Origin of the sequence: Corallococcus sp. AB018, assembly GCF_003986945.1 — a bacterium.
GTDB classification, from domain to species: domain Bacteria; phylum Myxococcota; class Myxococcia; order Myxococcales; family Myxococcaceae; genus Corallococcus; species Corallococcus exiguus.
On record NZ_RAWR01000061.1, the window covers coordinates 1 to 44,772 of the forward strand.

At 68.5% G+C, this 44,772-nt stretch carries 35 protein-coding genes; 20 read left to right on the forward strand and 15 right to left on the reverse strand.

Annotated elements, in window-relative coordinates:
* The 3 genes from D7Y11_RS15030 to D7Y11_RS15040 all read left to right on the forward strand — a co-directional run.
* A partial coding sequence (locus D7Y11_RS15030) for an OmpA family protein (protein ID WP_148139209.1) occupies positions 1–713 on the forward strand: 713 nt, incomplete at its 5' end.
* Positions 714–771: 58 nt separating this feature from the next.
* Positions 772–2,532: an Ig-like domain-containing protein gene (locus D7Y11_RS15035; RefSeq protein ID WP_158641948.1), complete on the forward strand. Its 1,761-nt coding sequence runs from the start codon at positions 772–774 to the stop codon at positions 2,530–2,532.
* Between the two features lie 180 nt (positions 2,533–2,712).
* A complete protein-coding gene (locus tag D7Y11_RS15040; RefSeq protein WP_126934052.1) occupies positions 2,713–4,152 on the forward strand; it encodes a cytochrome-c peroxidase in 1,440 nt (479 codons plus the stop codon).
* A gap of 10 nt (positions 4,153–4,162) precedes the next feature.
* On the opposite strand, the gene D7Y11_RS15045 is transcribed toward D7Y11_RS15040, so the two are convergent.
* On the reverse strand, positions 4,163–4,669 hold the full coding sequence (locus D7Y11_RS15045) for an SRPBCC family protein (protein WP_158641949.1): 507 nt from the start codon (positions 4,667–4,669) through the stop codon (positions 4,163–4,165).
* A gap of 442 nt (positions 4,670–5,111) precedes the next feature.
* On the opposite strand from D7Y11_RS15045, the gene D7Y11_RS15050 reads away from it, so the two are divergent.
* From D7Y11_RS15050 to D7Y11_RS15090, 8 genes are all read left to right on the forward strand, one after another.
* Positions 5,112–5,744 carry an OsmC family protein gene (locus D7Y11_RS15050; RefSeq protein WP_120575768.1) on the forward strand — a complete coding sequence of 211 codons (633 nt, stop codon included), beginning with the start codon at positions 5,112–5,114 and terminating at the stop codon, positions 5,742–5,744.
* 395 nt (positions 5,745–6,139) lie between these two features.
* A complete protein-coding gene (locus D7Y11_RS15060; protein WP_126934054.1) occupies positions 6,140–8,272 on the forward strand; it encodes an ATP-binding protein in 2,133 nt (710 codons plus the stop codon).
* Positions 8,269–9,612 (forward strand): sigma-54 dependent transcriptional regulator, encoded by a 1,344-nt coding sequence (locus D7Y11_RS15065; RefSeq protein ID WP_126934055.1) that lies wholly within the window; start codon positions 8,269–8,271, stop codon positions 9,610–9,612. The genes D7Y11_RS15060 and D7Y11_RS15065 overlap by 4 nt, the downstream gene beginning before the upstream one ends.
* A gap of 211 nt (positions 9,613–9,823) precedes the next feature.
* Complete coding sequence (locus tag D7Y11_RS15070) at positions 9,824–11,344, forward strand: DUF2380 domain-containing protein (protein ID WP_120575764.1); 1,521 nt, start codon at positions 9,824–9,826, stop codon at positions 11,342–11,344.
* Positions 11,341–11,811: an NUDIX hydrolase gene (locus tag D7Y11_RS15075; RefSeq protein ID WP_120575763.1), complete on the forward strand. Its 471-nt coding sequence runs from the start codon at positions 11,341–11,343 to the stop codon at positions 11,809–11,811. Before D7Y11_RS15070 ends, D7Y11_RS15075 begins: the two co-directional genes overlap by 4 nt.
* Positions 11,812–12,265: 454 nt before the next feature.
* Complete coding sequence (locus tag D7Y11_RS15080; RefSeq protein ID WP_126934056.1) at positions 12,266–13,411, forward strand: glycosyltransferase family 4 protein; 1,146 nt, start codon at positions 12,266–12,268, stop codon at positions 13,409–13,411.
* Positions 13,412–13,444: 33 nt separating this feature from the next.
* Positions 13,445–13,693, forward strand: a complete 249-nt coding sequence (locus D7Y11_RS15085) for a hypothetical protein (RefSeq protein ID WP_120575761.1) — start codon at positions 13,445–13,447, stop codon at positions 13,691–13,693.
* Positions 13,694–13,899: 206 nt separating this feature from the next.
* A complete protein-coding gene (locus D7Y11_RS15090; protein WP_126934057.1) occupies positions 13,900–16,341 on the forward strand; it encodes an Ig-like domain-containing protein in 2,442 nt (813 codons plus the stop codon).
* 48 nt (positions 16,342–16,389) lie between these two features.
* On the opposite strand, the gene D7Y11_RS15095 is transcribed toward D7Y11_RS15090, so the two are convergent.
* Positions 16,390–16,995 carry a hypothetical protein gene (locus tag D7Y11_RS15095; protein WP_120575759.1) on the reverse strand — a complete coding sequence of 202 codons (606 nt, stop codon included), beginning with the start codon at positions 16,993–16,995 and terminating at the stop codon, positions 16,390–16,392.
* A 197-nt stretch (positions 16,996–17,192) separates the two neighbouring features.
* Here D7Y11_RS15095 and D7Y11_RS44280 point away from each other — a divergent pair, with 197 nt between their 5' ends.
* The gene (locus D7Y11_RS44280; RefSeq protein WP_233596762.1) at positions 17,193–18,491 is read left to right on the forward strand and encodes a hypothetical protein; all 1,299 of its coding nucleotides are present in this window, start codon (positions 17,193–17,195) and stop codon (positions 18,489–18,491) included.
* Here the strand turns inward: D7Y11_RS44280 and D7Y11_RS15110 are convergent.
* The 7 genes from D7Y11_RS15110 to D7Y11_RS15140 form a co-directional block, all read right to left on the reverse strand.
* Complete coding sequence (locus tag D7Y11_RS15110; RefSeq protein WP_121752824.1) at positions 18,488–19,780, reverse strand: OprO/OprP family phosphate-selective porin; 1,293 nt, start codon at positions 19,778–19,780, stop codon at positions 18,488–18,490. The two genes, D7Y11_RS44280 and D7Y11_RS15110, sit on opposite strands and share 4 nt — an antisense overlap.
* A gap of 134 nt (positions 19,781–19,914) precedes the next feature.
* Entirely contained in the window at positions 19,915–22,104 is a 2,190-nt protein-coding gene (locus tag D7Y11_RS15115) for a peptidase domain-containing ABC transporter (protein ID WP_126934058.1), read from the reverse strand.
* Between the two features lie 3 nt (positions 22,105–22,107).
* The gene (locus D7Y11_RS15120; protein ID WP_126934059.1) at positions 22,108–22,662 is read right to left on the reverse strand and encodes a hypothetical protein; all 555 of its coding nucleotides are present in this window, start codon (positions 22,660–22,662) and stop codon (positions 22,108–22,110) included.
* On the reverse strand, positions 22,652–23,965 hold the full coding sequence (locus D7Y11_RS15125) for a lanthionine synthetase C family protein (RefSeq protein ID WP_120577332.1): 1,314 nt from the start codon (positions 23,963–23,965) through the stop codon (positions 22,652–22,654). Before D7Y11_RS15125 ends, D7Y11_RS15120 begins: the two co-directional genes overlap by 11 nt.
* Positions 23,962–27,246: a lantibiotic dehydratase gene (locus D7Y11_RS15130; protein WP_233597065.1), complete on the reverse strand. Its 3,285-nt coding sequence runs from the start codon at positions 27,244–27,246 to the stop codon at positions 23,962–23,964. Before D7Y11_RS15130 ends, D7Y11_RS15125 begins: the two co-directional genes overlap by 4 nt.
* A 117-nt stretch (positions 27,247–27,363) precedes the next feature.
* Positions 27,364–27,558: a class I lanthipeptide gene (locus tag D7Y11_RS15135; protein WP_120577331.1), complete on the reverse strand. Its 195-nt coding sequence runs from the start codon at positions 27,556–27,558 to the stop codon at positions 27,364–27,366.
* A 93-nt stretch (positions 27,559–27,651) separates the two neighbouring features.
* A complete protein-coding gene (locus D7Y11_RS15140) occupies positions 27,652–29,136 on the reverse strand; it encodes an NAD(P)-binding domain-containing protein (RefSeq protein WP_120577330.1) in 1,485 nt (494 codons plus the stop codon).
* A 126-nt stretch (positions 29,137–29,262) separates the two neighbouring features.
* Between D7Y11_RS15140 and D7Y11_RS15145 the strand changes: the two genes are divergently transcribed.
* Complete coding sequence (locus D7Y11_RS15145) at positions 29,263–29,901, forward strand: hypothetical protein (RefSeq protein ID WP_120577329.1); 639 nt, start codon at positions 29,263–29,265, stop codon at positions 29,899–29,901.
* A gap of 570 nt (positions 29,902–30,471) precedes the next feature.
* Here D7Y11_RS15145 and D7Y11_RS15150 read toward each other — a convergent pair.
* The gene (locus D7Y11_RS15150) at positions 30,472–31,512 is read right to left on the reverse strand and encodes a peptidoglycan-binding protein (protein WP_158624415.1); all 1,041 of its coding nucleotides are present in this window, start codon (positions 31,510–31,512) and stop codon (positions 30,472–30,474) included.
* A gap of 200 nt (positions 31,513–31,712) precedes the next feature.
* Between D7Y11_RS15150 and D7Y11_RS15155 the strand changes: the two genes are divergently transcribed.
* From D7Y11_RS15155 to D7Y11_RS15170, 4 genes are all read left to right on the forward strand, one after another.
* Positions 31,713–32,513: a VOC family protein gene (locus tag D7Y11_RS15155; protein ID WP_120577327.1), complete on the forward strand. Its 801-nt coding sequence runs from the start codon at positions 31,713–31,715 to the stop codon at positions 32,511–32,513.
* A 17-nt stretch (positions 32,514–32,530) separates the two neighbouring features.
* Positions 32,531–33,019, forward strand: coding sequence for a VOC family protein (locus tag D7Y11_RS15160; protein WP_120577326.1), 489 nt, complete (start codon positions 32,531–32,533; stop codon positions 33,017–33,019).
* Positions 33,020–33,113: 94 nt separating this feature from the next.
* A complete protein-coding gene (locus D7Y11_RS15165) occupies positions 33,114–33,578 on the forward strand; it encodes a hypothetical protein (protein ID WP_120577325.1) in 465 nt (154 codons plus the stop codon).
* A gap of 167 nt (positions 33,579–33,745) precedes the next feature.
* The gene (locus D7Y11_RS15170; protein ID WP_233597067.1) at positions 33,746–37,540 is read left to right on the forward strand and encodes an ATP-binding protein; all 3,795 of its coding nucleotides are present in this window, start codon (positions 33,746–33,748) and stop codon (positions 37,538–37,540) included.
* A gap of 33 nt (positions 37,541–37,573) precedes the next feature.
* On the opposite strand, the gene D7Y11_RS15175 is transcribed toward D7Y11_RS15170, so the two are convergent.
* Positions 37,574–37,999, reverse strand: coding sequence for a hypothetical protein (locus D7Y11_RS15175; RefSeq protein ID WP_120577323.1), 426 nt, complete (start codon positions 37,997–37,999; stop codon positions 37,574–37,576).
* A gap of 203 nt (positions 38,000–38,202) precedes the next feature.
* Between D7Y11_RS15175 and glsA the strand changes: the two genes are divergently transcribed.
* Both glsA and D7Y11_RS15185 read left to right on the forward strand, forming a co-directional pair.
* Complete coding sequence (gene glsA, locus D7Y11_RS15180; RefSeq protein WP_120577322.1) at positions 38,203–39,213, forward strand: glutaminase A; 1,011 nt, start codon at positions 38,203–38,205, stop codon at positions 39,211–39,213.
* A gap of 55 nt (positions 39,214–39,268) precedes the next feature.
* On the forward strand, positions 39,269–40,633 hold the full coding sequence (locus tag D7Y11_RS15185; RefSeq protein WP_126934060.1) for a hypothetical protein: 1,365 nt from the start codon (positions 39,269–39,271) through the stop codon (positions 40,631–40,633).
* Positions 40,634–40,653: 20 nt separating this feature from the next.
* Here D7Y11_RS15185 and D7Y11_RS15190 read toward each other — a convergent pair whose 3' ends face one another.
* From D7Y11_RS15190 to D7Y11_RS15205, 4 genes are all read right to left on the reverse strand, one after another.
* Positions 40,654–40,992 (reverse strand): hypothetical protein, encoded by a 339-nt coding sequence (locus tag D7Y11_RS15190; protein WP_126934061.1) that lies wholly within the window; start codon positions 40,990–40,992, stop codon positions 40,654–40,656.
* 28 nt (positions 40,993–41,020) lie between these two features.
* Positions 41,021–41,962, reverse strand: a complete 942-nt coding sequence (locus tag D7Y11_RS15195; RefSeq protein ID WP_120577319.1) for a hypothetical protein — start codon at positions 41,960–41,962, stop codon at positions 41,021–41,023.
* Between the two features lie 57 nt (positions 41,963–42,019).
* Positions 42,020–42,901 carry a monofunctional biosynthetic peptidoglycan transglycosylase gene (mtgA, locus tag D7Y11_RS15200; protein WP_126934062.1) on the reverse strand — a complete coding sequence of 294 codons (882 nt, stop codon included), beginning with the start codon at positions 42,899–42,901 and terminating at the stop codon, positions 42,020–42,022.
* A gap of 158 nt (positions 42,902–43,059) precedes the next feature.
* Complete coding sequence (locus D7Y11_RS15205; protein ID WP_126934063.1) at positions 43,060–43,242, reverse strand: hypothetical protein; 183 nt, start codon at positions 43,240–43,242, stop codon at positions 43,060–43,062.
* On the opposite strand from D7Y11_RS15205, the gene D7Y11_RS15210 reads away from it, so the two are divergent.
* Positions 43,232–44,629 carry a hypothetical protein gene (locus D7Y11_RS15210; RefSeq protein WP_126934064.1) on the forward strand — a complete coding sequence of 466 codons (1,398 nt, stop codon included), beginning with the start codon at positions 43,232–43,234 and terminating at the stop codon, positions 44,627–44,629. The two genes, D7Y11_RS15205 and D7Y11_RS15210, sit on opposite strands and share 11 nt — an antisense overlap.
* Positions 44,630–44,772 lie beyond the last annotated feature (143 nt).

Here is a 44,772-nt window from a genome sequence, read left to right on the forward strand (position 1 = left end):
CGCCCGCCCCCGCCCCGGTGGTGGTCACCGAAGCTCCGGAGCCGGCTCCGGTGGCCCCGCCGGTGGCGGTGGTGGACGTGTGCGCCCCGAACCAGAGCCATTCGCTGGAGCAGTGCCCGGACCTGGATGACGACAACGACGGCGTGGCCAACGCCAAGGACCACTGCCCGGTGGACCCCGAGGACCGCGACGGCTTCCTCGACGATGATGGCTGCCCGGAGGCGGACAACGACGGCGACGCCGTGGCGGACGTGGTGGACAACTGCCCGATGGTGGCCGGTCCCGCGTCGAACCAGGGCTGCCCGGCGAAGCAGAAGCAGCGGGTGGTCATCACCCAGGACCGGCTGGAGATCCGCGAGAAGGTCTACTTCGCCTCTGGCGAGGCGCGCGTGATGCCGCGTTCGTTCAACCTGCTGGACCAGGTGGCGAAGGTGCTCATCAGCCACCCGGAGTTGAAACACATCCTGGTGGAGGGCCACACGGATTCGCGCGGCCGTCCGGAGACCAACCGGACGCTGTCCCAGCAACGCGCCTCCGCGGTCGTCCAGCGCCTGGCGATGCGCGGTGTCCCGGCGGACCGACTGATGGCCGCCGGCCGCGGCCCGGACGCTCCCGTCGCGTCCAATGACACCTCGTCCGGCCGTGAGCTCAATCGCCGCGTGGAGTTCCACATCGAGCCGGAGCCCACCTCCGGCAACGTCTCGCGCGACTGAGCCGCGGCCCAATCCCTCTCACAACCCCTTCACCGCATCCTTCTTTCAAGGAAATTCAATGACTCCCTCTTCCTGTCGCCTCCTCGTGGGGGCCCTGGCCGCGCTTTGCCTGAATACGCGTGCGACCGCCGAAGCGGCGCCGCTCACCACCGCCGTGTCTCCGGGCCAGCTGGCCGCGGCGCTTCCTGACGCGCCCCCCGCGGCGAGCGTGCCGTTCAGCATCCTGAACCTGGGGCCGGAGACGGTCATCTTCAGCGGCCCGGCGCTCTCCACCGTACAGACGACGGCGCGCTTCACGTTCGGCTCGTCGGCGCTGCTGGTGTCGTACCAGTGCGCGCTGGACAACGACAACTTCGTGGCGTGTGGCACGCCTCGCGACTTCACGAACCTGGCCGAGGGCCCGCACCAGTTCCTGGTGCGCTCCAAGGACCTGCTCGGGCTGCTGACGGACCCCACGCCGGCGACCTACTCGTGGACGATCGACCTCACGCCGCCGAAGACGACCTTCACGTCCACGCCGCCGGCCTTCACCAACGCCCTGATTTCGACGTTCGCCTTCAAGTCCTCGGAGCCGAACTCCACGTTCACCTGCGCGCTGGACAGCGGCCTGGCCCTGCCGTGCGCTTCGCCGTACCTGACGCTCCTGCTGGCGGACGGGCCGCACACGCTGGCGGTTCGCGCCCGGGACGCCGCGGGCAACCAGGAGACGGAGGCCACGACCTACTCGTGGACGGTGGACACGGTGGCGCCGGCGATTCCACGGGTGACGTCGGTGACGCCGGGCGCGACGGTGGCCGTCTCGCCTTCGGAGGTGAGCGGCCGGGGTGAGCCCGGGTCGGTGGTGCGCCTGATGATCGACGGCGTCCTGGTGGGCACGGCGGAGGTGGATGTCGCGGGCCAGTGGACGGTCGCGGTGCCGGGCACGCTGGTGGACGGGGTGCACTTCCTGACGGCGTCGGCCACGGACGCGGCGGGCAACTCCAGCCTGCCCGTGACCGTCGCCTTCACGCTGGACAGCACGGGTGCGGACACGCGCATCGTGGCGGGCCCGCCGCTGTTCAGCCCGAGCAGCAGCGCCAACTTCGCCTTCACGTCGGAGCACGCGGGCGCCACCTTCCGGTGCAACCTGGACGCGCTGTTCGCGACGCCCTGCACCGACCCGGCGGCGTATCAGGGCCTGGCGGATGGCGTGCACGTGTTCAGCGTGTTCGCCGTCGCGCCCAACGGGGTGCCGGACCTGACGCCGGCCGTGCACACCTGGAGGGTGGACACGGTGGCGCCGGTGGCTTCAGTGGTGACGTCGCCGCCGCCGGTGCTGGCCGGAACCGTGGCCTCCTTCGGCTTCGAGGCGAATGAGGTGCTGGCCACGTTCCAGTGCAGCGTGGACGGGCTGGAGTTCCAGGACTGTCTGGCGAACATCACGCTGGAGAACCTGGCTCCCGGGACGCACACCCTCCAGGTCCGCGCGGTGGACGCAGCCGGCAACGTCGGCGCCGCGGCGACCAACACGTGGGAGATGACCCCTGCCGGCGGTGGCACTGACGGCGGCACCGGCGGCAACTCCGACGGCGGCACCGGCGGCAACACCGATGGCGGCACCGGCAACGGCGGCAACACCGATGGCGGCGGCACCACGGACCCGGGCCCGGGCACCGGCGGTGGTCAGAATCCGAACGACCCCGGAGTGATTGGCGGCACGCCCTACGACGAGATGCTCGGCGGCGGACTGGGATGCGGCGCCACGTCCCCTGCTCCGGCCATGTGGGTCGGCGCGCTGCTCGCGGGCCTGATGGCGCGCGCCCGCCGCCGCAAGTCCTGAGCTTGCTCCCTGGGAGGACGTCTTCAAGCAGCTGCTCCGGGGGCTCCAGCCGCGGACGCTCGAGCACCGGCCGAATTGGCTCCGGAAGGACTGACGGCATTCCCCCCGCGCGCCTTCGCGGTGACACGAAACGGGGCGCGCGGTGTTCCCCTCCCATCGCAGCAACCGGGAGGGGAACACATGGCAGGTCATCGATTCATCGCGAGCACCCTGGGCGCCTTCGCGCTCGCCGGACTCGCGGGCTGCACCGACACCGCGGCCAACGTGGAAGCCACCGCCGGGCCCGTGACGTCCCAGGCGGAGTTGGCGTCCGTGGCCCAGGCGGCCGCCGGCAGGAAGCACTTCCAGGAGGCCCTGCCCGGCACCAACGGGCGCTCCTGCGCGACGTGCCACGTGTTCGCGGACGACACCGCGCTCAAGCCCGCGCACGTGGAGGCGCTCTGGGCCCGGAGCCCCGCGGATCCGCTGTTCAACCGCATCGACGCGGATGACCCGGCCGCCCCCGTGCCCACCTACGAGCACCTGAAGAAGGGCCTGGTGCGCGTGGTGCTCCCCCTCCCCGCGAACATGGACGTCATCGACGTTCAGGGGAACGTCATCACCGCCCCGGACCGCAAGGTGTCCGTCTGGCGCGGCGTGCCGAGCATCGCCGACACCGGCTTCTCCGGCCCCTTCCAGTTCGACGGCCGCGAAACCGACCTGGTCACCCAGGCCCAGAGCGCTGTCACCAGCCACAGCCAGGGCGGCACGGTGGCTCCGGCCGTGCTCCAGCGCATCGCCGCGTTCGAGCGCGGCGTGTTCAGCTCCCCTCGCGCCCGCTTCGTTTCGGAGTTGCTGGAGCGCGGCTGGCCCTTGAGCGCCATCCCGGATCCGGACGCCCTGCTCCTGCTCGACGCGTCCGAGCGGCGCGGCCGCGACGTCTACAACCTGGCCTGCGAGGCCTGCCACGGCGACCGCACGCGCAACCGCGTCGTGAACCGCGCCACGCACGACGCGCTCTTCTACGCGCTCAAGCCCGACGGCAACATCCAGTACACCGTCACGCCCAGCAGCACGGCCGAACCCGTGCGCGTACCCCGCCCGCACAGCGAGTTCCTCAACGCCGGCTACGCATACATGACCTACCTGGGTCAGCGCGGCGTCGTGCCCCTCTACAACACGTCCGTCGACTTCCCCCAGTACCGCTTCCGCTTCTACACGGACGGCACGCGCCAGCATGCCGTCACGGACCTGCCCCCCATCCCCGTCACCGCGAGCGGCGACCCGGATGACATCAACCCCGCGCTGGATGAGAACGGCGCGCCCATCGTGGGCCCCGCGCTCGCGGCCCAGTGGTACTCCACCGACCCCGGGCGCGCGTTGATCAGCGGAGACCCCGCGGAGTTCGAGTCCTTCGACGTGCCGTCCCTGCGCGGCATCGCCCGCACCGCGCCGTACTTCCACGACAACAGCCACGCCACGCTCGCGGAGACGGTGGACACCTACAGCCGCTTCATCCTCCCGGGCATCCCTTCCGTGGGCGCGCTGCCGGTGCACCCGCCCGAGTTCCCGGGCGGGCCGCCGGAGTCCCTCAGCCCCGCTCAGAAGAAGGATCTGCTGCGCTTCCTCCAGCGGCTGTGAACGCCGCCGCTCAGCGCCGCCACTCCAGCTCCGGCGCCGACACCCGGGGCGGAGGCGGCAGGAAGGTGTGCGCCAGTCCCCGCAGGCCCCGTGCGAAGAACTCCTCGCGGATCCACTGGCTCAGCGCCGCCGCCTCGCCCTCGTGACCCGGCGCCAGCCTGAAGGTCGCGTGCCACTCCACGAAGGTCTGCCCGGTCGCCGTCACCGGCGTCACCCGCAGCTTCGCCACGAAGTCGCGCACGGGCAGCGCGCCCTCCACCATCTCGTACGCGTAGCTGCGCGCATGCGAGTCGTAGGCCAACCGCGCCTCCAGGTACACCTCGCCGTCGCGCGTGGTGAGCCGGCGCAAGGGGCCGGCGGAGTCGGGACGCGTCACCCGCTCGCTGGAGACGACGCCCGGGTGCCAGCGAGGAAGGCTGTCAAAGCCTCCCACGCGGTCCCAGACCACGTCCGCGGGTGCCTGGATGAGTTGACTCGCATAGGCCTCGGCCATCAGTGCCTCAGGTCGTTCGTGCATGGACATGCTCAAGAAGGGGCTCCGCCCCCAGGGCGGCCATGCGACTGGAGGGCGCCCCACCGTCCACGGGCGGGCCTCCAGGCGTAGGGCGTGCCCCTCGGGGAGAGCGCGCTCCCCTCAGGCCGTACGGCCCTGGAAGCCCTCGTAAAGCCATACAGTCAACGGACCCGATCCCCCACCGCGTCGCATCGCATTCATGCCGCCCCCCATGTCAGGCATTGAGGCGCGTGATGTGGAGCAACGGCAGCGGAGTCGGAATCGTCCGAAAGGGCTGTTGTAAGCGCTCCGCATCCCGGGTCAGTCTGCGTGTGGCCCCGCGATCACCGGCCCACCTGGGGGGACTCGCCCCGCGGGGCAGGGTCTGGCGGGATGTGAAGCATTGCCCGGGCATGGCTGTTGAAGGCGCATGGTGCATGCCCCCCCTTCGCCGAGGAGATGCCCGATGACCTCCGCTTCCATCACCGAGTACGAAACGCGCCTCTATTGGCAGGGGGACCGGGGCGCGGTGCTGACGAGCGACCATGCGCCCCCCGTTCCGATTGGCCGTCCGCTGTGCGGCCAGCAAGACGGGCCCGTGGACGGGCGGTGGGACCCGGAGGCACTGCTGGTGGGCGCGGTGGAGGGGCGCACGCTGCACGCGTTCCTGGACGGAGCCCGGGAGGCGGGCGTGGGCGTGCTCTTCTACCAGAGCTCCGCCACGGCCCGGCTGGTGAGCGGGAGTCCTGACGAGGCCGCCCACTTCACCGACCTCATCGTCCGGCCGCACGTCGCCGTGGGCAGTCCACGGGAGGCGGAGGACGCGCGCCAGCTCTTCGCCCGGCTGCCGGCGCGATGCTTCCCCAGCTCCATGCTCCAGCTCACCCCGCGCATCGAGCCGGTGGTGGAGGTGTGGGCCCACGCCCGTCGCGAGGACGCCACCGCACCTGTCGAAAACCAGGCACCCGCTCCGGGAGAGGCGGACGCGGCGGTTCCCTGGGGGAGCGGCATGCGCAGTGTGGAAGCACATGCCGACGAATCCACAGACGAATCCGCCCACGAAGCCGGTGAAGGAGCCGGAACCGAAGCCCACGCCTGAAATTGATCCGCCCCGGCCGCCCGTGCCGGAGAAGGATCCACCTCCGGGCGAGCCCAAACGCCGGGAACCCCCTCCGCCCCTACAGGACCCGGAGGTGGAGCCGGGCATCCAGGACCCACCGGCGCATGACCCCAACCATCCGGGGCCGCCGACCATCATCGCGTGACCGCCAGCCCGTGCTGACCCGTACGGCGCGGCGGGAGAGCGCCCGCCCGCCTCGTGGCTCTCCACAACATTGACATACCGGCAGTCCATTCTTGTTCACTTGAAGAGAATGGCTTGCACCCCGTCCTGGACCTTCGTCCAACGTCTGCGTTGGACGGTTCCAGGAAGCAACGCAAACAATGCATTCAGGATGCAGGAAACCATAGACTGATGCGCGTTCGCCGCGCGCCATGTCCACGCTCCCTTCGACGTCCACACCGCTCCGGATCGCCGCCATCGCCACCGCCTGTGCGGTGCTCATGGGCCTGGTCGCGGCCTGGAGCGAAAGCCAGTCAGCGGGTGTCCGCATCGCCCTGCTGGTGGCGAGCGCCTTCGGACTGGCGGTGGCGGGCGCGGTGGCCGCTCTTCGCGCGGTGGCCCGGAGTGAGCGTGACTGCGCCCGGCTGCTCGACAAGGCGGATGACGCGCGGGCGCTGCGCGACGCGGTGATGGACATCACACCGGTGGGCTTCGCGTTCTACGACCGCGACCTGCGCTACGTGCACGTCAATGCCGCGCTCGCCGCGATGAACGGCCTGCCGGTGGAGGCGCACCTGGGCCGCCATGTCTCGGAGGTGCTGCCGGAGCTGGGCACGATGCTCGCGCCCCGGCTCGCCCTGGCGCTGGAATCCGACGCGCCCGTGCAGGACCTCGGCCTCCAGGTGGAGACGCCCGCCGCGCCCGGCGAGGCGCGCTTCTGGTTCGGGAGCTACTCGCGCGTGCGCGGCTCCGGCGGCGCGGTGCTGGGCGTCATCGCGTCCCTGACGGAGGTCACCGAGCGGGTGCGCGCGGAGGCATCCCTCCAGGAGCACGAGGGGCGCCTGGACGTGCTCACCCGATCGCTGCCGGACTACCTGTGGGGTGGGAAGCTGCGGGACGGCGTGTTGCGGGACTTCTACTGCACACCTGTCGTGGAGCGCACCACCGGCTATCCGGCCAGCGCCTTCACCGGCGGCGGCCGCGAAGGCACGCCCTCGCCGCTGTGGGCGGAGATGATCCACCCGGAGGACCGGACTCGCTACCGCGAGTGCATCGAGTCGCTGGCCCTGGCCCCGAGCACGGAGGTGGAGATCGAGCACCGCATCATCTGCGCGGACGGGCGCGTGCGCTGGGTGCGCAGCCGCGCCGCGGCCTCCGGCCTGGATGCCCGGGGTGGCGTGCACCTGGGCTGCGTCGTCACGGACGTCACCGACCGGCGGCTCGCGGATGAACTGCGCCAGCGGTTGAACGACAGCTTCCGCCGCTCCGCGACGGAGTGGCGCCGCACCTTCGACGCGGTGTCCTCGCCGCTGCTGGTGCTGAGCGCGGACGGCATCATCCACCGGCTCAATGAGGCGGCCCGCGTGCTCTTCCAGGAGGCGGACCCCTCCGGCCAGCCGCTCTGCGCGACCGCCAAGGCGCCGCCCTGGTCCAGCGCGGGTCCGCTGGTGGAGGAGCTGCGCGCGACGCACGGCAGGACCCGCCGCGAGGTGCACGACGCGGAGTCCAACCGCACCTGGGAGCTGTCAGCCGCCTGGGTGGACGAGAAGATCAGCGAGGCCCCCCGCATCATCCTGGTGGCCAGCGAAGTCACCCGGCTGCTGGAGCTTCAGGCCCACGTGCGCCGCAGTGAAACGATGGCCGCCATGGGCGCCATCGTCGCGGGCGTGGCCCACGAGGTGCGCAACCCCCTCTTCTCCATCTCCGCCGTCGTGGACGCGGTGGAGGCCACCTACGGCGCCCAGCCGGAGTTGAAGCCCTACCTGGAAGTGCTGCGCGGCGAGGTGCGCCGCCTCACGCACCTCACCCAGGAGCTGTTCGAGTACGGCCGCCCCACGCGAGGCGAGTGGACGGACGGCGCCGTGGGCTCGGTGGTCTTCGAAGCCCTGTCCGCCTGCACGCTCACGAGCGACAAGGCGGCCGTGACGCTCGAGCGCGAGGTGTCCGACGCGCTGCCCCCGGTGCGCATGGACGCGCGCCGCCTGTTCCATGTCTTCCGCAACGTGGTGGAGAATGCCGTGCAGCACTCCCCCCAGGGCACTACCGTTCACGTGACGGCGGAAGCCGTGGAGGAAGCGGGGCGCCCCTGGGTGCGCTGCACAGTCCACGACGGAGGGCCCGGTTTCAAGAGCGAGGACCAGCCCCACGTCTTCGAGCCCTTCTTCAGCAAGCGTCGAGGAGGGACCGGGTTGGGTCTGTCCATCGTCCAGCGCATCCTGGAGGAGCACCAGGGGCGCATTCGCCTGTCCAATCACCCCCAGGGAGGCGCGGAGGTGACCATCCTGCTGCCCGCCCTTTTCCCCGCCGTTCACACCGGCCCAACTCCGCAGTCACAGGTGTCATGACCCGCACCCGCATCCTGCTCGTGGACGACGAGCCCGGCGTCCGTCTGGGTATGAAGGGATACCTCACCCAGCATGGCTTCGACGTGGATGAAGCCACCAGCGTCGCCGAGGCCCAGGAGGGCTTCCGCTCACACCGGCCCGACGTGGCCGTCATCGATTACCGCCTGCCGGACGGCACGGCGCTGGAGTTGTTGCCCCGGCTCAAGGAGATGGACGCGGCGGTGCCCCTGGTGGTGCTGACCGGGCACGGCTCCATCGAATTGGCGGTGCAGGCCGTGAAGGAAGGCGCCGAACAATTCCTCACCAAGCCGCTGGAGCTGGCGGTGCTCAAGGTGGTGCTGGAGCGGCTCGTGGCCCAGCGCCGCGAGCGGCAGCGGCTCCTGGCGGACCGCTCGCGCGCGGTGCGCACGCAGGTGGACCCCTTCCTGGGCAACAGCCTCGCCATCCGCGCGCTGCGCGACCAGGCGGAGCGCGTGCGCGAGAGCGACAGCCCGGTGCTCGTCACGGGCGAGACGGGCAGCGGCAAGAGCGTGCTCGCGCGCTGGCTGCATGAAGGCGGGCCGCGCAAGGAGTCCCCCTTCGTGGACCTGAACTGCGCGGCGCTGTCCAAGGACCTGCTGGACTCGGAGTTGTTCGGCCACGAAAAGGGCGCCTTCACCAGCGCGGTGGCCGCGAAGCCGGGCCTGCTGGAGGTGGCGGACCGGGGCACGCTGTTCCTGGATGAAGTGGGCGACATGGACGTGGCCGTCCAGCCCAAGCTGCTCAAGGTGCTGGAGGAGAAGCGCTTCCGGCGCCTGGGCGACGTGAAGGACCGGCGCGTGGACGTGAGGCTCGTGGCCGCCACGCACCAGGACCTGCAGCTGGCCGCGCGAGAGAAGCGCTTCCGAAGCGACCTGTACTTCCGCATCAGCACGCTCATCCTCCACGTGCCGCCACTGCGTGAGCGCGCGGAGGACGTGCCGGTGCTCGCGAGCCACTTCCTGGCGGAGATGGGCGCGCACCGCGGCCGCGGCCAGGTGGAGCTGGAGCCCGACGCGGAGCGAGCCCTCATGGCCTACAGCTGGCCGGGCAACATCCGCGAGCTGCGCAACGTGCTGGAGCGCGCGGTGCTCTTGTCCGGCACGTCGCGACTGTCGCGCAGCGCCCTGCGCTTCGAATCCCTGCTCCCTACGGAGGAGCCGCTGGGCGAGGACCTCACGCTGGAGGAGTTGGAGCACCGCCACATCGAGCGCGTGCTGGCGCGCGAGGGCGGCCACGTGGAGCGCGCGGCGACGAAGCTGGGCATCTCCCGCAGCTCGCTCTACGCGAAGCTCAAGGGGTGGCAGCACAAGGGAGGCTGACGGTCACGAAAGAGGGTACGGGTTCAAGTTCCGTACTCCTCGCCACTAAAGGCCCGGCACATTCAACCGGTGAGTGTAAAACCCTGAGTTCGTCCCGGTTGAGAGGTTGTCAGCATGAAAGTAGCAAAGAGGAGGGGGCTCACGCTGAGTGAGCGTGCGGAACCGTGGAGATGGTGGAGGGAGAGACTCCACGAAACCGGGGCAACTTCAAATGCGCGCTGATGCCCTCTTGCTGGCCCTGGTGCTGATGGCCTCGGGATGCGCCTCTATGCCACAAGCGTATGAGCGCCGCCGAAGCTTGAGCCATGCGCCGAGAGAGGACTCCTCGCCCGCGTGGGTGGAGGCTCCGAACGATGACCTCCCGCGCGCCTGGAACGCTCTCCCCAGCGTCCTCTCCGGGCCCGAGCAACGGCTCCTGCGCCGCCAGCAGCCGCGTGACGACGTGACCACCGTGGGAGACAGCGCTGTCAGGGGCGGGAGCCGGAGCAATGCATTGACGCGGCAGGCAGTCCTCGACGCGACGAAAGACGTGAAGGGCTCCTTGCGCAGCGTCGAGGCCGCGTTCACCAGGCTGGCGGCCCGCCCTCCGGACCTCTGGGGCTTCAGCCTCACTGGCGTCTTCACGCGCTACCTCGACCAGGGATCCAAGCAGGTGACGTGGCTTCATGGCGCGCTTGGGAGCGCCACCACGTTGACGGAAGCGGCCTCGGAAGTTGGCGACACGGACATGGAGCTGGGCCTGCTTCGCATGACGGGATCAAAACTCCAGGCGGCTCAGTTCGGGACGCTCCTGCTGGCCACCTGGGTGGACTTCCTCCACCTCGCGGACGCCATTCTCAGAAACTGCCCCATGTGCAGCGCCGAGAAGCTCTTCGTGGACCTTCATCGCGTGCAGGGGTTGATGGAGCCCACGCTGACGGACCTCGCCTCACTGGACCCGGAGCGGGTGGAGGCAGCGACCACCGCGATGCCGGAACTGATGGGGAAGCTGACGCGTGAATTCGACACGTTCCAACGGGAGACCCGCGAGACCATGAAGTTGGGCGGGCGGGTCATCGCGGCCATGCAGGCGGTGGAGATGGTCACGATGATCTCCACGATGAAGATGGCCATGCCACGCGTGCCGCCCTCGGCCCCTGTGACGCTGGGCGTGGGCCTCGTAATGAGCTCGGGAGGCGTCATGGTGGGCTCGCGGCTGGTGGTCTCCGCCGAGTGGGTGGAGATGATGCGAAGGCTCGTGCAGGCGGGCGTCATCTCCGTGCCTGCCGCCGGCGCGGCCGTCCTCATCCAGGGCGGACAGGTCACGATGGCCCAGGCGCACCAGGACTTGCCCAAGGGCGTGCGCGATGCGCTGGGGGACAGCCCGGAGGTTCGCGGCATGCAGGTGACGGGCAGGACGGGAGCGGGCATGTCGGATGCGCCCAAGCACCATGTGCTGCCGCAAGAGCACCGCGGATGGTTCGAGCAGCGCGGCTTCAAGGGCGACATGGACATCGACCAATTTTGCGTCCGGATGGAGCAGGCCCACCACGAAGCCATTCACGGTGGGGGGAACTGGAAGCTGGGACGCACATGGCCCGGCGAGTGGAATCGGCTGATCATGGAGGCTCTGCACGAAGCTGAGATCACGGCGGGCCGGAGGTTGACGCGGAATCAGGTCCTGGACATCGTCGTCGAGCGTATGAAGGTCTACAGAGTCCCAATCACGTTCACGAAAGGGAGGAGCCGATGACCGACGGACGTTCATGGCGGGAGAACTGGAAGGCCCGCTTGTATGAGCGCGTCCGCGAGCGGGGCTACGACTCAGTCACGGCTTTTGCCGAGGCCCGGCCCACCGCATCGTTGGTGGCGCTGGCCGAGGAGCTGGGTCCGGACGACGTTGCCGGAATTCAGGTGTACGATGGATTGGTGGCTGAAGCGGTGCGAAGTAAGCAAGTGACCCGCTTGGTGCGGGGACAACTTGTGCGCGAGCTGTGGGGGAGCATCCCTGATGGTTGGCCGGCCGTGTTGGATGACGACAACCGATTCAAGGTTGCCAAGGCGGTTGGCCCCTGGATTGCCTATACCCCAGACACGCATAAGGAGCGCGCACGCCAATGCAGGACGTCGCTCCTCGCCAATCCGCCCCCTGCTGGCTGGCGTCCACTCGGCCCCGACGACGAGCTTCTCCGGACGCTCCTCCCCGACGAGGAAGCCTGACCGGAAGCAGCGGCCCTTCGAGTCACAGTGAAGGAGCCGCCGTTGGCCAACGGGTTCAGGTCCCGTCCTCATCAATGTGTCTGGCTTGGAGCGGACTTCGCCACTGAGAGACCCTGGCGGCGGATCAACTCGTCCAACTCGAAGCGCGTCACGGATCACCTGCTCAGCGATGCTCGGCATACGCAATGTGCTCCTTGACCGGACTCGAACCATGTCTTGAACGGCCCTGAGGATAAACCCTCGACGGCACCGCGGTCCCGCCCCATCGCCTTGCGGCACAATGCCGTCCAGAGGCATGAGGAAGAGGCCGCCCGGCGTCCGCGCTTCCGTTTTCGAGACGCTTTTCATCTCAACTTGAGACAGCCGAGACACGCTCGCGCCCCGGCTTCGTGCTCGCGGCGGCGGCGCGGTTCGTGCTCTCGCCTCCGGTGAAATCCAGCCCGGGGCGCACCGAATGAATCACTTCCAGGACGGCACGAAGGACCCGGCGAAGGTGCGGGTCCTCTTCGTTGCCTGGTTTCTCCGCGAGGACCGGCGGTGGCTGGGCGCGTTCCTCCCGCCAGAGCGCTTCGAGTGCTCCTACGTGGGCCTGGAGGAGGCTGTCGACTCGACCCGGAAGCGCACGCCCTGGAAGAAGTGGTGGCAGTTCTTCCGCCTGGCGCTGAAGGCCCGGCGGGAGCTGGCCCGGCATCCCCAGGATCTCATCGTCACGGCCTTCCCACAGGTGGGTTTCACCGTGGGGCTCGTGAACCTGCTGACCTTCGCGCGCACCCCGCACGTCATCTGGTACTTCAACTGCGGCCATGAGTACCGGGGGCTCCGCAAGTGGCTGTCGCGGCTCGCGTACCGGGGCGTTGACCGGTGCCTCGTCTACACGCGGCACGAGCGCTCGGTCTATGCGCGCGTCTTCGCCCTGCCGAAGTCCCGCTTCCAGTTCACGCACCTGACTGGCGCGGAGCTGAAGGCGGAGGACTTCCGCGGAGCGCGTGAGGACTTCGGGCTGGCACCGCGCTACATCGCCGCGCTAGGCTCGTCGGGCCGCGACTACGGCACCCTCCTGCGGGCCGTCGAAGGCCTGTCCATGCAGCTCGTCATCGTCGCGCACCCGCATGCGCTCCCACCCGGGCCCGTGCCTCCGAACGTCAAGGTCCTCACCAGCATCCCCCAGCAGGACTACCTGCGGATCATCGCGGAGGCGGAGCTGGTGGCCATCCCCGTCAACAACCGGGAGACGGCGAGCGGACAGATGACCTTGATCCAGGCCATGGCGCTGGGCGTTCCCGTGGTGGCCACGCGGTGCATCGGGACCGAGGACTACATCCGCCACGGAGCGAATGGCTGGTTCGTCGAGATGGGGGACGTGGAGGAGTGGCGACGCACCCTGCGCTCCATCCTGGACGACCCCGAGGAGCGACAACGGCTGGCCACCGAGGCCCTGCGCTTTGCCCGGGAGCGCTTCACGGACCGGACCGGCGCCCGCGTGCTGGCGGCGCTCGCCGAGGAACTGTCCACGCCCCCTGCAATCTTTTACAACCAGGCACGCTCCTCGACAGCGGCACCAGAATCAGACGCCGAGCATTCCAAAGACAGACGCATCTGAGTATGATTGCGCGGCAACCTTCACGGAGGACGCATGCGCACGTTCCTGATTGGCGGTCTGCTGGCGATGGCTGTGGGCTGTGGCGGTCCCATGGAGCAGGAGGAGGAGCCGAACCTGACCTCGCAGGAGGCGCCGCTCCCGGACTGCGCCACCAGCCCGACCAACGTCAGGACCTACTACGACGCCAACAACTGGGTCATTGGCGAGCGCGGGTGCGACTGCGGGGACTGGATCCACTGGGGGCAGATTTCGAGCATCTACGACATCCGCACCTCCTGTTAGGCCCTCCGCGGAGCCGCTGCGGATGTGGACGACGAGCGTGCCGCAACCGCCAACCCCGCAACGCCCGTTGTTGCCTGTCAGGCAACTGTGGCCTCCCAGGCAACGACAGACGTCAATCCATGCCCTGAAGAAACTTCGCCTGGGGTCATGGCGATAAAGATTTGTTGTAGTCCGCACTCCGCGGCTCGACACTTCGAGGCCTGGAAATGCCTGTGTTTCATGGAGCCCGCCGGCTCGCGTTGTGCCTGCTCACGTTCGTCCTCGCCTGCGGTTCCACCGAACCCGATCCGAAGCCTGGGGAGGACGACGACAGCGACAAGGTCGCGGCGCTCACCCTCTCGCCGAACGGGGCGACGCTCCTGGTGGGCGAATCGCTGACCCTGGCCGCCCAGGCGCGCGACGACAGCGGCCACGCGCTCCAGAACGTCCAGGTGACCTGGTCCTCCCAGCTGCCCGCGTACGCCACGGTGGCCGGCGGCCGGGTGACTGGCGTGGCCCCGGGCGGCTCGGTCATCACGGCCAAGGTGGGCTCGGTGAGCACGACCCTGACGGTGATCGTGATGCCGGACGACGCGTCCCGTCCGTCCAGCGACGAGGTCCTGGCGTCCGCGCATGAGGCAGGACTCATCAACGACGAAGAGCTGCTGGCCTACCGGGTGTACGCCGCGTTCAGCGATCCCCGGCTGCCCCTCCAGTACAAGGCCCGCGTCGAGCCGGCCTTCGACGTCACCCCGCTCGAGGAGCTGCACGCGCGCTTCGACGACCTCTCCGCGCCGATGCAGGACGCGCTCGGGATGTACCTGCTGCGCCCGGCGGACCCGGGGAGCTGGCTCAACACGCCCCTGCCCGACGCACGGCTGAGCAGCATGAAGCGGCCCTCCTGCAAGCCCAGCTCCGACGGGTGGCACTCCATTTCGCCGTCCTACGCGAAGGTGAAGGTCTGGTTCGAGTTCGCCATCGCGGGTCAGCGCGAGCAGGCCGCCCTGCTCGATAACGCGATCGAGAATGAGATCTGGCCGAAGCTGATGGCGCTGGGCCTCAAGGAGCCCCTCACCGACGGGGCCTACAGCTGCAACGGAGGAAGCGCCCAGCTCGATCTTTACCTGTCCCGCAACATGAACGGCCGGGGATTGACCCTCCCGGAAGGCTTGGACAACACGCAGGCCGCCACCTACATCCTGCTGTGGGATGGGCTTGGCGATGACGAGCTCAAGGGTGCGGCGGCACACGAGCTGATGCACGCCATCCAATGGTCCTACAAGACGAAGGGCCCGCAGAACAGCTACGGATGGATCCGCGACGCGACCGCGAACTGGGCCATCGACCAGGTGTATGGACAAGCGCCGCAGCTCGAGCACGACTACGCCGATTGCTTCATGAGCAGCCCTGACCTGTCCCTGGAGGACCGCTCCCCGGGCCACTGCAAGTCGCCGGCGGCGGGCCCGCTGGCGGCACGCGACTACGGCGCCTACCTGTTCTTCCAATTCCTGGCGAAGAAGCACGGCCCGAACGTCGTGGTGGCGGCGCTGGAGAAGCTGACCACGGAGACCTCCAGCCTCACCGCGGTGGACTCCTCCGTCCCCGGCAAGCTGGAGAAGACCTGGCCGGATTTCGCGAAGGTGCTCTGGAACCAGGCGCCCATCGACGCCAAGGCGGAGTCCTTCGCGAAGTGGGACCAGCTCACGGAGAAGGTGAAATCCCACGCGATCAAGGGTGACCTGGCCGGCGCGCCCGAGCACAAGGAAGAGCTCCACGACGAGCTGAAGAACCTGTCCAACCACTACGAGCACTTCACGTTCAGCGACCCGAACACGCGCTCCCTGCTCTTCCACAACGGGTGGTTCAAGAACATCACCGAGTCGAAGGATCCGGTGAAGGTGCTCGCGCTCTGGAACGACGCGAGCGGGACGTGGCACGAGGAGGACTGGAGCGATTACGAGTACGTGGGCCTCTGCCGTGACATGAAGTCGCAGCGGGCACAGGACCTGATCATCATCACCAGCAACGCGAAGTTCGAGCCCGGAGGCGGCGGGAGCCTGAAGGCGGCGAAGACGCCCTACCTCAAGCGCAGCAACGTGGGCTGCTGGAAGTACAAGGGCACCACGAAGGCGGTCCTGCAGGGAGCAGGCTGGTCGGGCCGGGGACATATCCTGGACGCGAACGTGGAGTTCCAGGTGCTGGGAGCCTTCGCGACCTCGGACTACGACCATCCGAACCTTCCGCACACGAAGCGGCTGGGGGCCTTCATGATCATGCCGGTCAGCGGCGACTTCACGCTCGACGTCGACTACAACTCCGGAGGCTGCCGGTACACGCACGGGCCCACGAAGTACGCGATGGTCGCGTCTGGAGGGGTGCTGTTGATGAACCCCTTCAACGAATTGAAGTCACCGGATCCCGACACCCAGGACTGGCTGTCGCATGCGTCGCGCTCGTACACGTCGGCGCTTGGTGATGGACGCATCGTGGATCTCGCCGTCAGCGGTGGCCCGGACTGCCGGGGGCCGGAGAAGGATGCCCCCGGGAACATCCTCTTGACGGACACGGGTTCACCGCCGCTCGCCAAGCCCAATGGCGAGCTGTCCGGGACGTTCCCCTACGCGGACTCCACCTTCACCTGGACGCTGCAACCGCAGCTCGAACCCTGAGGCCTGGGGGCTCCCGCGGGAGCCCCCTCTCGAACGCGGCATCCCTGCTCAAGGGTCGTACAAATAGGCCCAGTTCAGCTGCGCTCCGGAGCCGATAATGGTGTTCAGCGGCTGATAAGCATTGAAGTTCTCGTGAGGGTTGCCGTAGCAGAGGTTGGCGGTGCAATACAGCAGACTGCCCGGGTGGCTGCCCGAATAGAGGCTGCGGACAGCCCCCGCCCACGTCAGTATGCGGGTGCCGTCAAAGCGCCGGATGATCGTTCCCAGGTTCAGCCAGCCTTGATAGGCCCCCACCTGCTTGTAAAGACAGAGCTGATTGCCCTGACGCGACGTCTGGTCGAAGAGCCAGAGGCTGGAGCCAGCACACCCACCATCCACGACCAGATCATCCAGGTCCTGCTGGGTGACGCCATCGCCACGGCGCTGGAAAAGCGCCTCGCGGGCCGCGACCTGGGCCCGCTGCTCCTCCCGGGTGATGAACTTCGTCTCCTGGGACAGCGTCCCATCCGGGAGCTGCCGGAGGATGGTCTGCGAAACGAGCCCGTCCTCCTGCCCCTCGGGAGCCTGCGTCAGCGCGTCTTCGGGCTCTCCTCCACATCCCATCAACAGACCGACTGCACAGACGACCGTCCACGGGTTCAAGCGCTGCATCATCGCCTCCTGGGTCCGGGTTGCGCGGATACTGCTTAAGCCAGTCTAGCATGTCTTTGAGAGAATGGATTCACGGCGTTCCGGATGACTGCGAAGGTGGCCTCGGGGCTCACTTCCTCTCCGATCTCCAGACACTGAGCCGCTACCACCTGCTCCACCTTCGGGTTTACGCGTCTCGAGCGCGCGTGAGACAAGGCCCCATGCCTGATTGGAAGCGGCTGCAGCAGCTCAACGATGGGGAGCCCATCTGGTACTCGGATCCCCAGCTCGACACGAAGGACGAGGTCTGGCTCTACAACAAGGGCGGCGCCCTGCGCGTCTGGAGCGAGCGTACGCTCGACAAGGGGGACCCGAACGTCTTCAAGGGGCTCGCGCCCGTCGAGCGACGGCACACCCTGTACCGGCTCAGCACCCTGCTTCACGTCGATGTCGAGGTGCGTGGCGCGCAGTCGCTCGTCTGCCGCGGGACGCTGAACGGCGCGCACCTCGTCTCCCGCATCGAGACCTTCCGCGTCGAAGCCCTGCTGGCGCGCTACCGCAAGCTGGGCTTCAAGGACGGCGCGCCGTGGAACGCGACGAAGAAGTTCGTGACGCGCCGCCAGTATCACCGGGCTCCGGACAAGTACTGGGAGGTCTGCGTGGACGGCGAGCATGTCTTCGAGGACTCCTCGGAGCAGACGACCCTCGCGAGCCGTGAAGCCGCCCTTGCCCGGGCCGAGCAGCGCGTTCGTGCCAAGGAGAAGGCGGGCTTCGTGCTCCACAACATCGAGCTCACCGAAGCCAGGTTCTCCAATCAGGAGCCCAAGCCCGCCCCCGGCGCGCCCAAGCGTGCGCCCCTGCCCAAGGGGCCCTCCTTCCCGAAGCCCCAGGACGCCTTCGAGGCTGTCGACGTGGCCATCGCGCTGCTGAAGGACCTGCACGAGCGTTTTCCCACGGGTCACTTCGTCGCGGAGCAACTCGACGCGGAGAAGGAGAAGAAGCGCATCGCCACGGCCGAGGAGCATGTGTCCTTCTTCAAGCGCATGCACAAGGCGCGCATCGGTCGTTGGAGGACGGCGAAGCCAGGCAAGCCGAAGAAGCGTGAGTCCAGTTGGGATTACTTCCTGCGCGTGTATGGCTCCATCACCTGGATTGTCGGCAGCAGCGCCGACCAGGATCTGCCCCTGTTCCTATGCGGCAATGTCACCGGCGGTGGCTGGAGCTGCCTGGAGGTGGCGGAGGACCTCTACGCGATGGATGACCTCGTCGAAGCCACTGGCAACACGGACCTGGAGGACCTCGTTGTGTTCCACGGCGGGTGGCACACCTCCAGGTCCTTCGCGTTCGACCCCCGCGTGGGGTCCGCCACGGGCGAGCTGGCCATCATCCCGTTCGACGAAGGCATGGAGAAGCTGCCCAGGCCCATGAAGCGCGAGCGCGTGCAGCCCTTCGGCCTGTGGCTCCACAAGCGCGTCACCCAGCTCGTTCGCATCGCGGAGCGGAACCTGCACGAGGCCTAGAACGCGACCTGGAACCGGGACATCACGACGTTCTCGGCTTCCCTGTCACCTTCCAGCGCCCCGCCCACGTAGGTCGTGTGGTGGTAGTTCAACGCGAAGCTCACTCGCCGGTTGAAGGCGAAGCGGGTGGCGACGCCGAAGCCCCGGGCCTGGCTCACGGAGCGGGTGGGGTCCGCGAAGATGGGGAACGCGTCGTCGTCCATGTCCAGGCCCTGATAGCGCACGGAGATCTCCAGCGCGCCGCCCTTGCCTGTCTTGGGGTTGAAGGGCTGGTGGGGCTTGGGGCCCGTGAACGACGCGTCCCCGCCCAGCACATACGACGCATACGCCTGCCACGCGTGGTGGCGCAGGCGCGCGCGCTGGTCACCGACGCTCACCTCTTGTGACGACAGGACGTACTCCGCCAGGAGCCCCACCGGGCCCCAGTAGAAGTAGCCCTGGGGCGACAGACGCACGTGCTCTCCGTCCGCGACGACGGTCGGTCCAGTGGTTCCGTTGTTCAGGAAGCTGAAGATGATCTCCTGGCCGGTGCTGCGCTGCGGCACCAGGACGGTCGTGGAGGTGTTGGTGGAGGGCGTGCCGAACTGGAGGCCCCGGGAGACGGCGACGCCCAGGCCCAGGCCCTGGAGCGCGGAGTCCGTATCGCCCTTGAAGGGCTGGGCGAAGACGCGGGCCACCAGGTCGAAGCTGTCGTCGGTGTTGACGTCGATGCTGGCACCGTCGGGATCGCCGTTGACCACCGCGAACGCATACGAGAGGCGCCCTCCTGCGATGTCGCCGTATAGTTGCAGGCCAGCGTCGCGGATGGGGACCAGGTCGAAGGTGAGCGAGCGTTCGATGAAGGGGACGTCCGTGTTGGCCTGGAGCAACTCCAGCCCGAAGGGCGTCTTGAAGCGGCCGGCGCGCAGGCGCAGCCACTCGACGGGGCGCAGGTCGATATACGCGTCCTGGATGAGCGGCTGATTGACGCCGAAGTCCGGCATGAGCCGGAAGTCCACGAAGCCGAACAGCGTCCCGTCCAGGAAGGGGCGCAGGCGCCGGATGAGGAACGTGTTGTTGGCGCTCCGGTCCGAGTCCGCCACATAGAAGCGGCCGTCCCCCTGGAGCTGTCCGCGGATCTTCAGCACGAAGGCCTTGTCGGCGGTGGAGAAGATGTAGCCCTCCTCGGAGAGCTGGACGCTGGGGGGCTCCGGGGCCTTTTCGGGCTCGGTCGCCTGGGCGCGGGCCGGGGGCGCGGCGAGCAACAGCAACCCCAGGGTGGCGAGGTGGGCGGCGGAGAAGGCGGACACGCGGGACCTTTCAGGCGAGGGGCGCCAGGGACGGGAGGGGGCGCCGGGCACGCACCCTCCCCGCGTGAAAGTGATGCTGTCAAGCGGCCTTTTCGCCGCTGTTAAGCCAGGCCCGTGGACAGACCGTTCAGCGGTCAGCCCGCGCGGGCCCGGGAGCGTGAGGGCAGCTCGAGCTGGGCCTGGACGAGCCGCGAGTAGGCTCCGCCTCGAGCGAGCAACTCCGCGTGCGTGCCCTGCTCCACGATGCGGCCCTTCTCCATGACGAAGAGGATGTCCGCGCCGGCCACCGTGCTCAGCCGGTGGGCGATGGTGACGCGGGTGCATGAGAGGGATTGCAGCGCCTGCTGCACGCGCCGCTCGGTGACGGCGTCCAGCGCGCTCGTCGCTTCGTCCAACAGCAGCACCGAGGGCCGACGCACCAGCGCACGCGCCAGGGCCAGCCGTTGCCGCTGCCCTCCAGAAAGACTGGCCCCCTGATCTCCCATGGGCGTGTCGTAGCCCAGCGGCAGCGCGAGGATGTCCTCGTGGATGCCCGCGCGCGTCGCCGCGTCCACCACGGCCGCCAGCGGGATGGACGGATCCGCGAAGGCGATGTTGCTGCGCACCGACGCGTTGAACAGCCGCGTGTCCTGCACCACGATGCCCAGCTGCTGGCGCACCGAGTCGCTCTCCAGCTCCGTCAGGTCCATCCCGTCGAAGAGCACCCGCCCCGCCTCCGGCCGGTACAAACCCAGGAGCACGCGCGCCAGCGTAGACTTGCCTCCGCCGGAGGGGCCGACAATGGCCGCCCATTGCCCCGGTGCAATCCTCAGCGACACGTCCTGCAGGGACGGTGACTCCAGCGCGCCGTAGCGGAAACGGACGCCCTCCACGGTGATGCCACCCGCCAGCTTCGGCGCGGGCCGCACCTTTCGTGCGTCCTGCTCCGGGGCCGTCTCCAGCAGGTCGTCGATGCGCTCCAGGTAGCCGCTAGCGAGCTGCACCTGCCCGCCCACCGCGACCAGGGAGGCCAGGGGGGCCAGCGCGCCCAGCGCCAGCGCCTGCGCCGTCAGCATCGCCCCCAGCGTCAGCTCGCCGCGCAGCACCTGCCACAGCCCCGTGCCCAACAACACCGACGGCGCGCCCACCTGGAGCCCCGCCGCCAGCGCTTCCACCACGCCCTGGTAGTAGCGCTTGCGCGAGGAGGCATTGAGCTGCCGCGTGTAGAGCTCCTCCCAGTGCCCCACCGCCTGTCCCTGCGCGCCGGAGGACTTCAGGACCTCCAGGCCGGACAGCATCTCCACCGTGAAGTCCTGGGACTTCGCCTGCGCGTGCATCTCGCTGGCCAGCAACTCCTCGCGCCGCCGCCGCGTCAAGAGCAGCACCAGCACCTGCGCCGCCGCCACGGCCCCCACCGCCAGGAGCAGCGGCCGGCTCAGGCCCGCCAGCATCCCCACCGAGGAGAGGATGAGCAGCCCGTCCAGCATCACCGCCAGCGTGGCCGCGCCCAACGCCTCGCGGATGATGGCCAGACTGTTGATGCGCATCATCAGGTCGCCCGACGAGCGCTGCTGGAGGAAGGCATACGGCAGTGACAGCAGGTGCCGCACCAGCTGGCCCGCCATGCCCACGTCCAGCTCCACGCGCAGCCGCACCAGCAGGGCCGAGCGCAGCGACGTGGCCAGGACGTGGCACACCAGCACCAGCCCCACGCCCACCCCCAGCGCCGCCAGCAGGTTCGTGTCCTGCCGTGGCACCACCTGGTCCACCCCCATGCCCATGAGGAAGGGCAGCACCAGGGACAGCACCTGCAGCACCAGCGACACCGCGAAGATGCGCGTCCAGTTGCCTGCGTGCCCGCGCAGCAGGGCTGGCAAGCGGCGCAGCAGGGCCGGCCGCGTGTGGCCTCCCCGGAGCGCGGACGTGGGCTCGAACAGCAGGGCCACGCCGGTGAAGGCGTCGCGGAACTCGTCCCAGGACAGCCGCCGCCGTCCCAGGGCCGGATCCACCACGTCCACCCCACCCCGCCACAGCCCGTCGAAGACGACGTAGTGGTTGAACTCCCAGTGGAGGATGGAGCCGCGGTCCAGCACGGGAACCTCGTCCATGCCCAGGCTCACGCCCCGCGCATCCAGGCCGAAGCGCTTCGCTGCCTCCACCAGCGCCAGCGCGTGCGCGCCTCCGCGCCCCGCCCCCACCGCCTCGCGCACCTCCGCCGGCCGCGCCGGGGCGCCGTGGTACGCCAGCACCATGGCCAGGCACGTGGGGCCGCAGTCCGCCGCGGTGAACTGCTGGAGGAGCGGCACCCGGCGCCACCGCCGCTTCAGCTCACGCCACGTGCCCATGCCTCACCTCCGCCCGCCGCGAGCCTGCGCCCACAGCGCGGCCGCCAGCGACTCCGTGCCCACCTGCACTTCGACCGTGTTCGGGGTGCCTGGCGCGTCGCCGCCCGCCGACGAAACGTCGTGCGCCCGGACGAGCATGCCCGGCGCCAGCCTCCCGCTCAACGCCTCTGGCACTCGCGTCCCCGTGTCCACCCACTCCACCTCGTAGTCGCGCATGCCCTGCGCCGTCCGTGCTCGCACTCGCAGCCCCGGACGCAGCGTGCCCTGGTGCTGTTCGGGCACGGTGAAGAACAGCCGCGTCCGCATGTCGCTCCCGGGCGATGGAGCAGTGGGCGAGCCCAGGGACAACACCTCCACCACCCCTGGGACGCTCACCACGCGGGCCACCGGCACGCGCGTCGCGAAGAGGCCCAGGAGCGCGATCGCGACCTCCAACGGCAGCGGCAGCCAGCGCACCCAGCTCGGGTGCTCCAGCCGCACCGGCTCCGCGGCGGGCCCGCGCGCATGGCGCTCCAGGGCCTCGTGCCTGAAGGGCGTGTTCCCTTTCTCAGCGGCCATGTCGCGACTCCAGCGGCGTGCGGAAGGACGCGAGCAGCATCCGGTCCCACGCCGGCTCCTCGTCGCTGATGGCCGCCAGCAGCGCGAGCGCGATGCCCACCGAGCCCGTCAGGAAGCTGGCGTTGTCCTCCACCCGGTCCGTGTAGATTTCGCGAGGGAACCACGCCGCGTAGCCACCGACGCCTTCGCCGGGCACGCGCCGCGCCACGAGCCGCGCGAAGCACTCGCGCGCTTCGCGGCCGAAGGCCTCCTCCCCCGTCAGCCGGTACATGCGGTGGAACAGGTGCGCCAGCCCCGCCTCGCCGTGGCACAGCCCGCCGTCCATCACTTCGCGCGTCTCCTCGGGCCGGCGCACCGCGCGCAGGCCCGTCTCCACCGCCACCCGCTCCCACTCCGCTTTGCCCACCGCGCGCGCGGCCATCAGCAGCGTCGCGGCCACACCCGGATCCCCGTAGCACCACGCGCCCCGCGACACCTGGGAGCGCCGCACCTCGTTGTCCGCGTAGTAGGCGAAGGCGGACAGCGAACTCGCGGGCTGCCGCTGCGCGAGCAGCCACCGCACAGCCTCCTCCAGCGCGGGCCCCACCCGCGCCCGGTCGACGTCGTGCGCCCACGCGGCCGCCAGCAGGCCCACCACGCCCGGGTTGCCGTGGGCCACGCCCAGGTTGTAGCCGCCATCCTGCTGCTTCTTGCGGGTGGTCGTGGGGATGAGCTCCGGAGGGGTCCGCCACGCCCGTCCCTGCGGCCCCAACTCCGACACGGCCAGCAGGTGGTGGACGACGCGCTCCAGGCACCGGCGCGCCCGGGCCCCCGGAAGCCGCTCCAGCGCGAAGACGCCCAGCCCCACCAGCCCGGCGATGAGATCGTAGTGCTGCACCCAATGCTCGACGCCCAGGGCGTCCTCCAGCGCCGCTTCCACTTCCTCCAGCGGATCTTCCTCCGCGCCCAGCTGATCCGGCAGCAGGTGCGCGCCCAGGTGCTGCATCACCCACGACACCTGGACGAAGCCGCCGTGCAGCGCCGGACGCATCCACTGGCGCCCCACCTCCTCCAGCGCACCGTCCAGGAAGCGCGCCGCGTGCTCCGGGTCATCCCCTCCGGGCCACACGCGCGCCAGGTAGCCGTGCAGCAGCGCCTGACTCGACAAGCGCTCCGCGATGCGCATGCCCTTGTGAGTGAAGGGCTTGTGCAGCTCGGTGGTGATGGCACGCACCGTCTCCGCGGCCTGGTCCGCCAGAGTTCCGGTGAGCAGCGGCCGCCACCGGGGGGCCTCCTGATTGGGACGGATGGAATGGGCCATCATGGGCGTGGCTCCTGCGCGCGGGCGCGCGCGAGCTGGGATTGGTAGGTCCGGGCGAGGAAGTCGTAGAGCACCAGCTCCTGCGCGCGCGCCGCGGAGCGCAGCATCCGGTTGGCGTGCATGTGCAGGTGGATGCCGGCAACCGTGGGCAGGGACACGCCGAGCCGGCCCTCGCGCGAGGCCACCTCCAGGCGCCGCCGCACGGGGACAAGCCGCTCCGAGCGCTCGCGCAGCACGGCGAGCCCCTCACTGAGCAGCGGGCTTCTTTCCGCGTCCGGCGCCCAGGCCGCCTCCAATGCGGCGCGGGCCTGCCGGTAGCGGGCACCGAGCTGGTGCGTGAAGGCCGTGTCCATGCGGAACTCCCGCCCGAAGAAGTCGCGGGAACGCTCGGCCACCGTCAGCTTCGCGCGCGCATCCAGGCCCAGGTCCTCCAGCAGCAGATCCATGCCCCGCAGGGTGAGCTGCCACCGGGCCTCCGCGCCCGCGTCCCCATCCAACAGTGCCATCAGCTTCAGCACCGCCTCGCTGTCCGCGTGGAACAACTCCTCGGCCAGGGCCATGCCCTCCGGACCGCCGTAGCGCTCCAGCTCTCGCTCGTACGTGTCGAGTTGCACCTTCCACACCACACCGGCCCGCGCCAGCGGTGCCACCGCGGCGGAGAGCGCCGGCAGTGCGTCGCGGTGAAGGCGGGCCGGATCCCCGTGCAGCCGCAGGCGCACGTGCCAGTCTGGATCCTCGAAGCGGATGAAGAACCAGCGGTCCACCACGCCCTCGCGGACGAGCTGCTCCACCAACGGCGTCACCGCGTCGCACAGCACGTCATCCGCGCCAGCGGTGCCCGCGTACAGCTTCGCGTAGAGCCACTCCGAGCCCGGCGCGAAGTGCCGGGGGACACCGGCGGATGGACCACTGCGCGGGGCAGGCACGGAAGCCGTGGGCTCCTGGCGCCGCACCATGGGGAGGAACAGCTCATGGACGAATCTCCCCTCCGGACCGTGAGTGCACAGCGAGTCCGGCCCGACGAGCTGCTCGCGCAGCACGGCGCGGGTGCTGTCCTTCACCAGCGACGCGAGCGTCTCCACGCACAGGACGTTGTCCAGGTCCAACGGCAGCACGTTGTCGCCATTCACCAAGGCCACGTGGCGCGGCAGGCCCAGCCGCTCGCGAAGCGCTTGCACGGCCCGGAAGCACTCCTCGCCGCGCGCCGCGCCCAGCGGCTTCAGCACGTCCGGCCCCAGCCGCCACCTCGCCAGCGACAGCACCACCCGGCCGGACACCACCCGCGGCAGGAAGTCCAGGCCCTCCAGCACGCCCCAGTTCCACGACAGGCCCACCGCGCGCCCCTCGTGCTGGAGCATGCCCAGGAAGCGGTAGACGCCCAGGCCTCGGGCGAAGTTGTGCGCGGTCGTGAGTCGCGGCAGCACCTCGCGGCCCAGCCGCTTCGAGCGCAACACCACGCGCCCATCCACCACCGACACCCGCAGGTCCTCCACCGGGAGCTGCTGCGCGTCGGGCGCGCCAGAGGCCCCCAGGAAGGGAATCTCGTGCCCGCGCAACTGGGGCCGCAGCAGCACGTTGCCAATGCGTCCCTCCGGCAGGTGCACCACCTCCGCGAAGACGGCGTCCGGGCGGAGCGCCTCCTCGGCTCGCAGGTGCCGCTCCACCGCGTCGCGCAGCGCCGGGTCCCCATGACAGAAGCGGCCCAGGGTGTTGGCGCCAGAGGGTCCTGCCGCGCCGCGCAGCACCAGCGAGAAGTCCCCGCTCGCGAAGGACTCGTCCGATGCGGCCAACACGCTGAAGCCCACGGAGATCGCGTCTGGCGGCGGCACGGGCTTCTCCGAGGACAGCGCTTTCAGGTCCTCTTCGCCCAGCGTCAGCACGCGGGCGCCCGGGCTGGCGGTCAGCCGACGCATCAGGTGCAGCTCGCGCGCACCAAACGTCCCTCCCGCATCCGTCGAGGAGGGGAAGGCCAGCCCGCGCAACAGCGGCGCCCCATCCGCGGCGGGAGCGTTGGACACCTGGAAGCCCACGCCAGACTCCTCGTCGAGCGCCTCCAGCAGCGGCACCTCGCGGCCCTCGTAGCGGCGCGTGAAGGCCTCGCAGAACGCGCTCAGCGGCGAGCGGCCCGCCTGGGGCCCCATGCGCCGGACGAGTTCCACCGCGCGCGTCACCTCCGCCAGCACCTCCGGTCCCAACGTGGCGCCGGGCGCCGGACGGTAGAGGTCCACCTGGAAGAGGCGCGGGAGCTCCACCTTCACGGGAAGCGCTTCGAGCCGAGTGGCGATGGAGAGGTAGGCCTCTTTCGACCGGCCGGGACCCTCCGCATCCAGTCTCGCCAGCTGATCTCCGACGTCCTCCAGACATGTGGCCGCCTCCAGCGCCACCTGCGCGGCCTCGCCGGGACCCGCCTCATGCGCCAGCACGCGCAGCCGCGCCACCAGGTACGGGAGCGGCTCCGGCCCGGTGACGGGCACGGCCAGCTCCGGCACCAGCAGGTCGTTGTCCACGAGCGTGCGCACGTACCCGGCGGCCTCCTGTGCATCCACCTCCGCGTCCAGCGCGACCAACGTCCGCACCAACTGCTCCGGCCGGGCCCCTGCGCGCGCGTGCTCCAGCACCGCTTCCAGGTACGCATCCGGCCGCACCGAGGACAGGTGGTGCCGGCGCGCCGCGCCCACGTGCCGCGTCTCCACGTAGCGAAGCCGCCCGGCCGCGCGGTACAGGCTGCCATTGGGGCGGTAGCGGAGCACCTCGCGCAGGGCCGGGTGGCGCACCAGCGCCTCCACCAGTCGCGTGAGGTAGTCCATGTCCAGACGGGTGTCGCGCTGGCACTCGCGCACGTCCGCCACCGCCAGGTGCGTGCGCGCTCCCAGGTGCCCCACGGAGCACGACGCGAAGAGGCCGAAGGGCGTGCAGCGCCCCGCCATGCGCAGGAAGTAGCGCACCAGGGCCTGCTCCACCTTGAGGCCGTACTCGCTGTCCGGCGCCTGGAACCAGAGCGGCAGCTCCTCCTCCAGCGAAGGCGACGCGACGAAGAGGGCCTCACGCACCTCCGGCCGCTCCACGTACGCGCGCAGCCTCGTGCGCAACAGCGCGCGATCCGCGTCCAGCGCCTTCGCGAGCGATTCGGTGGCGTGCGGCGCGGTGAGCCGCGAGTTCCAGTGCTCCATTGCGTCGAAGGGCAGGAGCGGAGTGCGCAGGACGAAGAAGTCCGCCGGTTCCATCAGGAATTCGGCGGGAGGCGGGCGCTGCCCCTCGGGAGCGCGGCGGCGGAGCTGGGACATCGCGGCGGACCTCGGAACCAGGTGCGGGAAACGCCCCGGGCCGGCGAGCACCGGCCCGGGGCAATCGCTCACCATGGCTCGGAAGCGGACCTCACCTCCGAGCGCATGGCGCACGCATCAGAAACAGCAGCCGAAGAACTCACCCGTCTGGCAGAGCGCGTTCGTGTAGCAGACGGTGGCCTCGGTCGGATCCGTGCCAGTGCAGGCGACGACGGAGGTCGGGGCGCCACCGGCAACCTGCTTCATCTCGGTCTCGTTCAGCGCGCGCAGGGTGTCCTTCGACAGCGTCAGCTTCTTGGTGGGCTTCTTCATGATTCGTCTCTCGATGTAAGGCCGCACGGAATTGCGCGGTCGAAACGAATTACGAAGCCACCTGGAATTCCTGGTCGTTGCCCCAATCACTTATCAGCGTTCCGCGTCCTGTGGAGGCAGCCACGTGAGCACGTTGCGCGACCACAGATTGCGGAAGGTGGCGACAAGCTTCGCGCGCTCCGCCGGGTCCGTCATCTCGTTGGCGTCGGCAATCTCAGCAATGCTGGTGGTGCCATCCGCGAGCCCGAGCAGTTCCCGCTCCATGTCGCTGGCGCCGAGCCCGGGGGGCAGCAGGAAGCGGGTCGGATCCAGGCCGGTGGTGCGTTCCACGCTCTGCGCCGTGGGGCGCTCCAGGAGATGAGGGTGCACCCACGCGCGGCTCCAGGAGCCCACCGCCAGCGGGCGCAGCGATTCCACGCGCGCGGGCGGCACCTCCTCGCGCAGCACCTGGAGGAGGGCCTCCAGGTTGAGCAGGGCCCGCGCCAGCGGCGGCGCCATGCACGGGGGCACCCGCGCGCCCGCCATCGCGCGCACCGCGAACACGGCGGTGGCGATGGACACCATCACCCCCGCGTTGGAGGCCCCCACGTGCAGGGGCCCCCCGGCGAGCCGCACGCGGCGGCGACCCTCGAAGACGAGCGGCCACAGGTCCGGCCGGGACTCCACCGCCAGGCGCTCCTGCTCCGCCGCGGTCCAATCCGGGTGCGCCTGCTTCGCCTCCTCCAGGCTGACGGACTCCCTCAGCCCTCGCACTTCGTCCCCCGTCAGCACTCCCGCGCGCGTGAGCAGCTCCAGCACGTGCGGGGACAGGCGCGCGCCGCACGCGGCCACCAGCACATCGCATGGCAGATGACGCGCCTCGCCGCCCTCGTGGTACGTGACGCCTTCGCGGGTGACGCGCACCGCGCTGGCGTTCGGCACCAGCCGCGAGCCCGTCGCCTCCACCAGCCGCGCGAAGTGCGGCAACCGGTGCATGCCCCGCGTCTCGCCGCGCATCAGCAGCGTCACCGGCTGGCCCGCCATCATCAGCGCCCCGGCCTGCTCGAAGCCGGAGATGCCACCGCCCAGCACCGCCACGCGCTGGCCGGCCACCTCCGCCGCGGAGCGCAGCCCCTCCCGCACCTCCACGCGCGAGCCGGGCGCCACTGAGTCTGGAGGCAGGGGCCGCCGCTCATACCAGGCGGTGACGAGCACCTCTTCGGCGCGCACCTCGATGCGGCCCTCGGGCGTCTCCACTTCCACCGTCACTCCATCCGCGTCGGGGCGCAGGCCCACGCAGCGGTGGCGGCAGCGGATGTCCAGGCGCCCCATCTGGATGACGCGTGCGTAGTAGTGCAGCACGTCCTCGCGCTCGCACTCCAGCGCGTCGCGGCAGTCCAGCGGCAGGCCGCCCACCTCCCAGTGCGAGGCGGGCGACAGGTAGACGAGGCCCTCGATATGGGCATGCAGCGAGGCCAGCGGGGTGGCGCCAGACTCCAGGGCCAGGGCGGGGATGCCACGTGCCCGGGCCTCGAAGAGGGCAGCCACCGCGGTGGGGCCGCCGCCAATGACACACAGCTTCGTCGTGAGGGTCGTCATGCGCGCGCCAGCCTATACACGGTTCGGATGCCCAAGCGCGATGAGGGCTTTTTTGAAAGGAATCGAGCCAGGATTGCAGCCTCATTTCGTATGGGATGCGGACACGCCGGTGAGCGGGGAAAGCGCATGCGCATCTTCCAGGACATGGGGAGGCTCCTCCATGAGCGGTGGATGAAGGTCCAGCACAGCGAGGAGGCCTTTCCCGACATCGCGGCCGAGGTCCTGCGGGAGCTGGCCCCGCATCAGGCGTTCAAGACGCTGGAGCCCCTGGAGTGGCTCTACGGGACGCGTGACTTCCCAAAGCAGCTCACCACGCGTCCGGGCTTCGGCCAGCCCGCGCTGACGGTGTTCTCCGACGCCCGCCTGCTCATCGACCTGTACTACTGGGTGGACGGCACCACCGACATCCACCAGCACGGCTTCTGTGGCGCCTTCCAGGTGCTCCAGGGCAGCAGCATCCACGGGCACTACCATTCCCGCGGCCACGCGGAGGTGATGGACCGCCTGAAGGAGACCTTCGACGCCGAGGAGGTGGACGGCCAGTCGGACGACATCGCCGCGCTGGCCGCCTCCCTGCGCGAGTCCACGCTGTTCCGGCCCCCCCTTCAGGGGCTGAATGGGCGCGGGCTCCCTTCTCATTCACTTCAAGGTCGCGCCGCTACGCTTCGGACTCCGGAGACGCCTGCGCGTCGGGTTGCTTGCTGGCGCGGACGACCGCGACCCACGCGAGCAGGACCAGCAGCAGTGCCGGAAACTCCACGATGAGCCGCGTCGCATCGGCGCTGCCACGCTCGGGGTGGGGGTCCAAGGAGAAGCTCAGCTGGCGCTTCCAGGGCAGCTGGTAGGTCCAGCTGGTGGAGTGGCGGCGACTGAGGAACTTCACCTCCCAATCCGAGGTCGGCCCGGGTTGCGTGGGGCCGATCCCGGTGGCGCTGGCGATATGAAGCCGGATCAATCGCGCGTCGGTCCAGCCCACCCACCATGAACGGCCGTGGATGAAGGGAGACCGCAGCGGCTGGGCGGAGGTCCTGCCCACCGAGAAAGAGTACCAGGGGCTGAGGTACCAGACGGCCGTCAAGGCCAAGGCCAGCACCAGGAGTGCCTTCGGGAGAAGACTCCGTGCTCGGGAGCGCCGTGACGTGGGTTCGGACATCTGCCCGCCCACTGTAGCGCCATTTCCCTCACTTCTCGTTAGCGAACGAGGACGAAGGCGGGGCTCCGTTCGATGCCGCAGGCCGCCTCACGCGTCTGACAGGCGAAGCCCGCAGCCCAGGATTCAAATCAAACCCAAGATGACGGTCAGGTCGTCCGCCCAAGCGGGCTCCCGAGGCTGTTTCAGCCCTTACCCTTCGGACGGCTCACCGTGTACATGACGATGTTGTGATCCGAGCCGCCCGTCGGACCGGCCCTCACGTTCGAGACCTTGCACCCGTAGGACATCGCATAGTCAATCTTGCCGTGGCCGTGGCTCTCCACACCGCCATGGGTGGTCATGCCCGCCTGCTGCGCAATCCAGCCGGGCGACCACTTCCCCTTCGTCGACGCCGGCTCATTCCAGTCGCCGCCGATGAGCAGACCTTCGTCGGGGTTCTTCGCGATCTTCCGCTGTGCGAAGCCAAGCAGCTTCTCGGAGAGTGACTTGTAGGTGCTCACGCGGTTCTTCGGCCCGACGGGCTCCCCGCCCTTCCAGTCGACCGAGGGCGGCTGGTGGGCCGAGACCACCTGCAGCCAACCCGCGAGCTTGACCGCGGTGGCCGCTCGCGGCGGAGCATGGCCACCACGCACGGTGGTCCAGCCGCCGCCCTCGCCCTGGATGGACGTCTTCTGCCCCTGGAGCAGGCTGTCCTTCACGAGGATGCCCGTCTCGCCATGGTCCTTGGCCCCGGGGAAGGTCACCAGGTGGTAGCCGGGGATGTTCTCCAGGGCCTTGTGGTAGCCGTTGATCTCCTGGAGCTGGACGAAGTCGAGCTTGTTCTTCTTGGCGAAGTCACCCAGCCACTTCTTCACGTCCTGGGGATTGCGGTCGCGCTCGACGTTGTAGGTCGCGCCCTTGAGCTGCGACGGGGTCTTGCTCTTGCTGTCGCTGCCACCGGCTGCACTGGCCTGGGCGGTGGTGCTGCCTTCAGTCCCGGGAGTGGCGGTGGCGCTGATGCGCTTCAGCGATTGGTCCATCCGCTCGCCGACGACCCCCTGCGGCTTCCCTTCCCAGCCGTTGTCGCGCTTGTAGGCGACCACCGCCTTGGCGGTCTTGGCGTCGAAGCGGTCGTCGGCGGTCCCCTTCAGGTAACCGGCCGACTTCAGGCGCTCCTCGACCTTCTGAACGCGGTTGCCAGTGGATCCGACGTGGAGGGGGCGGTGGTGGGCGTTGGTTCGCATGGTTTTCTTGATTCTCGACCATCGAGAGGGAATGTTTCCTCTGTTCGCGCCGACGCGGCAGAACTTGCCGCACCGCGACATGGCGACCCGGCTTCGTCAGGAAGAATGCAAAGGAACGAAGGTCTTGCTCGACGCGGGCGCGCGGACCCTCCACATCGGTCCGGAGCAGAGTTCCATCCGTTCGCGAAGGGAATGACACGATGAGCACTGGAAGCTTCATCTGGTACGAGCTGATGACCCACGACCCCGACGCCGCCGCGAAGTTCTATGGCGCCGTCGTTGGCTGGAAGATCACGGCCCCGTCCGAGTCCATGCCGAGCGGACAGGACTACCGCATGATCATGCGCGGCGATGGCGGCTCCGCTGGCGGCGTGCTGCGCCTTTCACAGGACATGGTGCAGCATGGCGCACAGCCCTGCTGGCTCGGCTATCTGCACGTGGCCGATGTCGATGCGTCCATCCAGGCCATGGTCGCCGATGGTGCCAGGGTGCTGATGCCGCGCATGGATCTGCCCGTCGGAAAGATCGCGATGGTCGCCGACCCGATGGGCACGCCCTTCTACGTGATGGCGCCGATTCCACCGCCCGGTAAGCCCGATGCGAAGAGCGACGTCTTCGACGTGAAGGCGTCGCAGCGCATCCGCTGGAACGAACTGGCCAGCCCCGACCTCACGCGCGCCAAGACGTTCTACGCGAAGCACTTCCACTTCCAGTTCAACGAAGTGATGCCCATGGGCCCGATGGGCGACTACTGCTTCGTCGACCACGACGGCGTTCGGCTTGGCGCCATCATGCAGAAGCCCGCCGAGAACCCCGGCCCCACCGGCACCTGGCTGTTCTACTTCGGCGTGCCCTCGGTCGCCGAGGCGCAGCGCGCCATCACCGCCAACGGCGGCAAGGTGCTGCAAGGTCCGCACGAGGTGCCTGGCGGCGACTGGATTGTCGTCGCAACGGACCCCTCGGGTGCAGCATTTGGTGTTGTAGGAAGCAAGGGCGAGTGAGCCCAAGGAGCGCAACCATGACGAACCCCGTGAACAAGGCCCTCATCTGCCTCTGGTACGAACGCGATGCCGAAGAAGCGGCTGCGTTCTACGCCCGCACCTTCCCCGGCAGCTCTGTTGGCGCCACGCACCGCGCACCGGGCGATTACCCGGATGGCAAGGAGGGGGATGCCCTCACGGTGGAGTTCACCGTGCTGGGCATTCCGTGCATCGGCCTCAATGGCGGTCCCGCCTTCAAGCACAACGAAGCCTTCTCGTTCCAGATCAGCACGAAGGACCAGGAGGAGACGGACCGCTATTGGAAGGCCATCGTTGGCAACGGCGGGCAGGAAAGTCAGTGCGGGTGGTGCAAGGACAAGTGGGGAATCTCGTGGCAGATCACCCCTGCCGCGCTGACGGACGGCATGAGTGATCCGGATCCGGCCGCGCGCAAGCGGGTGTTCGCCGCGATGATGGAGATGAAGAAGATCGACATCGCGGCGATCAACGCGGCGCGCAAGGGCTGATACCCGCGAGAAGAATGCAAAAGAATTCCGGGGGCTCCTTCCCTGGGGGAACGGCGGCTCGCACTCCCGCGAGCCGCTTCCACCAGGAGCCTTCATGTTCCGGATTCCGTCCCTCTGCCTCTGCCTCGTCGCTTCGCTCGCCATCGCCGACGAGTCCTCCAAGCCCGCGCGTCTCACCGTGGCCCAGAAGAACGGCTGGGCCACCTACGACACGGAGCTGAAGAAGAAGGAGGACGCGGTCAACAAGGCCTGCCGGTCGTCCTTGAAGAGCAGCTACGACAGGTCGACCTACCCCGCCTTCGACCCGATGAAGGATCGGACCCAGAGCGCCTGCCAGTCCGCCGTGGGCACCCTCGTCGAGGTCTGCGGCACCCCGGATGGCAAGGCGGCGGTGAAGGAGGCCGTCACCCAGACGGTCTGCAAGCTGTCGACGGAAGGGACCAAGGTCTCGCTCGACGGCAGCGTGCTGACCATCCACATCGACCCGGCGAAGAGCTCCATCGCGGGCAAGCAGCCCGGGAACTACAGCTGGAAGGGGGCCCTTGAGGAAGTGCTGTAGCCACGGCGCGCGCACCTGAGCGCCCGAAAGGAAGCATCGGAAGAACCGGCGCCGTTGAGGGGACGGGCTGGCGTGGTGCCGTCACTGAGCGCATGGGAGCGTCCCCCAAGGGGTGCTCCTCGCTCCGACAACCCACCGGATATCCCCCGGAAGTGGACTTGCATCCGATGCGTGAACCGGTATGCACGCAAGCCGGGCGTCCCCACCGGTCGCTCTATTCCGGCAAGGCATCCATGAGCGCTGAAGGGACCAAGAGCTTCCAGGACCTGGTGAAGGAGCAGCGCCAGAAGAAGCTCCAGGAGGAGATCGTCGGGCGGGGCGACGAGGTTCGCTCTTTCTGCGAGAACCTGGCCCAGCCCCACGATGCCCGCCGGCTCATCTTCAATGTTCATGGCCAGGGTGGCGTCGGCAAGACCTTCCTGATCCAGGCCTTCATGCAGCACGCCGAAAAGCAGCAGTGCTGCGTCGCGCTCTGTGGCGACTCGCAGCGCAGCGTCGTGGACGTCCTGGCGAAGCTCGCCAAGGAACTCCAGGCAAAGGGGCTCAAGTTCAAGGCATTCGAGGAGCGCTACCGGACCTACCAGCAACACCGCGCGGAACTCGAAAAGGATCCCGAGCTTCCCAGGGGAGCTCTCGAATTCTTCACCAAAGCCACGATCCGGGCGGGCTTGTGGGTGGGGACACAGGCACTGGGAGTGAGCGCCCTGATTCCCCTGCTCAGCGCGGATGACCTGGGCTCCAAGATGGCGGATGTGCTCACGTTCGTCACGCGCAAGATAAAGAGAGAGGACGACATCCGTCTGCTGCGGGACCCGATCGCTGAGCTGACTCCCCTGTGGCTGGATGGACTGCGCGAGGCCTGCAAGAAGCAGCAGGTGGTTCTTTTCTTCGACGCGTTCGAACGCTCCGCCGAGTTCCTCGACGAGTGGCTCCGCAATCTTCTCCTCACCGATGCCTATGGAAGGACACCCGCGGCGCTGCTCTTCGTCATTGCCGGACAGAGCCAACTTTCTCGCTCATCCTGGGCCGACCTTGAGCCCTACATCTCACGGATGCACCTGGAGCCCTTCACGGAGGTGCAGACGCGCACCTTTCTGGAGCGCAGGGGGGTGAACCCGCATCCCCGCGACGCGACCCATATCTTCAAGCGGTCCCGGGGCATTCCCGTCCTCGTGGAGTTCCTTGCGAGTGCACCGGCCGGCAAGGAAGCCTCCTTCGATCCCCACGACCACATCGTCGAGCATTTCCTCAAGGGCGTGGAGTCCCACTATCAGACCATCGCACTGGATGCAGCGCTTCCGCGCTGGCTGAACCGGGACGTACTGGCCGCATTGACGGCCCCCGGAAGCACGGATCCCGCCTTCACCTGGATGAAGAAGCGTACCTTCGTCCTGACCTGTGAGAAGGGCTGGGAGTACCACCCCGAGATCCGGCTGCTGATGCTCAACTACAAGCGGCAGGAATCGCCCAAGGGTTGGTCTGAGCTTCACCAGCGACTGGCCAATTACTACGAACAACGCCAACAGGAGCTCGCACTGGCGGAGGCGAAGCAGTTTCAGGACGAAGTGTGGCGGGACAACGCCCTGGAGGTGCTCTACCACCGGACGTGTGAGAACCCTCATCGGTTCAGGGCGTTCGCGCTGGAGGGATTCCTCCAGGCATGGAAGGTCAAGACCTCATTCGCACGGGACTGGGCAAAAACACTCCAGTCCGCGGAGGAAGACGCCGGAGTCGCAGTCGAGCGCCGCTGGGGTGAACGGCTCGTCACCACCCTGATGCAGGCCGAGAATGGCCAGTACCAGGAGGCCATGAAGACATGCACGGCACTGTTGAAAGAAGACATCCTCCAACCGAAGACATCCGCAATCGTTCTCAACTGGCGAAGCAGCCTCCATTTCCGGGCGCATCTGCTGCAGGAGGCCCACTCCGACCTTTCGAGGGCGATTGAACTGGCACCAGAGGATCCCAGCCTCTTTGCTGAGCGCGGCACGATCCTGTTCTACCTATGGCGGTACGAAGAGGCACTGCGGGACCTGACGCATAGCATCGAACAGTCCCCCAACCTGCCTCTACCCCATGCCTTCCGGTGTCTGACCTTCATCAACCTGTCACGGCATGACGAAGCAGATGAGGACTTGCGTCGACTCATTGACTTGGATCCCCAGAACCCCATGGGGCTCTGGCTGTCGGTCTTCCGAGCCACGCGCCAGGGGGATCATGCCGAGGTGGCGCGAGGGGTCCTGCTGCTAAGCAATCGATTCCCGGGGCACGTCAAAGAACTGCGAGAGCAGCTCAGCCCTTTGTCGACCGAGCAATTGCTTCAGGACATGAAGTTCTTCATCCCCCGGATGTTCCCTGAACTCAAAGAAGCTCCGGGACTTGAACAATATCTGGGTTTGTTCGCCAGCTCTCTCTCGGGTGACGCCGCGCCGCTGATTGCCACGTTCCAGGTCATCGCCGCGGTTGCCCAGGCCCGTCACCATCAACAAGGCTCCAATCTGGATCAGGCAATCGAATGCATGTCGCTCGCTATTGACCTGGAGCCCAACAATCCGCTGCACCTCATGGAACGGTCCGAGCTTCAGGCCAGACAGGGCCGATACGACGAAGCCCTGGAGGGCTTCCACCTGGCGATGGTTGCCGCACCGACGTCCGCGGACGTCTTTGCCCGGCGTGCCTACGTTCAGTTTTCGCGCGGGAATTGGGTGGAAGCGATTGCCGACCTCGATCGCGCTCTGGAGTTGAAGCCAAACCTCCAGAACTTCCTGCTTCGCGGAAGCATTCATCGTCTCGAGGGGCGACTTCCGGAAGCCCTCGCCGATCTGCGGAATGCCAGCATTGAGAGTCCCGAGGACATGCTGTTGGTGGCCTGCCGGATTCCCTTGCAAATGGAACTGAAGGATCTCGCTGGCATCCATGAGACCTACTCTCAGCTCTCCTCGAAGGCGTTGCAATTGGTTCGGCAGCTCAAGAGTTCGGCTGTAGTCAACGACAGACTTCCGCCCCTTGAGACGCTGCGGAACATGCTCGCGGAACGCGGATTGAACTCCACGACGATCCCGGAACTTTTCGAGCGGCTGCCGCGCTTCCTGGAGGAGGATGAGGAGCAGGCAGCGCGGAGGATACAGGCCGTCGCGGCAACCATCGAGGCCCCCATCCTGCGGATTCAGGGAAAGAATCAGGAGTCCCTGGATGCCGCCAGCCGAGCCGTCGCACTGGAACCGGCGGAAGCCGCACACCATCTTCAGGTGGCACTCGCGTGCCTGGTGTTGCGCCGTCCCATGGATGCATATGGCGCATCCACACAAGCACTGAAGCTTCAGCCCGGGGTGGGACTGGCGCATCAGGCCCGCGGCGCGGCCCTTTTCCTGGCGCGACGGTACACCGAAGCACTGGACGACCTCTCGCATGCCCTTGAAGCATCTCCCGATCTGCATTCATCGCTAGAGCTGAAGCTCACGGTGTATTGGATCCAGGGACGCTACGCGGAAGCACTCATTGGGAGCGAACAGTTCATCGCTCAAGTCTCCACAAGCGTCCGGGATCTGCGAAGTGCGCATGGAGACCTGTTGCTCCGCCTGGGCCGACGTGATGACGCCCAAGCGGTCTACCTGAAGCTGCTCCAGGAGGACCCCAAGAATTGGCGGGCCGCCTACAACCTGCTGGTGCTCAAAGCCGGGCAGGAAGGGCTCCCGGCGGTCGAAGATGAGCTCAGGGACGTCAAAGGCCTGCTCCAAGCCGCCCGCTCCACTCATGAAGCCCTAGCTTTGGTCCGACTCGCGGGTCTGGAAGCACTGATCCGCGAGCCTGAGCGCGCATTTGAGCTGCTGAAGGAGGCCATGGCGCTGGAACCCGCGATCACGCATTGGGCCAAGGGCGACCCGGCCTGGGGCGACCTGATCAGCGATAAGCGATTCCAAGACCTCCTCGCCGAGACAAGCGAGCTTCCTCCCGCGGGCTGACGCTTCACGTCCGTCCGGAGAAGAGCTCCACCACTACCGGCGCGCCTGGGCGCGGGCAATGATGGCCCCCCTCGTCACACCTGCCTGCTCGAAGCAGAGCGCAGCGCGCGCGAGCGCCTCGTTCAACGACGCGACCTCCTCGTGCTGATCCGCGCCAGGACGGACGAAGCTGGTGACGGCCCTCGCGAGTCTCGCGGTGGTCGAGTTGATCACCACGAAGAACCCCTTGCAGTACTCGCGAGCCAGGTCGGCGATCTCGGCCTGATGATCCGCCAGCAGCATCCGCTGGGAATGGGTCAGCGGGCGGGACCGCGAGAAGTCGATGATCAGCACATAGGGCTCGCGCCGGTGGATGAGCTTGGAAAGGCTCCGGAGGATGCTTTCCATCTCGCTGTCCGTCGTGGTGTCGCTACGCTGGACAATGGCCAGGGGCCAGAGCGATTCGTCGAGGGTGTACATGGAGGGAGATGTCTCAACCGGCGGTTTCGGTGAAACATACACCACCCGCGAATCAGCGCGACAGAGCCCTGAAACATGCAACACAATAAATCCGCAACAAATCAGATATCCATGTGACGTTGACACGCATCCGGGCGCGACGAATTTTCCAGACAGGAAGCTGCGCTTCTCCCCTGCTTCCAGGAAGCCGAGCCCCTTCACGCATGGATACGACAGGCGAGCCCCCCTTCATCTCCACCGGCCAGCTCCCCGCGGCGGAGCAGGTCCGGGCGTTGGTGGACGAGGCCTACCAGCGCCACCAGGGGAACACCGAGGGACAGTGCTCCCAGGTCTACCCGGCGCTCGCCAGGGTGGATCCCCGGCTCTTCGGCGCGTGCGTCGTGGGCATCAACGGCAGCAGCCATGGGGCCGGGGACGTGGACCATCCCTTCTCCATCATGAGCGTCTCCAAGCCGTTCGTCTTCGCGCTCGTCTGTCAGGCCTTGGGGCCCGAAGAGGTGCGGCGCAAGCTGGGGGTCAATGGCACGGGCCTGCCGTTCAATTCGGCCATGGCCCTTGACCTGAGCCCGGACGGGCGGACCAACCCCATGGTGAACTCGGGAGCGCTGGCGACCACGGGGCTCGTTCCAGGCAGCAGCCCCGAGGCCCGGTGGCGGTTCATCCATGAGGGGCTGTCGCGCTTCGCCGGACACCCGCTCGTACTCGACGAAGAGGTGTATGCCTCCGCGATGGAGACCCATCACCGCAACCAGGGGCTCGCCTTCCTGCTCCACGGTCTGGGCCGCCTGGAGGCGGATCCGGTCCTGACGACCGGGCTCTACACGCGCCAGTGTTCATTGGCGGTGACCGCCAGGGAGCTCGCCGTGATGGGAGCGACCCTGGCGGACGGAGGCGTCAACCCGCTCACCGGGATGCGCGTCGTCGACGAGGAGGTCTGTCATCACACGCTCGCGGTGATGGCCACGGCGGGGATGTATGAGACCTCCGGAGACTGGCTCTACGACGTGGGAGTCCCGGGCAAGAGTGGCATTGGTGGCGGCATCATCGCCGTCGCGCCGGGCAAGGGCGGGCTGGGCACCTTCGCCCCGCTGCTCGACACAGCGGGCAACAGCGTCAAGGGACAGCTCGTCGCGCGGTTCCTGGCCCCACGGCTTGGCTTGAGCCTGTTCATGTCACGCCCTCAGCCTGGCACGGCCTGGATCCCCCAGTCGTAGAGATCCATCGCGGTGGGATTGGGGTTCTTCTGTCGGATTCGCTAGAAACCCCTCCGTGCCGACCCCATCCCTCTCATCGCGCGGTGGCTTCGCGTCCTCCACGCTCGCGCTCTGGCTGATGTGTCTGGCCCTGTTCGGCATCTACACCACGAGCGAGGCGCGGCTGCAGACGGACTCGCTGTGGTCCATCCCTTCCGCGGCCAGCATCCTCCACGAGGGCAACACCGACCTGGACGAGTTCCGGCACTGGTTCTTCCCGGGGACCGCCTATGCACGCAACGAGGCCGGCGGCCACACGTACTACGTGTACCCGCCGGGCGTGATGGTCTCCGCGCTGCCGTTCCTCGCCGCCGCCGAAGGACTCATCTCCCTGATGGAGCCGGTGCTGCCCCGCCTGGGGACGTTCGGTGCCGAGGCGCTGGCCTGGCGGACGCTGTTCCGGCACACAGGGCGGGAGTACCTGGGCTCGTTCGCCCTCACCGAGCAGCTCATCGCCTCGTTCTACGTCTGTGCCGCCGCGGCGGTGCTCCTCGTCACCCTGCGCAGGCGGGTGTCCCCGGGGGCGGCGCTCGTCACCGTGCTGCTTTTCGGTCTGGGCACCACGGCGTACTCCACCGCGAGCCGGGTGCTCTGGCAGCACGGCCCCGGGCTCCTCGCCATCGCCTGCGTCATGCTGTTGCTGGCCCGGCCCGCGCAGACCGCGCGCACCGCGTTCCTGCTGGGCCTCTGGGTCGCGGCCGCCTATGCCTGCCGGCCCACGCACTCCCTCAGCGTCCTGGTGGTCACCGGGTTCATGGCCCTGCGCTTCCGCCGCCAACTGCCGGCCTACTTCGCGGGCGCGGCGCTCGTCGCGATACCCTTCTGCGCGTACCACCTGTCTGTCTATGGCTCGGTGTTCTCGCCCTACTACCGTCACACGGTGGATCCGCTCGCCGGACCGTTCTTCATGGCCCTGGCCGCCAACCTCGTCAGTCCTTCGCGAGGCCTCTTCGCCTTCTCACCGTTCCTGGCGCTGGGCGTGGTGGGCTTCGTCCAGCGGTGGCGCAGCCGGAGCCTGGAGCCCTACGAGGTCGCCTTTGCCCTCATCCTGGTCCTGCACTGGGCGGCCATCTCCTCCTTCTTCATCTGGTGGGCCGGGCACTCCATTGGCCCGCGCTTCTTCACCGACGTGCTGCCCTTCCTCGTCTACTTCCTCGCGTTCCCCGTGCAGGCGGTCCTGGAGGCCCCTTCACGGCACCGGGTCCTCGCGGGCGCGCTCGTCGTGACGGCCGTGTTCAGCTTGTTCGTCCACTGGCGAGCCTCGCACTCCTACGACGTCCACAACTGGAACTCCTCGCCGGTGGACGTGGACAAGAATCCTTCGCGCGTCTGGGATTGGAAGGATGCGCAGTTCCTGCGCGCCCTTCCCCGTGACGCCTGATTTCCGGCGGAGGCCCTGCCTCAGAGTGACGCGGCGATTCCCGGCGTGAGCCAGCGCACGCGCGGGTCGCTTCCCAGGACCTCGCGTGCCTGGGGCTCGGTCGCCAGCGGCTCGAAGGTGCCGAAGTGCATGGGCACGATGACGGAGGGGCGGAAGTACTTGCGCACCGCGAGCGCCGCGGTCCGGGGGTCCATGCCGTAGCGCCCGCCACCCACGTTGAGGAGCACGATGTCCGGGTGCAGCAGCTCCTGCACCAGCGCCATGTCGCCGAACAGCCAGGTGTCGCCCGTGACGCGAACCCCTTCCACTCCCGCGAGCCTCGCGGGCAGCACCACCCGGCCAGGCTCGTCGGGTCGCATCGTGGCTCCAGTATGGAGCAAGTCCGGGTCACTGCTTCGGCGCGGGCTTCTGCTCCTGGGTGTTGCGCAGGTCCGCGCGCACCACGGCGTTGCCGAAGCGCTCCACGTTGGTCAGCCAGGCCGCCGCGTTCTTCACGTAGCGCGCGGTGCCCGCCGTGTCCCACTTGTTGTAGAGGCGCGTGAAGCCACCGTCGAAGATGGCCCGCTTGCCGCCCTTGTCATGAAAGGCCGCCACCAGGTTGCCCGCGGAGCCATGGAGCAGCGGCGTGAGCTGCTCGCTCGGCTGGATGGTGGCGATGGTGATGCCCTCGTAGAGGTACTCCAGGCCGGTGGTGAGCAGGTGCCGGCGCAGCAGCCCCGGGCCCTCCCCGTCCTTGCGCAGGCCGACCGTCTGGTCGCCGATGATGTTGCCCACCATGACCGTGCCCAGCAGCGCCTGGCCCACCACGTTGGCGTCCGCGTAGTAGGGCGAGTTGTCGCCCCAGATGTACACGCCGTGCCCCGCGTCGAAGAACTCCTTGATGACCTTCACGTGCTCGGGCGTCAGGTGCTGCGTCTCGTCCGAGATGATCCACAACTGACACGCCTTCTGGAGCGCCTTGCGCAGCTCCTTGGGGTCCGGCGCGCTGTTGACCCAGCGGTACACGGAGAAGCCCTTCTCCTTCAGCGCGGCCTTCGGCAGCGAGAAGTCGAAGTCCTGCGTGTAGAACTGGAGCACCGCCACCGTCTGACCTTCGAAGGCGCCGTCCACCGCGAGGTCGTTCTGGTTGCCCTTCGCGTTGCCAAAGCCGTCACGGGCCGCGGGGCGCACCGTTTCGCGCAGCTCCTGGGAACCGTCATTGCGCGTCACCACCCGGCGAACGCTCTCCATGGGAGCGTTCTCACCCGCCACCTGGTTGTACTGCGCGAGGGCGGGAGTGGCGGACAGGACGAAGGCAATGCAGCAGAACAGCGGACGGAGGGCACGCACGAGAACCTCGAAGAGAAGGACGTGGCACCTTCCACGCACGGCTCCGCGAAAAGTTCTTCAGCTGGCGTCCGCCACCAGGCCGGGCGCGGGCGGCACACCGAAGAAGCGCGAGAGCTCGGCCTGGGCCTCGCGGGCTTGCGCCGCGCTGATGCGCCCTTCGCGCTCCAGCCTCCCGATGATGACGCCAGCACGGGTGCGCAGGGTCTCGGGCCGCTGCGCCGGCAGCCAGCGACGCGGGGCGGGCAGCATGGCCGCGAGCATCGCGCCCTGCGCCACGCTGAGCGACCGCGCCGAGACGCCGAAGTGCTCGCGCGCCGCCGCCTCGATTCCGTAGACGCCCTCTCCCCACTCAACGACGTTCAGGTACAGCGCGAGGATGCGCTGCTTGGACAGGTGTGACTCCAGCTGGCGCGCGAGCAGCAGCTCCTTCCCCTTGCGCAGCAGGCTGCGGTCCGTGGAGAGGTAGAGGTTCTTCGCCAGCTGCTGCGTGAGGGTGGAGGCGCCGCGCCCCAGGCGTGCCTCGCGCACCGACTGCTCGAAGGCGTTCTCCACCTCGGTCCAGTCCACGCCCTCGTGCCGGTAGAAGCGCGCGTCCTCGGAGCACAACACGGCGTCCACGGCGTGCGGGGCCACCGCGCCGAGCGACACCCAGGCCTGACGCACGCGAGGCTTCGTGCCCGCCTCCAGCGCCTCTTCGGCTCGCTGCGCCATGAGCGCGGTGGTGCGCGGGTTCTGCGTCCGCAGGGCGCCCACGTCGGGCAGCCGCGCGGCCTCCACGCCGAACCAGAGGGCCAGCATCAGCCACCCGCCGAGCGCCCAGCGACGCCAGGCCGGGCCTCCGGAGGGCTTCCCAGCGGGACGCCGGGCTCCAGAGGAGGGCTGCTTCGTCTTCTGCATCCGGACGGTGGAGGGGCGCGCAGGGGGCGGACGGGATGTCATCTGTACGCCTACATCTGCCCCGACCCGCCCCTGCTGTCCAGAACGCGGCCGGACACGGATTTAACCCGGCTTAATTCGTCCGCTGCGGCGGTTCGCGCGACAACCCCTCTGACTGTCGCAGAGGGGGAAGTCCACATGCAGTGGCCGATTCGGAGCTTTCAGCCGTTCATCAACACCGTGAAGCCGTCCAGCAGCGGAGCCGTGAGCGCACCGCAACAGGCGCCAGCAGGTCCGCCTCGGCCGTCGAGCGGCACGTCGTCCTGGGGAAGCGCGTCCACCGACACCTTCAGCGGGAGCACGCCGGGGGCTTCGAAGCGCAACCCGCTGAACGTGCCGGACACCGCGCCCTCCCCCACCGACACGCCGATTCTCGCGAAGCCGACGGCCTCCAAGGACTTTGCCGCCAGTGGCTCGGTGATGCTGGGCCCCAATGGCATCTCCGGGAGCGCGAGCCTCGAGGCGGGGGTGAAGGTGGATGCGGGCATCTTCTCCATGAAGGTGGCCGGTTACACCGAGCTGGGGGCGAGCTTCAGCCGGGACGCGGAGATGACGACCTTCAGCGTGGAGGCCGAGGTCGGCGTGAAGGGAGAGCTCCAGGCGGACACGCCGAACGTCACCGTCACCGGCACCGCCCAGGCGGGCGTGCGAGGCAGCTACCAGGTGACGCTGCCGACCGCGGCCGCGGCGGGCATCACCTCGCCCGAACAGGCCGCCCAGCAGCTCAACCCGTCTCTGCCCCAGAACCTGCCGGTGGGCGCCACCGTGACGCTCAACGGCGAGTCCTTCGTGGGCACGGGGATGGAGGTGGTCTTCAAGAACATCTCCGGCATCTTCGGCGCCATCGGGGGGATGAGCACGGAGAAGGCCAGCGGCATGTCCCTCGCCGTCACCCGGCTGGACGACAAGACCGTCCGGGTCACCGCCGGCCCCACGGAGGCGGTGTCGCGCACCCTCGAGGGAAAGCTGGGCGTGTTCGATATCGCGTTCGGTGCGACGGACACGCGGCGCGTGGAGGGGCAGTTGAGCTCGCGGCAGGTGGACTTCGACATCTCCACGCCGGCGGGACAGGCGGCCTACAACCAATTCCTCGCCACGGGCGAGCTGCCGAAGAACGACCCGGCGAACGGCACGTCGAACGCGGCGACGGTGCAGATTGCCTCCGACACGCTCACGCGGGAGGTCACCTTCGCCATCGACCTGGGCGCGGCCGTGATCGACAGCAACGTGTACGTCGCCACGACCTACGACGCGGGTGGCCCGACGGAGTTCCAGTACACGGGCACCAAGGGCCCCGTCACCTTCTCGGTCAGTGGCGAGTGGAAGGACCCCGAGGACCCGTCCACGTACACCTATGCGGCCACCCTTCCGGACCTGGCCTCCGGCACCGCGAACGGGCTCCAGGACGTCTACCCGAACACGACGGGGACTGGCACCACGGCCTCCGTGTCCTTCACCCACGCGGAGGCACAGCAGGTCCAGCAGCTCGCGAAGGACTGGCTGACGGCCATCGAGCAGGGCCAGCCCGGATACGCGGGCAACACGCCGGAGAGCTGGGTGGTGGACGTCGCCAATGCGGCCACCCCTGAAGAGGCCATGGCCCTGCTGCTGACGCCGGAGACGAACAATGTCCCCGACGTGGTGGCGGAACGCGTATCCAAGCTCAGCGTCTTCCAGCTCAACAACGGCGGAGGACAGCTGCCGGGGTCGCTCACCCTCTCCGAGGGCTGACGTCGCGGATGTGAAGGCTCAGGGCGTGAGAAGAAATGAGCCTTCCGACTCGTCGAACCAGCCTTGCGCTATGGCGAGCAGGAGGTTGTGGGCGACGAGTGCGAGCAACCACGCGGCTTCGGCTCGCTTGCGACCTCGTACGT

Excerpts from the sequence above, each read along its gene's own strand:
- glsA (WP_120577322.1), top strand. The coding sequence starts at position 38,203 with ATGGATACGACAGGCGAGCCCCCCTTCATCTCCACCGGCCAGCTCCCC.
- D7Y11_RS15190 (WP_126934061.1), bottom strand. The coding sequence starts at position 40,992 with ATGCGACCCGACGAGCCTGGCCGGGTGGTGCTGCCCGCGAGGCTCGCG.
- D7Y11_RS15175 (WP_120577323.1), bottom strand. The coding sequence starts at position 37,999 with ATGTACACCCTCGACGAATCGCTCTGGCCCCTGGCCATTGTCCAGCGT.
- D7Y11_RS15090 (WP_126934057.1), top strand. The coding sequence starts at position 13,900 with ATGCCTGTGTTTCATGGAGCCCGCCGGCTCGCGTTGTGCCTGCTCACG.
- D7Y11_RS15095 (WP_120575759.1), bottom strand. The coding sequence starts at position 16,995 with ATGATGCAGCGCTTGAACCCGTGGACGGTCGTCTGTGCAGTCGGTCTG.
- D7Y11_RS15045 (WP_158641949.1), bottom strand. The coding sequence starts at position 4,669 with ATGCACGAACGACCTGAGGCACTGATGGCCGAGGCCTATGCGAGTCAA.
- D7Y11_RS15085 (WP_120575761.1), top strand. The coding sequence starts at position 13,445 with ATGCGCACGTTCCTGATTGGCGGTCTGCTGGCGATGGCTGTGGGCTGT.
- D7Y11_RS15060 (WP_126934054.1), top strand. The coding sequence starts at position 6,140 with ATGTCCACGCTCCCTTCGACGTCCACACCGCTCCGGATCGCCGCCATC.
- D7Y11_RS15165 (WP_120577325.1), top strand. The coding sequence starts at position 33,114 with ATGTTCCGGATTCCGTCCCTCTGCCTCTGCCTCGTCGCTTCGCTCGCC.
- D7Y11_RS15145 (WP_120577329.1), top strand. The coding sequence starts at position 29,263 with ATGCGCATCTTCCAGGACATGGGGAGGCTCCTCCATGAGCGGTGGATG.
- D7Y11_RS15115 (WP_126934058.1), bottom strand. The coding sequence starts at position 22,104 with ATGGGCACGTGGCGTGAGCTGAAGCGGCGGTGGCGCCGGGTGCCGCTC.
- D7Y11_RS15035 (WP_158641948.1), top strand. The coding sequence starts at position 772 with ATGACTCCCTCTTCCTGTCGCCTCCTCGTGGGGGCCCTGGCCGCGCTT.
- D7Y11_RS15070 (WP_120575764.1), top strand. The coding sequence starts at position 9,824 with ATGCGCGCTGATGCCCTCTTGCTGGCCCTGGTGCTGATGGCCTCGGGA.
- D7Y11_RS15150 (WP_158624415.1), bottom strand. The coding sequence starts at position 31,512 with ATGCGAACCAACGCCCACCACCGCCCCCTCCACGTCGGATCCACTGGC.
- D7Y11_RS15050 (WP_120575768.1), top strand. The coding sequence starts at position 5,112 with ATGACCTCCGCTTCCATCACCGAGTACGAAACGCGCCTCTATTGGCAG.
- D7Y11_RS15130 (WP_233597065.1), bottom strand. The coding sequence starts at position 27,246 with ATGTCCCAGCTCCGCCGCCGCGCTCCCGAGGGGCAGCGCCCGCCTCCC.
- D7Y11_RS15075 (WP_120575763.1), top strand. The coding sequence starts at position 11,341 with ATGACCGACGGACGTTCATGGCGGGAGAACTGGAAGGCCCGCTTGTAT.
- D7Y11_RS15040 (WP_126934052.1), top strand. The coding sequence starts at position 2,713 with ATGGCAGGTCATCGATTCATCGCGAGCACCCTGGGCGCCTTCGCGCTC.
- D7Y11_RS15170 (WP_233597067.1), top strand. The coding sequence starts at position 33,746 with ATGCGTGAACCGGTATGCACGCAAGCCGGGCGTCCCCACCGGTCGCTC.
- D7Y11_RS15080 (WP_126934056.1), top strand. The coding sequence starts at position 12,266 with ATGAATCACTTCCAGGACGGCACGAAGGACCCGGCGAAGGTGCGGGTC.
- D7Y11_RS15140 (WP_120577330.1), bottom strand. The coding sequence starts at position 29,136 with ATGACGACCCTCACGACGAAGCTGTGTGTCATTGGCGGCGGCCCCACC.
- mtgA (WP_126934062.1), bottom strand. The coding sequence starts at position 42,901 with ATGACATCCCGTCCGCCCCCTGCGCGCCCCTCCACCGTCCGGATGCAG.
- D7Y11_RS15065 (WP_126934055.1), top strand. The coding sequence starts at position 8,269 with ATGACCCGCACCCGCATCCTGCTCGTGGACGACGAGCCCGGCGTCCGT.
- D7Y11_RS15120 (WP_126934059.1), bottom strand. The coding sequence starts at position 22,662 with ATGGCCGCTGAGAAAGGGAACACGCCCTTCAGGCACGAGGCCCTGGAG.
- D7Y11_RS15160 (WP_120577326.1), top strand. The coding sequence starts at position 32,531 with ATGACGAACCCCGTGAACAAGGCCCTCATCTGCCTCTGGTACGAACGC.
- D7Y11_RS44280 (WP_233596762.1), top strand. The coding sequence starts at position 17,193 with ATGCCTGATTGGAAGCGGCTGCAGCAGCTCAACGATGGGGAGCCCATC.
- D7Y11_RS15135 (WP_120577331.1), bottom strand. The coding sequence starts at position 27,558 with ATGAAGAAGCCCACCAAGAAGCTGACGCTGTCGAAGGACACCCTGCGC.
- D7Y11_RS15125 (WP_120577332.1), bottom strand. The coding sequence starts at position 23,965 with ATGATGGCCCATTCCATCCGTCCCAATCAGGAGGCCCCCCGGTGGCGG.
- D7Y11_RS15155 (WP_120577327.1), top strand. The coding sequence starts at position 31,713 with ATGAGCACTGGAAGCTTCATCTGGTACGAGCTGATGACCCACGACCCC.